The organism is Enterobacter sp. ENT02, assembly GCF_019219165.1.
Taxonomy (GTDB): domain Bacteria; phylum Pseudomonadota; class Gammaproteobacteria; order Enterobacterales; family Enterobacteriaceae; genus Enterobacter; species Enterobacter mori.
Window position 1 is genome coordinate 1 of sequence record NZ_JAHUWD010000008.1, and the last position, 56875, is coordinate 56875.

The following is a 56875-nucleotide window of genomic DNA, read 5'->3' on the forward strand; positions in this document are numbered from 1 at the left end:
GCATAGGTCGGGTCTCAGTCCAGGGCATAGCGAGTCTCCTCTTCTATGCCAGTTATAACTGTTACCCATGTATCCGGTCTAAAGTGTTACCCATGTTTCCGGTTCATACCCGACGCTTACCGGGCCTGCGTATTTCGTAGGCCGGATAAGGCGAAGCCGCCATCCGGCAACGGTGTTACTGCAACTGAGCTGCCACTAACGGCCAGCGGGCGTCAAAATCGTCCGTTGGTCGGTATTTGAATTCGCTACGCACAAAACGGGAGAGCATCCCTTCGCAAAACGCCAGGATCTGGCTCGCCAGCAGCGTCTCATCGATGGTGTACCCTTCGCCTTCACGCATTTTCTTTTCGCGCAGTACCTGGCGCAGCTGCGCTTCAATACGTTCGAAAAGCTGGTTAATGCGCCCCTGCAGCCTGTCCTGCTCGAACATCAGCGCGTGGCCGGTGAGGATACGGGTTAAGCCCGGATTGCGTTCACCAAAGCCCAGGATTAACAGCACAATCAGACGCAGACGCGCGGTGGTGTCTTTTTCGTCTTTCAGAATCAGGTTGATGCGCGTGATCAGGCTGTCTTCAATAAACTCGATCAGGCTGTCGAACATCCGGGTTTTGCTCGGAAAATGACGGTACAGCGCCGCCTCAGACACGCCTACAGAGGCGGCCAGTTTAGCGGTAGTGATGCGTTGACTGCCATCGCTGGATTCAAGCATCAGAGCCAGAGACTGAAGTATTTCTTCGCGACGATTCCTTTTCGCGGTTTGTTTTTCTGCCATGTTACAAAATACCCCTGAAAATAAGCACTTGCCAGGCTGGCATCCACACAGCGACCGCAAACTGACGTTTGCGGTTTGTTATTGCATTATGGCGCTGTGAGATGCGTATCTATCGGACGGTTATTTACGCCCGGAATGGCCGAAGCCGCCTTCGCCACGGTCGGTGGCGTCGAAGTCTGCCACCAGGTTAAATTCTGCCTGCACAACCGGTACGAAGACCATCTGCGCAATACGCTCGCCCGGTTCAATGGTGAAGCTGTCCTGACCACGGTTCCAGACGGATACCATCAGCTGACCCTGATAGTCAGAGTCGATCAGGCCGACCAGGTTACCCAGTACGACGCCATGCTTATGGCCCAGCCCAGAACGCGGCAGGATCACCGCCGCCAGAGACGAGTCAGCAATGTGAATTGCCAGGCCTGTCGGGATCAGGGTGGTTGCACCTGGAGCCAGTTCTACGGCGTCATCGAGACAGGCGCGCAGGTCAAGACCGGCAGAGCCGGAGGTGGCATAGGTCGGCAGCGGAAATTGCTCGCCAACACGCGGGTCCAGAATCTTAACGTCGATTTTTTTCATCATAACGGGTAACGATCTCGTCCAGTAATTGTTGGCCCAGGAGTTCCTTGCGCTCAAGCGGTAAGACTTTATCTCCATCCTGCCAGAAAAGGTGCAGTGCATTGCTGTCGCTGTTAAATCCTTGCGTGGCCAGCGATACGTCGTTCGCGCAAATCAAATCGAGGTTTTTGCGAGTACGTTTTTGCCGGGCATATTCTTCCACATTATTTGTTTCTGCGGCAAACCCAACAACGTAAGGACGATGGCTTTTCAGTGCGGCGACACCAGCAACGATATCCGGGTTTTTCACCATTTTTATCGTTAATTCATCACCTTGCTTTTTGATTTTGGCGTCTGCAATGGTCTCTGCACGGTAATCCGCGACGGCCGCACAGCCGATAAAAATCTGCTGGTTTTGCGCATGGGCCTGCACGGCGGCTTCCATTTCCAACGCGGTAGTGACGTCAATGCGCTGAACGAACGGAGGTGTCGGCAGTGAGACCGGGCCGCTCACCAGCGTGACGTTCGCGCCGCGTTTTGCAGCAGCAGCAGCAATGGCAAAGCCCATCTTGCCGGAGCTGTGGTTAGTGATGTAACGCACCGGGTCCAGCGGTTCGCGCGTGGGGCCCGCGGTAATCATGATGTTGAGATGTTGCAGATCGTTGACAGGCGAAAAATGGGCTGCAGCCATATCAACAATCGTCAGCGGGTCCAGCATACGACCCGGGCCAACATCGCCACACGCCTGGCTGCCGCTGTCCGGGCCCCAGATAAGCAGGCCGCGTGATGCCAGCGTCTCCAGATTGTGCTGGGTGGCTGCATTACGGTACATCTGCTGGTTCATAGCGGGCACGACGGCGACTGGCGCAGGTGTCGCGAGGCAAATGGTCGAGACCAGATCGTTCGCCATGCCCGCCGCCACGCGGGCAATCAAATCGGCCGTGGCGGGGGCAAGAATCACCAGATCTGCCCATTTCCCAAGCTCAATGTGGCCCATCGCCGCTTCTGCAGCAGGGTCAAGCAGGCTGTCGGATACCGGGTACCCCGAGACAGCCTGCAGGCTCAGAGGCGTGATAAAGGCTTTGCCACCTTCGGTTATCGCGACCCGCACATCCGCCCCGCGCTCGCGCAGACGACGCACCAGGTCCGGCGCTTTATAGGCTGCAATACCGCCGCTCACGCCAAGAACGATTTTTTTACCGGCCAGGCTCATCATGATTCTTTCCTGTTGGGTTTCACCAGAGAGCGGGCATTTTATCACAATCACAAAAACGGGGTGATTTTGTCCTTCGTTCACTTTGCGAGGCGTTACGCAAGAACGAAAAGTCAGCGTCGAGCCCCGGATTGGCCTGTGGCAGCATGATGGCAAACAGAAGGAGGCTGGGCATGGAAGAGATGGAACTGCTGTTACCGCGCGAAAAACTGCTGCGATATGGCGTCACCTTGTTAAAAGACGATGAGCTGCTGGCGCTCTTTTTGCGTACGGGTACGCAGGGGAAAACGGTATTTACGCTGGCAAAAGAGCTGATAGAACATTTCGGTTCACTGCATGGTTTGCTGACCGCCGATCTGGCAGCGTTTGCGCAGGTTGAAGGGATTGGCGTGGCGAAATATGCCCAGCTGAGGGGGATTGCTGAACTTGCCCGCCGTTTTTACAATGTCCGTATGGAGGAGGAAGATCCGATCCTTACTCCGGCGATGACCCGCGAATTCCTGCAAAGCCAGCTGTCAGATATGGAGCGGGAGATCTTCATGGTGATCTTTCTCGACAATAAGAACCGGGTGTTGAAACACACTCACCTTTTCTCTGGAACCTTGACCCACGTAGAGGTTTATCCGCGAGAAATTGTGCGGGAAGCGATAAAAGTGAATGCAGCCGGCGTGATCCTCGCGCATAATCACCCCTCTGGCTGTGCACAACCGAGCAGAGCGGACAAAGAAATCACCGAACGCATTATCAAATGCTGTCAATTCATGGACATTCGTGTGCTGGACCATCTGATAATTGGCCGCGGAGAGTACATTTCTTTTGCGGAACGTGGTTGGATTTAGACCCTTTCTCGCGATCCATCGGGATCTTTGTCTGTTCGGGACTTGAGCACACCGCCGAGTCAGCGTATACTACGCCACCTTTGAGAATCTCGGGTTTGGCATTTGGGCCTGGCAATCGAGAGTTCACTTAGAACTATGCGATGACCGGGCTGTAAAGCCTGACGAGGCGCCGATACCCCATACGAAGCTCGAGCTAATTTGATTTTTGGAGAATAGACATGTCCCGAGTCTGCCAAGTTACTGGCAAGCGTCCGGTGACCGGTAACAACCGTTCCCACGCACTGAACGCGACTAAACGCCGTTTCCTGCCGAACCTGCACTCTCACCGTTTCTGGGTTGAGAGCGAGAAGCGTTTTGTCACCCTGCGTGTATCTGCTAAAGGTATGCGTGTTATTGATAAGAAAGGCATCGATACAGTTCTGTCCGAACTGCGTGCCCGTGGCGAAAAGTACTAAGTACTTAAAGAGGAAATAAATCATGGCTAAAGGTATTCGCGAGAAAATCAAGCTGGTTTCTTCTGCTGGTACAGGTCACTTCTACACCACCACGAAGAACAAACGTACTAAGCCGGAAAAACTGGAACTGAAAAAATTCGATCCAGTTGTACGCCAGCACGTACTGTACAAAGAAGCTAAAATCAAATAATTTTAGTCTCCTTGTATTGAAAAACCCCGCATCTGCGGGGTTTTTTGCATTCTGCATCTCAACGGAGGAACCATGCCTGAATTACCTGAGGTAGAGACCAGCCGTCGCGGCATTGAGCCCCATCTGGTCGGCGCAACCATTCTTCACGCAGTTGTCCGTAATGGGCGTCTGCGCTGGCCGGTGTCCGATGAGATCCACGCGTTAAGTGACAAACCCGTCCTTAGCGTGCAGCGTCGTGCCAAGTACCTGCTGCTGGAGCTGCCTGACGGCTGGATTATTATCCATCTGGGGATGTCCGGGAGCCTGCGCATCCTTACTGAAGAGCTGCCTGCGGAAAAGCACGATCACGTTGACCTGGTGATGAGCAATGGCAAAGTGCTGCGTTACACCGACCCGCGGCGTTTTGGCGCATGGCTGTGGACGAAGGAGCTGGAAGGGCACAACGTGCTGGCGCATCTCGGGCCTGAACCGCTGTCAGATGCGTTTAATGCGGAATACCTGAAAGAGAAGTGCGCAAAGAAAAAGACCCCGATTAAGCCCTGGCTGATGGATAACAAGCTGGTGGTCGGCGTGGGGAATATTTACGCTAGCGAATCGCTGTTTGCGGCCGGGATCCATCCCGATCGGCTGGCCTCTTCGCTGTCGGCGCAAGAGTGCGAACTGCTGGTCAGAGTGATTAAAGCGGTGCTGCTGCGCTCTATTGAGCAGGGCGGGACGACGCTGAAGGACTTCCTGCAAAGCGACGGGAAGCCGGGCTATTTTGCCCAGGAGCTGCAGGTATATGGCCGTAAGGGTGAACCGTGCAGAGCCTGCGGGACGCCAGTTATTGCCACGAAGCACGCCCAGCGCGCCACGTTCTATTGCCGTCAGTGCCAGAAATAGCGTTACTTTAACTTTTCCATCAAGGCCTGGTGGACGTTAACCGGCAGGAAGTGGGTGACGTCGCCGTGATGACGCGCCACCTCTTTTACCAGCGTGGAAGAGATAAACGACCACTCTTTGGAGGGCATCAGGAACACGCTCTCCAGCTCTGGCATCAGATGGCGGTTCATGTGCGCCAGCTGCATTTCATACTCAAAGTCTGCTACGGCGCGTAAACCCCGGATCAGAATGTTTGCCTGCTGAGCGCGGGCGAAGTTAGCCATCAGGTCGCTAAACCCAACCACCTCAACGTTCGGCAGATGCGAAATGGCATCGGTGGCGAGCGTAACGCGCTCGTTCAGGTCAAACATCGGCTTCTTGCTGGGGCTGGCGGCAATCGCCAGGATCACCTTGTCGAACATGCACGCCGCACGGGTGATGATATCAACATGACCGTTGGTGATCGGATCGAAGGTACCCGGATAAATCGCTTTTGTGCTCATGGCTCACGTTTTCTCAGAGTAGCCGCGGCAGAGCGCCCACAGCTCGGTGTATTTGTTGAAAGTATACTGGGCATTGACCACTGCGAGTAACCAGCCCTGTTTACCGTCCAGCACGCCGCCGCGCAGCAGCAGCGTTTTCAGAAACGCGCCCAGTGTGTGGGTGAAGATACCCGTCAGCGAGGTCTTCTTGCCGCGCTGGTGACGCTCCTGCGCCCATGCGGTGGCATAGTTGAGCTGTTTACGCTGGAAGCTCGCGAAATCACGGCAGGTCAGGTGCAGCAAATCGCCCGTCAGGGGGATGACCTGCGCGCTGTTGCAGCTCAGGGATTCATGGACCAGATTGTCGTTGTACTGATATCGCTCGCGCTCGTAGAGGCGCATCACGCGGTCAGGATACCACCCGCTGTGGCGCATAAAGCGGCCAAGAAAGTAGTTGCGGCGGGCAATGCTGTATACCGCACCTGGCTGAGGCGAGGAAAGCACCGTTTGAATAGCATGCTGCAGTTCTGGCGTGATGCGTTCGTCAGTGTCGAGCATTAACACATAATCGCCGGTGGCATATTCCTGCGCGCGCTGGCGCTGAATGCCATAACCTTGCCAGTCAGTATTGGTATAGATTTTTGCGCCCGCCGCGCGGGCGACATCTACCGTGTTGTCCGTGCTGCCGGAGTCCAGGATGACGATTTCATCAGCCCAGGCGACGGAGGCCAGGCAATCCGGAAGCAGGTCGGCGGCGTTTTTGGCGATCATCACGACCGACAGACGCGTTGACATTAGTGGCTCCGCTGAGGCAGATAAGGTTGCAGAAGCTGCAGCAGACGGGTCAGTGCGCCCTGGTTCTGGTGCAGTACTTCGACGGCATGACGCCCGTACCACAGGCGATAATCTTCATCAGTCAGAAGGGTCGATACCTCTTTGACCACAGAATCCGCGTCGGTCACGGTAATTAAACCATCGGCCTGCTGCAATTTCGCGCAGATATCTTTGAAGTTAAACGTGTGCGGTCCCATCAGTACCGGAATGGCGTGTGCTGCCGGTTCCAGTGGGTTATGACCGCCGCGCTCGACCAGGCTGCCGCCGACAAAAGCGAGGTCAGCAATGCCGTATAAAAGCATCAACTCGCCCATCGTATCGCCAATCACTACCTGAGTGCTGCCGGAAGGGATCTCACCGCTGCTGCGCAGGGTGTAGCTGAAACCCCCTTTTTGCACCATATCGCGGGCATCTTTGAAGCGCTCAGGATGGCGAGGCACGAGGATAAGCAGTAAATCAGGGAATGTTTCCAGCAACTTACGGTGCGCCTGGAGAATGATCTCTTCTTCGCCGTCGTGGGTGCTGGTCGCAATCCAGACCTGACGTCGCGGGGCCCACTGGCGACGCAGCGTGATCGCACGGGCGGCGAGTTCAGGCGTGACGGAAATATCGAATTTAAGGCTGCCCGTTACCGCAAGCTGGTTGCGTTTCAGGCCTAGCGCGATGAAGCGCGCCGCATCTTCTTCATTCTGCGCCGCAATCAAGGTGATTTTACTCAGCAGGCGACGCATAAATTTGCCCAGCTTGCCGTACCCTTTCGCCGAGCGCTCAGACAGGCGGGCATTAGCGATAACCAATGGGATCTTACGGGCATGGAGGGCAGAAATCATATTCGGCCACAGCTCGGTTTCCATCACGATCACCAGTTTCGGGCGAACGGTATTCAGGAAACGGTTCATGGCGCAGGGCAGATCGTAAGGCAGATAGACGTGATGCACGTCTTTTCCGAAAGCGGATAACGCACGCTCAGAGCCGGTGGGCGTCATCGTCGTGACGGTGATCGGCAGTGACGGGTATCGGTGACGCAGGGCGCGAACCAGCGGGATAGCCGCCAGCGTTTCACCAACTGAAACGGAATGGAGCAAAATACCGTCCGGGGCAACTTTATTACGGCAGTAGCCATAGCGTTCAGCCCAGCGTTTTCGATACGCGGGTGCTTTACGGCTACGAAGCAACAGTCGCAGCCACACCAGTGGCTGAATGAGATAGAGCAGGGCGGTATACAACAATTCCAATCGATTATCCGTTTTTTTAGTTTCGGCGGGCAAATTCTAAGCATTTAAGCCAGGTAAAGCTATCTCTTATGCCAGATACCGCTTTAAGCGGAAGTAACGGCGGCCCAGTCGCCAGCGTAAACGCGGACTTTTTGCACTTTTCCAGATGAGTTTCCAGATACCCGTTTCGAAGAACTCTTTAATAATCATGGATTTCTTCTTCTCATCCTTCATGTTGTCGAAGGTGTGAATAATCCCCAGTCCCTCTTTTGCGATTTGCCAGTGGCAGGCCGGGATACCTTTCACTTTATCCGGGTAGCGTTGATTGATGGCATCAAGCATCTGCAGGATTTTCATGTAATGGCGCGCCGAGCGAATGAGCGTGTCGTCATTGTCCGGCATATGGGACACCGATGCGGAGTGAATGTAGTAGTCATAATAACGTTCACTGGTGTACTGAACCCGCTCAGCCGCGAGCAGCACTTCAGTCGTCCACGGGATATCCTGATGGCGCAGGCCGGGTTCGAAATGGAAACTGTGTTTACGGATAAAGTCGTGGCGATAGATATTCAACCAGGTGACGTGGAGGAACTTACGAGAATCCAGCGCCATCTTTAACCACGCCGCGCCAGTCATCACGCCTGTCGAGGCCAGTTTGTCCTCAGGGAAAATCGGGCGCGAGGGTTTTTTATTATTTTCCCAGACGTAGTTCCCGTTACAGGTGGCGACGTCCAGATCCTGCGTAACAGCCATATCCAGCAGATGCTGATACATGCCGGGTTTAAAGACATCATCAATATCCGGAAAGGAAAGATATTGACCCGTCGCGAGGGCCAGACCGCTATTCCGCGCGATGGAAACACCCTGGTTTTTCTGCTCAATGACCTGCAGCTGCGGCAGCTTTTCTCGCCAGTTTTCGACAATCTCCATCGAGCGGTCAGTGGAGCCGTCATTGACGATGATGACTTCCATGCTGTCGATGTGTTGATTGACAAGGCAGGTAAAGAACTGGTCCAGGAACGCTTCGCCGTTATAAACGGCAACCACCACGCTTAATAATGGCGCTGAATTTTGCATAAGAAACCTGATTATTATGGATTGTCGACCAAAGCAATATATTGCTGGCAGATGGCATTGATGCCGAACGATGCGATCGTTGCGCGATCAACGACTGGCGGAGAGGCATAGATATCTGCCAGCGTTTTTGCCAGTGACTCATCATTTAATGCTGTCAGCCCGCGCGCTAAGTCGCCTGTGAGGATTTCAGCGGGTCCACCCGGGCAGTTTGTACTGACGGGCGGCGTCTGACAGATAATGGATTCGACCAATACATTACCAAAACCTTCACAGTCAGAGCTTAACACTAAGAGGCGTGCGCCTTTAATCCACGGATAGGGATTGGGCTGGAATGGGCGGAAAACAATTTTGTTTTCAATGCCCAGTTCGATAGCCAGCTGTTTTAGTTTTTGAATTTTAGCATCGGCACCATTTCCCATCATAACCAGTGTTGTGTCAATCTGGCTCAGCGCAAAGGCGCGTAAGAGACGATCGTGACGTTTGTGCTCGTGGAAGCGGCCGACGTGAATAAGGTAATCCTGTCCCTGCATCTCATAGGGTTCGTCCGCCAGACGCTGGATTTCTGGAATATCGAAAGGATTATGGATAACTGCCTGGCGACGAAGATCGATTGCCAGCGTTTCCGAGAGGTCTTTCAACACGGCGGCTGAGACGGCCACAACATTGCGGTTTTCGTAGGTATGACGAATCTTATAATGTTTAAACCAGCGCGAAAGACCGCTGCGATGGCGCAGATAGGAGAACGAGAACATGCCATGTACGCAGAACCAGACTTTATCGCGTTCCAGTGCGCGGCAGTGCGCCACGATGCGGTCAGTTTTATGCAGGTGGGAGAACACCACATCAAATTTTCCACTGCGTTCAGCCTGCTTAATCGCATTATCCAGCAGTCGGGCGCGGCGCGGGATCTCCGTCAGCTTCCGCCACGGCTTTTTACACGTATCCTGAATAACCTGAAAATCGATGCCTTCCGGGATGGCGTAGTCGCACACTTTCCGCAGGGAGAACAGGGAGACCTGATGCCCCATTTCGATCAATCCGCTGGAAAGTGTAAGAACTGTTTTTTCAGCTCCTCCACCGGGTAAACCATCAATAATCATTAGGATGCGCATTTTTAATCCAGTAATTTTTGATAAAGCGAAATAAGCTGACTTGATAGTTTTTCGGGGGTGGCCTCTTTTACACGTTCACGTGCCGCTAGCCCCATATTGTTATTCTTTTCCAGAGAAGGAATGGCGGCTACTGCCTCCTTCAATGTGTTGATATCAAGTGCGTCACAGTAAAATCCGTTGTTGCCTTGCTCAATAAATTCGGCTCCGCCGCAACTCTCTGAAGTAATGACAGGTAAACCGCAGGCCATCGCTTCAAGAATAACGTTAGGAAAGGGATCATACAGCGTTGGCAGCAGTAAACCATCGGATAGCTGGTAAAACGGCAACGTCTCTTTTTGCATCCCCAGGAAACGGATTTGCCCTTCACAGCCGAGTGAACGGGCGAGTTCACGATAACGATTTTCCGCTTTATCCTGCCCAACCACAATCAGCCACGCCGCTGTTCCCGCGATAGCGCGTATGGCGCTGGCTAACCCCTTTCGTTCAAATCCTGAGCCTACAAAGCAAAACACAACGGCGTGGGTTGGTAGACCAAACTGCTGACGCAGCGCGGCACGCTGTGCTTCCTCGGCCGGAACGAAGCGGCTGGAATCAATTGAATTATAAATCACATGTATCTTTTTTGCGTCAATATCAAAGTCTTCGACGATTTCTCGTTTGATCATCTCAGCATTACAGATAACGGCTTTTAACTCAGGAGCCTGGTACATTTCACGTTCGGCATTCATCACGTAACGGTGGTAGCGATCGTGCATGAGCATTTGTGCGCGCCAGGCGGGTAGGATCCGCGCACGCTGCAGCAACCAGCGGCGATGAACGCCATCGCCTGCGCGGTAAATGTCGCAGCCCGGGATACGCTCGTGGCTTTGTACAATATCAAATTGCTGCTGCTGCCACAGTGTGCGGGCGGCATGCGCAAAACCGCGTTCGCGGCTGATGCGTCCCCACTTGCGCGGGTCACAAATGTGGATATGCCAGTCGTCCTGCTTTTCTCCCTGCCATTCGCGGGTGATAACGTTGAGCTCAAGATTTTGATTGCTTAACGCCGTCAGCGCGCGGGAGACGAAACGTTCCGCTCCGCCATCAGGGCGATATTTTTGGCGAACAATCGCCAGGCGATGGTGTTTCATTACAGGTATCTCTTTGCAGCGGAGACGACAGCATCCACGGGAATGGCGTCGAGATAGCGTTCTTTGGTGTTGGTATCAATGGCGTCCGGATTGGGGAGCGGGCCGTAGTCACCGGCCCAGATAACCTCCCCGTTGACCTGCCACGGAGACCAGAACGTCAGCTTTGAGGGGCCAAACAGCGCCACGCAGGGTGTCTGAAGCGCCGCGGCCATATGCATCGGCACGGAATCCACGCCGATAAACAGACGCGCATGATCGATAAGGGATGCCAGTTGACGCAGCGTCAATTGACCTGCCAGCGAGACGACGCCCGTTTTCGGTGAGGCAGCGAGAATGCGATCGATCATTGCCATCTCTTTTTTATCCGGGCCAGCCGTGAGAACGATGGTGTGGCCTTCCTGCTGCAGGGCGGTGATGGTTTGCGCCATCTTTCCTTCATCCCAGCATTTGAAGAACCAGCGCGACGTGGGTTGAATCACGATGTATCGCTCGCCTACACCTTTTTGCGTCAAGAGGTGGTGTGCGTGTTGCCAGTCATCCGGGCGGTAAGCCATGGTGACGGCGGGTTTTGGGTCAACCGGCAGCGCTGAAAGGATGGAAAGATTTTGCTCAACGGTGTGCAGGGACGGGTGATTCGCGACAGAGACCAAATTGCTATGACAAAACCGCCAGAATGCACTCTTGCGCTTATTAAAGGCAAACCCGAGGCGAACCGGGGCACCGGTGAAGCGCGTGACGATGGCGCTGCGCCACTGATCGGCAAGGTTAATCACCAGGTGATAATGCTGTCTTCTCAATGTGCTAAGCAGCTGCCACTCTTTCTGGAGATGCTTCAGCGTGCCCAGCTGCTTCCATTTGCGATCGATACCATAAATTGTGCCGATCGCCGGATGCGCGGCGAGCATATCGCGTGTCTCTTCATAGAGAAGCACGTCGATTTGCGCCTCAGGCCATTTTTGGCGTAACGAATCGATGACGGGGGTGGTGAGTAACATGTCACCATGATGGCGAAGTTTGATCAGTAAAATGCGCAAATCAGGCGTGTCAGGTAAGTTATTCATCATCATTTTATCGGCGTTGTACTGTTGGCAATTCTAATAGAGCTGGTAGCGACTTGCACTCTTTCTCCACAATGTCAGGAATTTCCCTGGAAGGGTTTACTCCTGCTTTGAGGCGTGCGTAACATAGCGCTAACTACTTTGTCTCATGGACTCATTATGAAAAAACCAGCGTTTATCATCACGATCGATACCGAAGGCGATAATCTCTGGCAAAACCATCGGGTGATCAAAACGGAAAACGCACGCTACCTGGCGCGATTTCAGGCGCTTTGCGAACGTTTTGGTTTTAAGCCCGTCTGGCTGACAAACTATGAGATGGCAATCGAGCCCGTTTTCATTGAATTCGCAAGGGACGTTATTGCTCGCGGTCAGGGGGAAGTGGGTATGCACCTGCATGCCTGGAATAGCCCGCCGGAGCACGATCTCACGGGTGATGACTGGCGCTGGCAGCCGTATCTGATTGAGTTTTCAGACGAGGTGATGCGCGAAAAAGTGCTCTTCATGACCCGCCTGCTGGAAGAGACCTTCCAGACCAAAATGCTGAGCCATCGGGCCGGGCGCTGGGCCTTTGATAGCCGCTATGCCAAATTGCTTATTGAACTGGGCTATCAGGTTGATTGTTCCGTTACGCCGCGCGTGAACTGGCGCAACGCGAAAGGTGCCCCGCAGGGGAGTGGCGGAACGAATTATCAGCATTTCCCTGACCATGCCTACTTCATGGACACGGATGATATTTCCCGGGCGGGTAATAGCCCGCTACTCGAAGTCCCGATGAGTATTCAGTATAAACACCCGGCCTGGTTGAATATCGTCAAGCAGGGCTACGATCGTCTTCGCGGTAAATATCGCTCACCGTCCGTGAACTGGCTACGACCGTCTGGTGGGAACCCCGCGCAGATGATTCAGGTCGCGCAACAGTGCTTATCGCAGGGGAATGATTATGTGGAGTTTATGCTTCATTCATCTGAGTTTATGCCCGGCGGGAGCCCCACGTTTAAGGATGAAGCGGCGATTGAGGGCTTGTATCGCGATCTGGAAGCGCTGTTTACGTGGTTGTCAGATAAAACCGTAGGGATGACGCTGGCGGAGTTTTATCAGTACAAAAAAAATTAATGCCCGCGCAGCGGGCATTATCATCAGCGTTGTCTGGTTTGCGAAAAGGGTGTACTCAAGGCAAACAGGGTAACAAAGAATATCAAGGCTTCTGAGCTCAACAATATAACGTCGGTCAGGCCATACAATAAAAGCAGGAGCATGGTTGTCAGCAACAGGCCATTGTTATTTTTAAGCGCGTAAACGATCATCGACGCAAAGAAAAAGAATAATATCACCAGCCCAGGGATACCCTGCAGCGAATATTTCTCAATAAATTCATTGTGCAGATGAACATTGATATATTTTAATGCAGTAACGAGATGCGGATGTCCCTCTTTTATATAACGCTGCGTCCATACCTGGCGATCTTCAACTGACTGCCCCAATGGATGCGCGAGCCCGTTCTGAATACCCACGGTCCACATGGAAAAACGCGCGCCGAGTGAGGTTTTGTCATACCCTTTCTCATACTTTTCTATTTCGATTTGCGTTTGCGTTATCTTGGGAGAAATCAATGGCTTGTAGCTAACGATGACAATCCCCGCCACAACACATAAAAAGATCAGCGTCGATTTAAGATGAATTCGTCTGAAGTGGTAAAGCGTGAGCACGATGGCCAAAAGCAAATACAGGCCCATTGCGGCACGCGTCCCCGTCAGAAGAATGATGAAATAAGAAACTAAGATGGTGATACCCGCAGCCACATACAGCTTAACGTTTTTCTGCAGATAAAGACTGTATACAAAAGCGAGAGATAACACAGAGTATACGTAAGCTGATACGGTCGCGCGATTAATGGCCATCTCAACACGTACCATTCCCTGCGATGCCTGCCATAAGCCATAACCCGTGGCGAGGACAAACCCCGCGCCTGAGGCATAGAAGAAATACTTCTGGAAGGAGGCCTTATCAACGTAAGACTTAAACCGGTCAAGATAGAAAATAAGGAAACTGGCTAAAATCAGCTTCTTACTTGAACCGAGATAATCGCTGTATGCGTTCAAACCTTCACTATGGTATTCATAAACCATGTACCAGGCAAAATTAAGTAACCCAATCAACAAAATGGGCAGTGCTATTGAAAAGGGGCGCAGTGTGATTTTTTTATATTCGAGCGCTAAGCCGATAATGCTGGCATATATCGCGATATAGAAAAACTCTCGCTGCTTACCCGAACTGATCAAGGCCAATGCAAGCGAGATAAGGCTCAGAATTAGCGTCAGTTGATAAAGACGCAATTTTACTTTTTCCATAATGCCTCAATAACCCTTTTTTTATAGCTGAAACGAACATCGCTGGATAAGAAAAATGATAGCGAATAAAGCGCATTTACCCGTGATTTAACGAATGTGAGCTGTTGATCGGTAAGGTGTTGCCGATGGTTACTGTAGATATCAAACCAGTGACAATTAATCAGATTTTTAAACGCTTGCGGAAACGTTTTTTCCATCTTTAATGTACATTCAACAAGTGTCGTGATTTTACTGGCGTCGAGACGACTCGACAAACTTTCGCTACGTTTGATGTAATAGTAATGCCCCTGGCGTTGATAGCAGATTTTTTCTGCCTGCATGAGCATGGCAGGAAATACCGCAAAGTCTTCGTAACAGACCATCGAGGGAATAGGGTTGCTCTCGTACAACTTCCGATGAATAAATTGACCGATGAGATGTGCCTGAAACGCTTTATGCTGCAAGAAACGCTTTATCGCCTCATTCTGTGAAAAAGAGACGGGCGTAAAGCCCTGCCAGAATGCGGTGATTTTCCTGATATCACGGGTTTCCAGCAAGCGCGTCAGTAGCATATCTGGACGCTGTGCTTTCAAAAAAACCACTGCGTCCCTGAGGCTGCAAGGCTTCAGTCGATCATCACTATCCAGCATCGTGATGTAATCGCCTGATGCCAGAGACACTGCACTGTTCCGAACATGACCGACGTTACGGTACTCAACGTACCGGGATTGCGCGTGTGGGAACGCAGGCAACCATTTCTCGATAATATCCTGTGTGGCATCATCGGAACTGTCATTAAAGATAATGACTTCAACGGCATCGCCCGCATTATCCATCGCGGCGTGCAGGCTTTCTAACGTAGCATGAAGCGTATCTTCGGCGTTATGCGCGGCAATAATGACGCTAAGAAAAGCCATAGAAATTAGTTTCCTTGAGCATCAATAGCATAGGTGGTTGCGTTAACGTTAGGTAACTCGCAGATAAAATGTTTAAGCTCGCGTAGCGCGTCTTCTGTTGCCGCGAATAACGCTTCGCGTTCTTGTGAAAAATAATAACGCGTTTCAAACACATAAGAACAAATGTTGTCGTCATTACCAATCAACAACACATTGCCAAGCGGACGCTGTTCATGGTGACAGCATGGTCCAAACAGCAACACCACCGGCACACCTACCGCGTCGGCAATATAAACGTTCCCAGAATCCGATGCGATATAGCAATCCATTTTTGAAATCGCCCAGGGAAGCTCTTCAAGGGAGATTTGCCCGATGAGGTTGGTGAAATTGGGCATTTCACCATAAGCACGGGTGATATCATCCATCCACGGCTGCTCATTGGGCGCACCAAATACATAAAACTCGCAGGGCAGGTCAGCGAGATGCTCAACAATTCGCTTCCATATAATGGGCGGAACGGTTTTCGCTTTATTCCCGGCGGCGATACTGATGCCGATGCGGATAACGCCGGGTTTATCAAGGATTTCCGGCCAAGTCTGCGGCTTAAAAAGCGGCCTGGTAGCGTGCTTTGGGGAGTCTTGCCACGTCAGCGAGCGGTCCGCCAGCTTCAGATAGTTTGTGACCGACAACGTTTGTTTACCATGCTCAACGGTACCGTCAGCCGTGGTATAGAAAATGCCGTGATACCATCTGCGCGTATAAGTGCTTAAAAATTGTTTGTTTTTTGCATTACAGACGGAGGCGAAAAAGAGATTCACGCTGTTGGGTTGCAGGAGATACACGTTGTCATAGCGATTCATAATCCTGCAGGCAAAGCAGAGCTTGCGCCACAGATTGCGCTTATGCTGCTCGATAAAATAAATCTGCTCGATAGTGTCATCATGCTTCGCCAGCGCACCCACGCTGCGACTGATAAGCACATCGCTTTTTTGCAGGTACGCCAGGAGGGGCGTAGCATTAACAAAGTCACCGATTTTGGCTGTTTGAATGACAAGGTTTTTACCTGTGTCCTTGCGAAACAGCTTCCGGATGAGCTTCACCGGAAAGAGTAAAATCAGCAGAAATACATAACTCATGGGTTAAATATCCCTGTTGGAAAGCCAGTGGCTGCCCTGTAAAAATGAAAAAATCGCATCTGCGCTAATATCCTTTGTTTGCTGAGTCGGGCTGACCATCTGATGCTGGTTTTTACCGTAACCCCCAATCAAACCCGGATCGGTCGGGCCAAAAATCGTCAGATTTGGACGATCCAGCGCAGCGGTTAAATGGCTTAATCCCGTATCAACGGAAACGACAGCATTCGCTCCCGCTAACTGCGCAGCAACCTGTGCCAGCGTGAGTTTAGGCAAAACCTCAACATGCGAAAATCCTGCGGCCAGACGCTCCGCACGCTGTCGTTCATGTTCAGCGCCCCACGGGAGTTTAATATGGATACCGCAAGGTTGCATTAGTTCAATCAGCCTTCGCCAGTGCGTTTCCGGCCAGTGCTTATCGTCGCGCGTTGTGGCATGCAGGAAGACAAGATAAGGCTGAGTGGAGAGGGCTGTATTGCGTAAAAAATGCTGCGCAATGGTGTAATCGCCCTGAGCGTCGGGTTTCGCAAAGCCGAGGCTTTTCGCGAACAGCTCCCGGGTGCGTTCGACGGCGTGCTGCTGTTTTGCAATGTGGTGGCGACGGTTATAGAACAGGCTTGCCAGCGGTTCGCGGGCGGTGTGCCAGTCCATACCGTGCTTTACGCCGTGCGCCAGACGCGTCACCAGCGCGGCGCTTTTGACCAGTCCCTGCGCGTCGATGATGGCATCGTAACGCTGAGCCTGCACCGCATCGCGAAAGGCTTTGCGCTCGGCTTTAATGGGGGCGGAGAACCACGCTTTGCGCCAGCGGCGAATCGCCACCGGGATCACGCGATCAACCGCTTCATGCCAGGTGGGGATCTGCGCGAAGCCTTCTTCCACCACCCAGTCGAAACGAATGCCGGGAATGGCCCGCATGGCGTCCGTCAGCGACGGCAGCGTATGCAGAACATCACCCATTGAAGACGTTTTAACGATCAATACCCGCATTCGTTATCCTTCTTCGCTCAACAGCAGGGCGTTGAGTTCCTCAAGGACGCGCTCTGGCGTAATGTCGATCAGGCTCTGATGATAACCCTCAGCAGCATCACCTTTACGCACCTTGTGGTAGCCGGTGATGAGTCGAATGACGCGCGCTTTATGCGACAGCGGCGGCGTGAAGTCCGGGCTGCTTGGGCCATATAGTGCCACCAGCGGGCGGTCCAGCGCGGCGGCCACGTGCATCAGGCCAGAGTCGTTGCTGACCACGGCCTTACAGGCGGCGATCAAAATAACCGCCTGCTCAAGCTGCGTTTCGCCAGCCAGATTGCGGCACCAGGCCTGCTGCTCGTTGCTCAGCGTGGCGAGAATTTCGTTACCCGCCTCGTGATCTTTCGCCGAGCCAAACAACACAATCTGGTAGCCTTCGTCGATCAGCTGTTTCGCCAGTTCGGCGTAGTGATAGTGCGGCCAGCGTTTCGCCGGACCGAACTCTGCACCGGGGCAGAAGCCAATCATCGGGCGTTCGGATGAAAGTCCAAACGCATTGCAGGTGTGGGATTTTTCCCCGTCGTTAACCTGAAGCTGTGGCCAGAGCAGCGGCTGCGGCAGGTCTTTCGCGCTGCGCATCACCCCTTTGTCGTAGGCCAGCGCCACGTAGCGCTCCACCATCAGCGGCCAGGCCTCTTTATCCAGCACCCGCGCGTCGTTCAGCAGGCCATAGCGCATTTCACCACGCCAGCCGGTACGGTGCGGAATGCCCGCAAAGAAAGGCACGAGGGCGGACTTAAAGGAGTTTGGCAGCACATACGCGCGGTCATAGCGCTTCTCTCGAAGGCTGTGGCCGAGCTTGCGGCGTTCACCGATTTCCAGCGCCCCGTGGCCGAGTGGCATCGGGATCGCCTCGTTCACTTCCGGCATACGCGACAACAGCGGACGGCACCATGCAGGTGCCATCACGTCGATTATCGCCTGGGGATAACGCGCCTTGAGCGTGCGATAGAGACTTTGCGACATCATCATGTCGCCCACCCATGACGGGCCGATCACCAGAATCTTCATACTTATGCGTCGCGGTTCAGCCAGGCCATATATTCCGTTACGCCTTCGGCAACGGTCTTGAACGGCTTGTCGTAGCCTGCGGCGCGCAGGTTGGTCAGATCCGCCTGCGTGAACGCCTGATAACGGCCTTTCAGCTTATCCGGGAACGGAATGTACTCAATGCTGCCTTTCTTGTGGTACGCCAGCGTCGCGTCTGCCACCGCCTGGAAGGATTCCGCGCGGCCGGTGCCCAGGTTGAAGATACCGGACACGCCGTTTTCCCAGAACCACAGGTTTACGGCTGCAACGTCGCCTACGTAGACGAAGTCACGCTTGAAGCCGTCGCTGCCTTCAAACAGTTTTGGACTTTCGCCGTTATTTAACTGGGTGTTCAGGTGGAACGCCACGCTTGCCATGCTGCCTTTGTGGCCTTCGCGCGGCCCGTAAACGTTGAAGTAGCGGAAGCCGACGATCTGCGAGTTCGCTTCTGGCAGAACCTGACGCACATATTCGTCGAACAGGAACTTAGAGTAACCGTAGACGTTCAGCGGCTGCTCGTACTCGCGCGATTCGATGAAGTCAGAGGTGCGGCCGCCGTAGGTTGCCGCGGAAGAGGCATACAGGAACGGAATTTCACGCTCCAGGCAGTAGTGCAGGATCTCTTTGGAGTACTGATAGTTGTTGTCCATCATGTACTTGCCGTCCCACTCGGTGGTGGAGGAGCACGCACCTTCGTGGAAGATGGCTTCGATCTCGCCGAACTCTTCACCCGCCATAATCTGGATAAGGAAGTCTTCTTTATCCATGTAGTCAGCGATGTTCAGATCCACCAGGTTTACAAACTTAGTGCCGTCTTTCAGGTTGTCCACCACCAGGATGTCGGTGATGCCTTTGTCATTGAGGGCCTTAACAATATTGCTGCCGATAAAGCCCGCGCCGCCGGTAACGATGATCATAACTGTAACCTTTGAAGTGTGGAGCCCGGGGACAATCCCGGACGCTAATATTCATATCATATCATTAGTATGGCGACCCTTCAGCCATTCACCGATATGCAGCAGGGTTACACGTGATTTATGCTGCAAAAACGAGAAGAGATACTGCGTCATCTCGTCATGAACTATAGGTTTGGGTAATATGTGCCGAAATTTGCCGAGTCTGGAGAATTGCAATGCGTGGTGATTTTTACAAACAGTTAAACAGCGACCTCGACACCGCACGTGCGGAAGGGTTGTTCAAGGAAGAGCGTATTATCACGTCTGCTCAGCAGGCGGACATCACCGTTGCCGACGGCAGCCATGTGATCAACTTTTGTGCGAACAACTACCTGGGTCTTGCGAATCACCCTGAGCTGATTGCCGCTGCAAAAAACGGCATGGACACCCACGGTTTCGGCATGGCCTCCGTACGCTTTATCTGCGGTACGCAGGACAGCCATAAGCAGCTTGAGCAAAAGCTGGCGAGCTTCCTCGGAATGGAAGACGCGATTCTGTACTCCTCCTGCTTCGACGCTAACGGCGGTCTGTTTGAGACCCTGCTTGGCGCAGAAGATGCGATTATCTCCGACGCCCTGAACCACGCCTCCATCATCGACGGCGTACGCCTGTGTAAAGCGAAGCGTTTCCGCTACGCCAACAACGACATGGTTGAGCTGGAAGCACGCCTGAAAGAGGCTCGTGAAGCGGGGGCTCGCCACGTACTGATCGCCACCGACGGCGTGTTCTCCATGGACGGCGTGATCGCTAACCTGAAGGGCGTGTGCGACCTGGCGGATAAATACGACGCGCTGGTGATGGTCGATGACTCTCACGCGGTCGGCTTTGTCGGCGAAAACGGCCGCGGCTCGCACGAATACTGCGACGTGATGGGCCGCGTGGACATCATCACCGGTACGTTGGGCAAAGCGCTTGGCGGCGCATCTGGCGGCTACACCGCCGCGCGCAAAGAGGTGGTGGAGTGGCTGCGCCAGCGCTCTCGCCCGTATCTGTTCTCCAACTCCCTGGCACCGGCGATTGTTTCTGCCTCCATCAAAGTGCTGGAGATGGTGGAGTCCGGCGCTGAGCTGCGCGACCGCCTGTGGTCCAACGCCCGTCTGTTCCGTGAAAAAATGAGCGCCGCAGGCTTCACCCTGGCCGGTGCTGACCACGCGATCATTCCGGTCATGCTGGGCGATGCGGTCGTTGCGCAGAAGTTTGCCCGCGAGCTGCAGAAAGAAGGGATTTACGTCACCGGGTTCTTCTTCCCGGTGGTGCCAAAAGGTCAGGCGCGTATCCGCACCCAGATGTCTGCGGCGCATTCGCCTGAACAAATTGAGCGTGCGGTGGAAGCCTTTACCCGCATCGGCAAACAGCTGGGCGTAATTGCCTGAGGACGTGTGATGAAAGCGTTATCCAAACTGAAAGCGGAAGAAGGGATTTGGATGACCGACGTGCCGGAGCCGGAAGTCGGTCATAACGATCTGCTGATCAAAATTCGTAAAACAGCCATCTGCGGCACTGACGTTCACATCTACAACTGGGACCAATGGTCGCAGAAAACCATTCCGGTACCGATGGTTGTCGGTCACGAATACGTCGGCGAAGTGGTCGGTATCGGCCAGGAAGTGAAAGGCTTCAAAATTGGCGATCGCGTTTCTGGCGAAGGCCATATTACCTGCGGCCACTGCCGTAACTGCCGCGGCGGACGTACGCACCTGTGCCGCAACACCGTCGGCGTGGGCGTAAACCGTCCGGGCTGCTTCGCGGAATACCTGGTGATCCCGGCGTTTAACGCGTTCAAAATTCCGGACAACATCTCTGACGATCTGGCCTCTATCTTCGACCCGTTCGGCAACGCGGTACACACTGCGCTCTCCTTCGACCTGGTGGGTGAAGACGTGCTGGTCTCCGGCGCAGGCCCCATCGGCATTATGGCGGCAGCCGTAGCGAAGCACGTGGGGGCCCGCAACGTGGTGATCACCGACGTGAACGAATACCGTCTGTCGCTGGCGCGTAAGATGGGCGTTACCCGCGCGGTGGATGTCTCGAAAGAGAGCCTGACCGACGTGATGGAAGAGTTGGGCATGACCGAAGGCTTTGATGTGGGTCTGGAGATGTCCGGCGCGCCACCGGCGTTCCGCACCATGCTCGACACCATGAACCACGGTGGCCGTATCGCGATGCTGGGTATTCCGCCGTCAGATATGTCCATCGACTGGAACAAAGTCATCTTCAAGGGGCTGTTCATCAAGGGTATCTATGGCCGCGAGATGTTCGAGACCTGGTACAAGATGGCGGCGCTGATCCAGTCCGGTCTGGATCTGTCCCCGATTATTACTCACCGTTTCTCCATCGATGAGTTCCAGCAGGGCTTCGACGCGATGCGTTCCGGCCAGTCAGGGAAAGTGATCCTGAGCTGGGATAAGTAATCAAAAAGGGGCCTGCGGCCCCTTTTTTCACTGATTTTTTTTCTCTTCGTCCGTCAGGTAACGCACCTTGCGGGTGTAGTCCTGACCTTTAAACAGCAGCGCGTTATCCGGCGATTCAAGATATTTCTGCCATTCGGAGAGAGGGAAACCGCCGTGCGCGCCAATCACCTCTTTCGGTACAACGGCTTCCTGACCACCGATTTTCTTGGAGACCGGCCAGTTCATCCAGTCACCCAGGTTAACCGTTTTTAAATCCAGCATGTCCAGCAGCGCGGCGAGCGGCAGCTGATCGGTCGGCGGCTGCGTGTCGTCCATCAGCTCCCAGGTATCCTGGAACAGCGTCAGCCACAGCGGGCAGATGCGGCGCCAGGTTTTTTTGGTTGCCGCAAGAAACGCGCCGTTAACGTGATCGACCAGATACGGACGCACCGTCTCCTTGTAATATGCCGGCACTTTCTCCGCTGGCGCGCCGTCCAGCTTGGCAATCATTTTGCCCTGACGGAAGCTGGAGTAGATGTGCATGTCGGCCATGTTGATCTCGGGCATCTTGAGCAGGTTGAGATCGGAGTCGATCATCAATACGCCTTCACCGCGCGCCTGCAGCGGGGCGTTAAGCTTCACCAGACGGCTGAGGTAGATCTGCTTATAGCGGTATCCATCCTCACGAACCGGAAGATTCAGCGTCACTACGCGGGTTTTCGGCGGCAGTACCCCGAAGGCGGATTCAGGCTGATCGCTGACGATGACGATCTCGCTGACGGCAGTGGCGTAACGTTCTGCAAACGTCGCTGATAATAACGCTTCTTCGACGAAATCTGCGCCCGTACACGGGATCACGATGGAATCCACCGCAACGAGATCGCGCGTGACCGGAAGGGAAGCGTACGGAATGTTATGTCGCCCGGTGATGTGGCGGTAGCGAGCATTCAGGAATTTAAACATGTTCTTCTCGTTTGGTTAGTGCGCGCCAAGAACGGCTTCGACACCGCTGACATAGTTTTCGATAGCGTAGGTATGGCAGACGTTCTGGTATGCAGCCGCAGCCAGTCGAGCCCGCAGGTCTGCATTCGCCCAGATATTATTCAGATGCTGAGCAAGCTGTGAAACATCGCTCCAGGGGAAGAGCAGCCCCGTTGACTCATGATCAATCAATTCAGCCGTACCCGTCACCTGAGAGCCAATAACAGGGATTTTAAGCAGCATCGCTTCCAGCACTACGCGAGGCAGCCCTTCGCTTTTTGAGGCGAGTATAAACGCGTCAAACGTGGCAAGGTAGTCAAATGGCGTATTCTGGAAGCCCGTGAAAATCACGTTGTTCTCAATGCCCAATTCTTTGGCTTGCGCGGTTAATGCGGCACGCTCTGCACCTTCACCCACCAGCACCATCTTCCATTTTGCGTCGGGTTCCCTGCGGCTAAACTGTGCCAGCGCCGCCAGCGTGTGGTGGTTGGCTTTGCGAGGAATTAACGATCCAATGCTGCCAAAGACAAACGTATCGTCATCAATGTTCAGGCGACGACGCATGGCGCGTCGATCCGGTAAAGGCTGGTGGATGTCGATGGCATTGTTGACCGTTGTGCACAGCTCAGGCCGGATGCCATGCTGAAGTAACACGCGCTCAACGCCGTGCGAGACGGCGATGATTTTTGTGGCATGGGCATTCACCAGCTTTACCAGCGGCGGCGTCAGCACCGGTTCAATGCGGCAGTGCTGGATGATCCGCGCACGCAGTTTAGCTCCCGCCAGGTAACCCTCTTCGTTAGAACCTGGCTGGTTGTTCATGTACAGCGTATCGAAACCGCCTTCCCTGAAAATCGTCTCGATTTTGCTGACGTTGGGGCGAATACGCCAGAGCGTATCGATATGGCGCGTGACGGCCTTGCGGCCGCTGCGCGAGAAGAAAAGCAGGCTGCGACCCAGTTCTTTTGCAATCTTCGCCCACGCGGGCTGCTTATGCTGAGGGATGACAATTAACGGGATGCCAATGCCATTCAACACCTGACCGATGGTTTGCCCTTCTGCTCGGCTGTAGTCGGAGTAAAAACAACAGGTGATATCAAACTTCTCACGATTAATGCGTTTCAGAAGTTCGAGCATGCTGTTGGTGCCTCCTCCCCATTCTTTACCGGTATCGAGGAGCAGGATTTTGTGTCGTTGCGGCATCTTTCTACCTTAGTCACCTGTCGCGGGGAAGGGCTTTTTACCCCAACCTTGCCACTGATGCTGGAAATATTGCACCAGCGTACTCTGGCTCACGCTTTCGCTAATTACTGTAAAGAAGCGGGTTGCATGCACCGGTTCAAGCGGCCGTTTTGGCTTGCAGTTTTTTACGCCGCTGAACGGATTACGCGGCTGCGTTGCTGGCGGCTGTGCGCTGCCAGGACGAGACGTATCCACCTGCGGTTCATTGAGTAGATCGCTCGGCCGCACCAGCGTGATATCAGCAGGTAAGGTCGGCAGCATCTGTTGCAGCACGCGCACCGTTGAAGGATGCGGATGGCCGATGGCAATGGCTGAGCCGTTGCGGCGGGCTAGCTGTACAGCACGATTAAACTGCACCCGAATATCCGCTTCATTTTGCGTGTCATCCAGGAACACCTTGCGCTTGATTACCTTCACGCCGGTTCCCTGAGAGGCTCGCAGGGCCTGGCTGTTGCCGATGGTCATGCTGTCGAGGAAATAGAGGTTGTAGCGCTCCAGCGACTGCATCACTTTCAGCATTCCGTACAGGCTGGACGTCATCGCGCTGCCCATGTGGTTATTCAGGCCGACGGCATACGGCACTTTATTGTAGGCGTCGCGGATGATGCGGTCGATCTCATCGCTGCTCATGTCCGGACGAAGCGTGTCTTTTTCCAGCGGCTGTTTGCTAAGTGGTGCCATTGGCAGGTGGATCAGGACCTGATGACCGCTGTTATGGGCCTTGGTCGCCATTTCCCGCGCGTGAGGCGCATTAGGAAGGACCGCAACGGAGATCGCTGATGGCATCGCCAGCACCTGATTTTCATAGTGCGGACGATAACCGAAGTCATCAATGACAATAGCGAGTTTGCCGGCGTATACCGGTGCAGCCAGCGCCAGTGCGCTGGCGACGGAGAGAATCATTCGACGAAATTGAAGCAAAACTTATCTTCCCAACCACGGCTGTGGATTGACCGCCTGACCCTGGCGACGAATTTCGAAATAGAGTGACGGGCGGCCCTGACCGCCACTGCTGCCCACAAGGGCGATGGGTTGACCTGCGCGCACCTGAGTGCCGACGCTGACCAGCGCGCTCTGGTTGTAGCCGTAAAGGCTCATGTCGCCTTTACCGTGTTCGACCACCACGACCAGCCCGTAACCCTGCAGCCAGTCGGCCAGGATCACGCGGCCATCGGCGATGGCTTTCACTTCGCTACCTTCAGACGCACCGATAACGATCCCTTTCCAACGTAGTTCACCCTGCAGCTGTTCGCCATAGCGATGCAGAATGGAACCGCGAACCGGCCAGTAAGCCTGGCCGCGAGGCGAGCCTAAACCGCCGGTGCGCGACATCAGAGAGCGTTCGCTTTCGCTTGGTTTGTAGGTCGTACCTTTACGGGACGCTTCCTGCTGCTTGTTGCGAACGGCCTGCGCCTCGCGCGCCTCTTTTTCCGCGCGCGCTTTCGCCGCGGCTTCTGCTCGCGCAATGCTGTTACGCAGTTTCGATTCGTTAGCGCGCATTTCGCTCAGCTGGCTCTGGCCTTCCTGAATGGAAGACTCAAGGCCGGACAGGGTTTTCTTACGCTCGTTGCGCGCCTGCTCCAGCTTCGCCTGCTGAGCCTGCTGATCGTAGAGTAACGTCTGCTGCTGGGTCTGCTTCTCTTCCAGCTCGGCTTTCTGGGTGGTGACCTCTTCGCGCGTCTGCTTCAGTTGCGCGATCGTCTCCTGACGCGCCTGGTTCAGGTAGCCAAAGTAGGCCTGCAGACGCTGGCCGCGCTGGCTCTCTTCCCCGCTAAGGATCAGTTGAAGGCCGGTGTGTTCACCTTGACGAAACGCGGCATCAAGCTGTGCGGCAAGATTGCGCTCCTGGGCATCACGCTGGCGTTCCAGTTTGGCTATCGACGCGTTCATCTCATCGATCTGTTTGTTCAACTGGGCGAGGGTGTTTTGCGTTTCACGGAGTTTGCGTGCGGCGGCGGAGATCGCCTCTTCCTGCTGCTTAAGCTGGGCAAGAAGCGAGGAACGCTGTTGCTGTTGCTGGCGTACCGCACGCTCTTTGGCGGCGATATCGGCCTGAATGGACTTCAGCTGGTCGCGGTCATCCGCGTGGGCGGATGCGGCGCACAGCAATACGCCAGCGCTGAGTGCGCTGGCGTAAAACAGAGGTCTGACTGATAACCTAAGCGGCTTCACGACCCATGTGATTGAAAAAATCGCCTTTCCCCTCATGGGGAGCGATTATTCCACGATGAACAGCGGCTTACCAGTCATCTCTTCAGGGATCGGCATGCCCATCAGCGTCAACATGGTTGGCGCGATGTCGGAAAGCTTGCCGCCTTCCACTGCTTTCAGTGATTTATCACCCACATAAATCAGCGGAACAGGCAGGTTAGTGTGCGCGGTGTGTGCCTGGCCGGTCGCCGGGTCGCGCATTTGCTCCGCGTTACCGTGGTCAGCGGTGATCAGCAGCTGGCCGCCCACAGACTCAACGGCTTTTGCTACCTGCTCGACACAGTTGTCCAGCGCTTCAACTGCTTTAACCGCTGCTTCCATCACGCCGGTGTGGCCCACCATGTCACCATTCGGGTAGTTACAGATGATGGTGTCGTACTTACCGCTTTCGATGGCCGCAACCAGTTTTTCAGTCAGCTCGGCAGAGCTCATCTCTGGCTGCAGGTCGTAGGTAGCGACTTTCGGCGAGTTGATCAGAATGCGGTCTTCACCTTTGAACGGCTCTTCAACGCCGCCGTTGAAGAAGAAGGTCACGTGCGCGTATTTTTCGGTTTCAGAGATACGCAGCTGCGTTTTATCGTTCTTCGCCATCCACTCGCCGAAGGTGTTTGCCAGTGATGCTGGTGGATAAGCGCAAGGCGCTTTGATGTCTGCGGCGTATTCAGTCAGCTGGATGAAGTCCAGTTTCACCACTTTATTGCGGGCGAAACCGTCGAAGTCGCTGTTCACGAATGCGCGGGTGATTTCGCGCGCGCGGTCAGCGCGGAAGTTCATGAAGATCAGCGCGTCGCCATCTTCCATGGCGGCATCAGCCTGGCCTTCGGCGCGAATGACGGATGCTTTCACGAATTCATCGTTTTCATCGCGTGCGTAAGCGGCTTCCAGTGCTTCAACGGCGGTCGCGAACTGGAATTCACCTTTTGCCTGTGTCATCAGGTCATAGGCCTGTTCAACGCGATCCCAGCGGTTGTCGCGGTCCATCGCGTAGTAACGACCAATGATGGACGCCACGCGGCCTTTGCCCAGCGCGGCGAATTTCTCTTCGAAGGCTTGCAGAGAGCCTTTTGCGCTGCGTGGCGGCGTATCGCGGCCGTCCAGGAAAGCGTGCAGATAGATTTTTTCCGCACCGCGCTCGGCGGCCAGTTCAACCATCGCCATGATGTGATCTTCGTGGCTGTGCACGCCGCCTGCAGAGAGCAGGCCCATAATGTGCACGGCTTTACCTGCGGCAACGGCTTTATCTACCGCACCTGCGAGCGTTGGGTTGGAGAAGAAGGTGCGTTCTTTGATTTCAACGTCCAGACGCGTCAGGTCCTGATACACGATACGACCCGCGCCCAGGTTAACGTGACCGACTTCGGAGTTGCCCATCTGGCGGTCCGGCAGGCCCACTTCCAGGCCAGACGCGTCAATTAGGGTATGAGGGCGTTTCGCCCACAGTGCATCCATCACCGGCGTTTTGGCGTTGAAAATAGCGTTATCCTGGCTGTCTTCACGGTAGCCATAGCCATCCAGAATCACCAGTACCATAGGTTTTTTTGAAACCGACATTGCGACAACCTCATGCTCAAGAGACGAAAAATTTGCGTAATTTTACTACAGCTGAATCGATCAAATAGCCGCAGAAGATCAAAGAATGCGTAGGGGCAAGGCACTTCCCCGGATATTTTGAGGCTTTTTTTTCGTGGCATGCCGCAGAAAATCGATTAGCTTATTGTCGCTGGCTGTATTTGCCACAACGCACAGGTATACTCCTGTCCTGGTTTTTTTTAATCACTTAGTCGGGAGTTGTTACCCCCCATGCAAGAAATTATGCAATTCGTTAGCCGCCACCCGGTTCTGAGCATCGCGTGGATTGGCCTGCTGGTCGCTGTGCTGTTCACCACCTTTAAGGGACTGACGTCTAAAATTAAGGTGATCACCCGCGGTGAAGCGACACGTCTGATCAACAAAGAAGACGCCGTCGTCGTCGATTTGCGTCAGCGCGACGATTTCCGCAAAGGTCACATTGCAGGCTCTATTAACCTGCTGCCTGCTGAAATCAAAGCGAACAACATTGGTGAGCTGGAAAAACATAAAGCCCAGCCGATCATCGTTGTTGACGGCACCGGCATGCAGGCGCAGGAATCTGCCAACGCACTGCATAAAGCAGGCTTCGAAAACGTAACGGTACTGAAAGAAGGTATTTCCGGCTGGAGCGGGGAAAATCTTCCTTTAGTTCGCGGTAAATAAGGAGTTCAGTGATGGCCAATATTGAGATCTACACCAAAGCAACTTGCCCGTTCTGCCACCGTGCGAAAGCACTGCTGAACAGCAAAGGCGTAACGTTCCAGGAACTGCCAATCGATGGTGACGCGATTAAACGCGAAGAGATGATCCAACGCAGTGGTCGCACGACGGTTCCGCAGATTTTCATTGATGCGCAGCACATTGGTGGCTGTGATGACTTGTATGCGCTCGACGCCCGTGGTGGACTCGATCCGCTGCTGAGCTAAGAGACTTTAGGACAATTAAAAAGGGTTTTTCCATGTCAGAACAAAACAACACTGAAATGACTTTCCAGATCCAGCGCATCTACACCAAAGATGTCTCTTTCGAAGCGCCAAATGCGCCACACGTTTTCCAGAAAGATTGGCAGCCAGAGGTTAAACTTGATCTTGATACCGCATCCACCCAACTGGCGGATGATGTGTATGAAGTTGTACTGCGTGTGACCGTAACCGCATCTCTGGGCGAAGAAACGGCGTTCCTGTGTGAAGTACAGCAGGGCGGCATCTTCTCCATTGGCGGTATCGAAGGCAACCAGATGGCACATTGCCTGGGTGCATACTGCCCGAACATTCTGTTCCCGTATGCTCGCGAATGCATCACCAGCCTGGTCTCTCGCGGTACATTCCCGCAACTGAACCTTGCGCCAGTTAACTTTGATGCGCTGTTCATGAACTATCTGCAGCAGCAGGCTGGCGAAGGTGCCGAACAACATCAGGATGCCTGATGAGCACTGTTAATGCGTCAATGATTGTGATCGGTGCCGGCTCTTACGGCACCGCTCTTGCCATCACGCTGGCAAGAAATGGTCACGACGTGGTCTTGTGGGGCCACGATCCCAAACATATCGCGACGTTGCAACGCGACCGCTGCAACGTGGCGTTTCTCCCGGACGTTCCGTTCCCTGACTCCCTGCACCTGGAAAGCGACCTCGCGACCGCGCTGGCGGCCAGCCGCAACATTCTGATTGTGGTGCCGAGCCATGTGTTTGGCGAAGTACTGCGTCAGATCAAGCCGCTGATGCGCCCGGATGCACGCATTGTCTGGGCGACAAAAGGGCTGGAAGCGGAAACCGGACGCCTGCTGCAGGACGTAGCCCGCGAAGCGCTGGGCGATGATATCCCGCTTGCGGTGATTTCCGGACCGACGTTTGCCAAAGAGCTTGCTGCTGGCCTGCCGACAGCGATTTCACTGGCATCCACTGACCAGGCCTTCTCTGACGATCTCCAGCAGCTGCTGCACTGCGGCAAGAGCTTCCGCGTCTACAGTAACCCCGATTTCATCGGTGTACAGCTGGGCGGCGCAGTGAAGAACGTGATTGCCATCGGTGCCGGGATGTCCGACGGTATCGGTTTTGGTGCGAACGCACGTACTGCGCTGATCACCCGCGGTCTGACCGAGATGTCGCGCCTGGGCGCAGCGCTGGGTGCCGATCCCGCCACCTTTATGGGCATGGCGGGCCTGGGTGACCTGGTGTTGACCTGTACCGATAACCAGTCTCGTAACCGCCGCTTCGGCATGATGCTCGGTCAGGGCAGCGATGTAAAAAGTGCGCAGGAGAAGATTGGTCAGGTGGTTGAAGGCTACCGCAATACAAAGGAAGTCCGCGAGTTGGCGCACCGTTTCGGTGTCGAAATGCCAATAACCGAGGAAATTTATCAGGTATTGTATTGCGGAAAAAATGCGCGCGAGGCAGCATTGACCTTATTAGGTCGTGCGCGCAAGGACGAGCGCAGCAGTAACTAGTCGGAACCGTTGTCACCTGAATGACCCAGCCAGCGCAGAACTGGCTGGTCATTAACTATCGTCTGGAGTAAGCAATGCCGTGTGAAGAACTGGATATCGTCTGGAACAATATTAAAGCCGAAGCCCGGGCTTTGGCCGACTGCGAGCCTATGCTGGCCAGTTTCTACCACGCGACGCTACTCAAGCACGAAGACCTCGGCAGCGCCCTGAGCTATATGCTCGCCAATAAACTGGCTTCCTCCATCATGCCTGCTATCGCTATTCGTGAAGTGGTGGAAGAGGCCTATGCCGCTGACCCGGAAATGATCGCCTCTGCTGCCTGTGATATCCAGGCCGTGCGCACGCGTGACCCGGCGGTCGATAAATACTCCACGCCGCTGCTGTATCTGAAGGGCTTCCACGCGCTTCAGGCTTATCGCATCGGCCACTGGTTATGGAATGAAGGCCGCCGCGCGCTGGCTATCTTCCTGCAAAATCAGGTTTCTGTGACCTTCCAGGTGGACATTCACCCTGCGGCGAAAATTGGTCGTGGCATCATGCTCGACCACGCCACTGGCATTGTTGTCGGCGAAACGGCGGTGATTGAAGATGATGTCTCTATCCTGCAGTCGGTTACCCTGGGCGGTACCGGTAAAACCAGCGGCGATCGCCATCCGAAGATCCGTGAAGGGGTGATGATTGGCGCGGGAGCGAAGATCCTCGGTAATATCGAAGTGGGACGTGGGGCCAAAATAGGGGCGGGCTCAGTTGTGCTGCAGCCTGTACCGCCGCACACCACCGCTGCTGGCGTACCGGCGCGCATTGTCGGTAAACCGGATAGCGATAAACCGTCGATGGATATGGATCAGCACTTCAACGGTATTCATCATACGTTCGAGTATGGCGACGGCATTTAGCCTGTCGGCAGCCATTGACAAAAAAGCCCGGTGCATTGACTCACCGGGCTTTTTGTTAGTTGCGGTATAACACTTTGATAATGTGGTATCCGAACTGCGTGTGCAGGGGACCGGTTGGCTCCAGTACCGGGCAAGAGAAGACCACTTTATCGAATGCCGGAACCATCTGGCCCTGGCGGAATTCACCCAGGTCACCGCCACGTTTACCTGACGGGCAGATAGAGTGCTTCTTCGCCAGCTTGCCGAAGTCGGCGCCGTTTTTAATCTGTTCCAGAAGATCCTGTGCCAGTTTCTCTTCTTTAACAAGGATATGCAGTGCTGCTGCTGTTTTTGCCATGATCGTGCCTTGAGTCGACTAGTTTACGCTCGGTATACTACCACGCGTTTTTCCTCCTCTCCCGACTTTCATTGAGTGATCTTTTATGCGTTTAAACCCCGGACAACAACAAGCCGTCGAATTCGTCACCGGACCCTGCCTGGTGCTGGCGGGTGCAGGATCGGGCAAAACGCGAGTCATCACCAATAAGATCGCCCACCTGATCCGTGGATGCGGGTATCAGGCGCGGCACATCGCTGCCGTAACGTTTACCAACAAAGCGGCGCGCGAGATGAAAGAGCGTGTGGGGCAGACGCTGGGCCGTAAAGAGGCGCGCGGGCTGATGATCTCCACCTTCCACACGCTGGGGCTGGATATTATTAAACGCGAATACGCGGCGCTGGGGATGAAGTCCAACTTCTCGCTTTTCGATGATACTGACCAGGTGGCGCTGCTTAAAGAGCTGACGGAAGGGCTGATTGAAGATGACAAAGTCCTGCTGCAACAGCTGATCTCGACGATCTCCAACTGGAAAAACGATCTGATGACGCCAGCCCAGGCGGCAGCCAGCGCGAAAGGGGAACGGGATCGTATCTTCGCTCACTGCTATGGTCTGTACGACGCGCACATGAAAGCGTGTAACGTGCTGGATTTCGACGACCTGATCCTGCTGCCGACGTTGCTGTTGCAGCGTAATGAAGAGGTGCGCGAGCGCTGGCAGAACAAGATCCGCTACCTGCTGGTGGATGAATATCAGGACACCAACACCAGCCAGTACGAGCTGGTGAAATTGCTGGTAGGGCAACGCGCGCGTTTCACCGTGGTTGGCGACGACGATCAGTCGATCTACTCCTGGCGCGGCGCGCGTCCGCAAAACCTGGTGCTGCTGAGCAAAGATTTCCCGGCGTTGCAGGTGATTAAGCTGGAGCAGAACTACCGTTCGTCCGGTCGCATCCTGAAAGCGGCGAATATCCTGATCGCCAATAACCCACACGTGTTTGAGAAGCGTCTTTTCTCCGAGCTGGGCTACGGTACAGAGCTGAAAGTGCTCAGCGCCAACAATGAAGAACACGAAGCCGAACGCGTCACCGGTGAGCTGATTGCCCATCACTTTGTGAATAAAACGGAGTACAAGGATTACGCAATCCTTTATCGCGGTAATCACCAGTCGCGCGTGTTTGAAAAGATGCTGATGCAGAACCGTATTCCTTACAAAATTTCGGGTGGAACCTCATTCTTCTCGCGCCCGGAAATCAAAGATCTGCTGGCCTATCTGCGCGTGCTGACTAACCCGGATGATGACAGTGCCTTCCTGCGCATTGTGAATACGCCGAAACGCGAGATCGGCCCGGCGACGCTGCAAAAGCTGGGCGAGTGGGCGATGACCCGCAATAAAAGCCTGTTTACCGCCAGCTTTGACATGGGGCTAAGCCAGACGCTGACGGGACGCGGATATGACAACTTAACCCGCTTCACCCACTGGCTTGGTGAAGTACAGCGGCTGGCAGAGCGTGAGCCTGTGGCTGCCGTGCGGGACCTGATCCATGGTATCGACTACGAATCCTGGCTGTACGAAACCTCTGCCAGCCCGAAAGCGGCCGAGATGCGAATGAAAAACGTCAACCAGCTCTTTAGCTGGATGACCGAAATGCTGGAAGGCTCGGACATTGACGAGCCGATGACGCTGACCCAGGTAGTCACCCGCTTTACGCTGCGCGATATGATGGAGCGCGGTGAGAGTGAGGAAGAGGCCGACCAGGTGCAGTTGATGACCCTGCATGCGTCCAAAGGTCTGGAATTCCCGTATGTCTATCTGGTCGGTATGGAAGAGGGCTTACTGCCGCACCAGAGCAGCATTGATGAAGATAACGTCGATGAAGAGCGTCGACTGGCCTACGTGGGGATCACCCGCGCGCAGAAAGAGCTGATTTTTACCCTGTGTAAAGAGCGCAGACAGTACGGTGAACTGGTGCGCCCTGAGCCGAGCCGTTTCCTGCTGGAGCTACCTCAGGACGACCTCATCTGGGAGCAGGAACGCAAAGTCATTACCGCGGAAGAGCGCATGCACAAGGGACAGGCTAACGTGGCGAATATTCGCGCCATGCTGGCAAAAGCCAAAGAGAAGGGATAATGATGAGTAGGCCGGGTAAGGCGAAGCCGCCACCCGGCATTGTTCAGCGACTTACTTTATCTCAAGCGCCCAGTGCACGTAGCTCTGCCACTGGCACTCTTGCTCGATCAGCTCTGCCCCAAGTGGGTGATTATCCAACCAATTTTCCGGTAGCGTCAGCGTGAGCTTTTCATCGTCTGCCACCAGCGTAATTGCCGGGAGGAGATCGTCGCGGCGACGGCTGGCAAACAAAATCGCCAGACGAAGTAAACGGCACAGATGCTCGGCCACGCGCGGCGGCACCGCATTTTGCTGGTGGAGTGAAGAGAGGTCCACGGCATTGGTCTGGTTTAGCAGCAGGGTAGCGAGCAATTTTTTCTGCGCAGGGGTATAGCCCGGCAAATCAAGATTACGCACCAGCCAGGCGGCATGCAGCGGCGCTTGCTTGTACTCAACGCTCAGGCCAATTTCATGCAGCGCACAGGCACTTAGCAGCAAATCGCGACTTAATGGTTCAATATCCCAACGCTGTTTGACCTGGTCCGCAAAGAGCGACGCCAGCTGTCCCACCCGTTGCGCCTGCTCGGTATCCACAATGAAGCGGCGCTGAACGTTACGCAGCGTACGGCTGCGGATGTCCAGATCAACCGACAGATGCAGCATTCCGTAGACCAGACCTTCGCGCAGCGCGCCGCCTGCCAGGGTCATGCACTGGATGTTCAGTTCGGTGAAAATGGCGATCAGAATGGCCAGGCCGCTTGGAAAAACCAATGCACGCTCAAGCGTCAGGCCTTCAATTTCCAGCTCTTCCAGCCGACCACACTGAATAGCGCGTTGCTTCAGTTGCTGGAGTTTGGCAAGCGTGATCCGCTCGTCCATCCCCTGCGCCATCATGATTTCCTGCAACGCCTGTACGGTTCCGGACGCGCCAACACACACTTTCCAGCCGTGGTAGCGCAATTCGTCCATGACCGGACGCAGCACCTCGCGCGCGGCATTTTCAGCCTCGTCGAAGTTCTCTTGCGCGAGATTGCGGTCGGTAAAGTAGCGCTCAAGCCAGGTCACGCAGCCCATCGACAGGCTGAACAGCGACGTCGCCTGGGCGCCCGTGCCGGTGACCAGTTCAGTGCTCGCTCCGCCAATATCCACCACCAGACGGCGATCGTCACCCCCGGTGGTGTGCGCCACGCCCTGATAGATCAGACGCGCTTCTTCTTCACCGCTGATGACCTGCACCGGGCAACCGAGAATTTCCTGCGCTTTGGCAATAAAATCCACGGCATTAACCGCCAGGCGAAGCGTCGCGGTAGCGACAACGCGGATTTGGGTATGGGGTATGTCCTGCAGGCGCTCAGCAAAGAGGCGCAGACACTGCCAGCCACGTTCCATGGCTTCGGGGGAGAGGTGATTGTCGCTGCTCAGGCCCGCCGCCAGGCGGACCTTGCGCTTAATGCGCGTCAGCGTCTGTATGCTTCCCGCCACCTCGCGCACAACCAGCATATGAAAACTATTCGAACCGAGATCAATTGCCGCATATAGCGAGGTGGAACTGAGCATAATTTCTTAACCTGAACGACGACGATTACGCGGTGCGCCACCAGAACGACGCGGACCATTGCCGGAGCGTGGGCGAGTAAGACGCTTCGGCGGCGGCAGTTCGCTTAACAGCGCTTCCGGGTTGTATTTGCTCTGCGGAATAGAGTGACCGATGTAGGTCTCAATGGCTGGAAGATTCAGCGCATACTCTTCACACGCAAGGCTAATAGAGTGACCGCTTGCGCCCGCACGACCGGTACGACCGATACGGTGTACATAGTCTTCGCAGTCATCTGGCAGATCATAGTTAAAAACGTGCGTCACGGCTGGGATGTGCAGACCACGAGCGGCAACGTCGGTTGCGACCAGAATATCGAGATCGCCACGGGTAAATTCTTCAAGAATACGCAGGCGTTTTTTCTGTGCGACGTCGCCGGTCAGCAGACCAACACGGTGACCGTCTGCAGCCAGATGGCCCCAGATATCTTCACAGCGGTGTTTGGTGTTCGCAAAGATGATGGCGCGATCGGGCCATTCTTCTTCGATCAGCGTTTGCAGCAGACGCATTTTCTCTTCATTCGAAGGATAGAAGAGCTCTTCTTTAATGCGGTGACCTGTTTTCTGCTCTGGCTCCACTTCCACATACTCGGCGTTGTTCATTTGTTCGAACGCCAGTTCGCGAACGCGATAAGAAAGGGTTGCAGAGAACAGCATGTTCAGACGCTGATTCGCAGCAGGCATGCGGCGGAACAGCCAGCGGATGTCTTTAATGAAGCCCAGATCGTACATACGGTCGGCTTCATCCAGCACGACAACCTGGATGGCACCGAGGTTGATATGGTTTTGTTTGGCGTAGTCGATAAGACGGCCAGTGGTACCGATCAGGATATCCACACCGCTTTCCAGCACTTTCAGCTGCTTATCGTAGCCGTCGCCGCCATAGGCCAGGCCAAGCTTCAGGCCAGTAGCCTGCGCCAGGGGTTCAGCGTCTGCGTGGATCTGTACCGCCAGTTCTCGCGTCGGGGCCATAATAAGCGCGCGCGGCTGGTTAACTTTGCGGTCTGCAATCGCTGGATGAGACAGTAAATAATGAAACGTTGACGTTAAGAACGCCATCGTTTTGCCAGTACCGGTTTGCGCCTGCCCTGCAACATCGCGACCGGCCAGCGTAAGCGGCAGGGCGAGAGCCTGAATGGGCGTGCAGTTATGAAACCCTTTATTTTCAAGGGCTTCGATCACTTTTGGGTGCAGGGCGAAGTCGGAAAACTTCTGTTCTGTTAAATGTGTTTTGCTCATAGTGTGGTAGAATATCAGCTTACTATTGCTTTACGAAAGCGTATCCGGTGAAATAAAGTCAACCTTTAGTTGGTTAATGCGACATCAACACGTCGTTGGTGGAGACAAAACCAACGTACCAGGCTTATTCCTGTGGAGTTATATATGAGCGATAAAATTATTCACCTGACTGACGACAGTTTTGACACGGACGTGCTTAAGGCTGACGGGCTAACCCTCGTCGATTTCTGGGCTGAATGGTGTGGTCCTTGCAAAATGATCGCCCCGATTCTGGATGAAATCGCTGACGAATATCAGGGCAAACTGACCGTTGCCAAGCTGAACATCGACCAGAACCCGGGCACCGCGCCAAAATACGGTATCCGTGGCATCCCGACCCTGCTGCTGTTCAAAAACGGTGAAGTGGCAGCGACCAAAGTGGGCGCACTGTCCAAAGGTCAATTGAAAGAGTTCCTCGACGCTAATCTGGCGTAAGGTTTCTCGGCTGAGCGTCCTGAGCGCCTAAATTGTGTGGATCTCTGGACGCCCGGCTTTAGTCGTGCTAAGTTAGCTATGACTTCGTTTTAAACATATCTTGTTGTTTGAATCTTGTTTTACCCGATACTTCCCGTTGTTAACATGAACAGTGCGTGAAGTTGCTAGATTCCGGGCTTGTCACTCAATCCGTCTTGTCGTTTCAGTTCTGCGTTCTTTCCCTGTGACCAGACAGCGAACAGACATGAGTTGATGGCCGCTAAACAGGCATGGATGACCCTGCCATACCATTCACAACATTAAGTTCGAGAATCACCCCGAGTTTAAGAACCCACACCATTATGAATCTTACCGAATTAAAGAATACGCCGGTTTCTGAGCTGATCACTCTCGGCGAAAATATGGGGCTGGAAAACCAGGCTCGTATGCGCAAGCAGGACATCATTTTCGCCATCCTGAAGCAGCACGCTAAGAGTGGCGAAGATATCTTTGGCGACGGTGTGCTGGAGATATTGCAAGACGGATTTGGTTTCCTCCGCTCTGCAGACAGCTCCTACCTCGCCGGCCCTGACGACATCTACGTATCCCCTAGCCAAATCCGCCGTTTCAACCTCCGCACTGGTGACACCATTTCAGGTAAGATTCGTCCTCCAAAAGAGGGTGAACGCTACTTTGCGTTGTTGAAAGTTAACGAAGTTAACTACGACAAACCGGAAAACTCGCGCAATAAGATCCTCTTTGAGAACTTAACGCCGCTGCACGCGAACTCTCGCCTGCGCATGGAGCGTGGTAACGGTTCTACCGAAGACTTAACCGCTCGCGTTCTGGATCTGGCATCACCTATTGGTCGTGGTCAGCGTGGCCTGATTGTGGCACCGCCAAAAGCGGGTAAAACCATGCTGCTGCAGAACATCGCGCAGAGCATTGCCTACAACCACCCAGACTGCGTGCTGATGGTACTGCTGATTGACGAACGTCCGGAAGAAGTGACCGAGATGCAGCGTCTGGTTAAAGGTGAAGTGGTTGCTTCTACCTTCGACGAGCCAGCATCTCGCCACGTTCAGGTTGCTGAAATGGTTATCGAGAAGGCGAAACGCCTGGTTGAGCACAAGAAAGACGTGATCATCCTGCTCGACTCCATCACCCGTCTGGCGCGTGCGTACAACACAGTGGTGCCAGCTTCCGGTAAAGTATTGACCGGTGGTGTGGATGCCAACGCCCTGCATCGTCCGAAGCGCTTCTTCGGTGCGGCACGTAACGTAGAAGAGGGCGGCAGCCTGACCATCATTGCGACCGCGCTGATTGATACCGGCTCCAAAATGGACGAAGTTATCTACGAAGAGTTTAAAGGTACAGGCAACATGGAACTGCACCTCTCTCGTAAGATCGCTGAAAAACGCGTCTTCCCGGCTATCGACTACAACCGTTCCGGTACCCGTAAGGAAGAGTTGCTCACCACTCAGGAAGAGCTGCAGAAAATGTGGATCCTGCGCAAAATCATCCATCCAATGGGTGAAATCGACGCAATGGAGTTCCTCATCAACAAACTGGCGATGACCAAAACCAACGACGATTTCTTCGACATGATGAAACGCTCGTAACGTAAATTATCCCAGTGAACGCCACGTTTTTACGTGGCGTTTTTCATTTATGGACTATACGCTATTACCACAGACTCCCATTTTCGACCTGTCGGTGCGACAATAAGCAGGTTTAAACAGTCAAAGAAATAATTGACTGAAAAACATACAAAGGGAGTTGTGAGAGGCCACCTTTTATTCCTTCAGAGGCAGGGTGCTTCATGGTTATACTTCCGGGACTAACTTTTGTTGAGAGCAATCCATTGTGAATCTACTCACTGCAGTAACTGAGCTGATCAGTATTTTTTTATTCACAACCTGTTTTTTGTTCATTGCGCGCAAGGTAGCAAAAAGAATCGGGTTAGTGGACAAGCCGAATTTCCGTAAGCGCCATCAGGGGCTTATCCCGCTGGTGGGGGGGATTTCGGTTTACGCAGGTATCTGTTTCACGTTTGCGATCGCGGATTACTATATTCCGCATGCCGCGCTCTACCTGGCATGTGCGGGTGTCCTCGTGTTAGTCGGGGCGCTTGATGACCGATTTGATATCAGTGTGAAGTTTCGCGCGACCGTACAGGCGGCCATTGGCGTCATCATGATGGTGGTCGGTGGCCTGTATCTGAGAAGTCTGGGTTATGTTTTTGGCCCGTGGGAGCTGGTGCTGGGGCCGTTTGGTTTCTTCCTGACGCTGTTTGCCGTCTGGGCGGCAATTAACGCTTTCAACATGGTCGATGGTATTGACGGCCTGCTCGGCGGGTTGTCCTCCGTCTCGTTTGCCGCGATCGGTATTATTTTGTGGTTTGATGGTCAGTACAGTCTGTCAATGTGGTGTTTCGCCATGATTGCCGCCATCCTGCCCTATATCTTCCTCAACCTCGGTTTATTGGGGCGTCGCTATAAAGTCTTCATGGGTGATGCGGGAAGTACCTTGATTGGCTTTACCGTTATCTGGGTCTTGCTGGAAACCACACAAGGTAAAACACATCCGATTAGCCCGGTAACGGCGCTGTGGATTATTGCTATCCCGCTGATGGACATGGTGGCGATTATGTATCGCCGTCTGCGTAAAGGGATGAGTCCATTCTCCCCTGACCGTCAGCATATCCACCATCTGATCATGCGCGCCGGGTTTACGTCCCGTCAGGCTTTTGTCCTGATCACCCTCGCAGCGGCTATTCTCGCCGGTATTGGTGTGGCCGCGGAATATGCTCATTTCATCCCTGAATGGGTAATGTTGGTATTATTCTTGCTAGCATTCTTTATGTACGGTTACTGCATCAAACGCGCATGGAAAGTCGCACGATTCATTAAACGTTTAAAACGCAGGATGCGTCGGAACAGTGGCAAAAACACAACATTAACTAAGTAAAACCGGGACTATGATGACTCAACCGTTGGCGGGAGCGAAATCAGTGGTAACTGAGAATGAGCTGGATATTCGTGGTTTGTTTCGCGTGTTATGGCGGGGCAAATTCTGGATAGCGGGGATCGCGTTGGGGTTCGCTCTGTTAGCGCTGGCCTACACATTCTTTGCAAAACAAGAGTGGAGCGCGACGGCGATTACCGACAGACCAACGGTTAACATGCTCGGCGGCTTCTATTCCCAGCAGCAGTTCCTGCGTAACCTGGATATTAAAGCGAATCTCGCCACGCCGGATCAGGTTTCCGTAATGGATGAGGCCTACAAAGAGTTCGTGATGCAGCTCGCCTCGTGGGATACGCGTCGCGATTTCTGGTCGCAGACCGATTACTTCAAGCAGCGTCGGGTTGATAACACAAAAGTCGATGCCGCGCTGCTGGATGATCTCATCAACAATATCCAGTTTATGCCGGGCGATGCGCTGCGCAATGTCAGCGACAGCGTGAAGCTGATTGCCGAAACGGCGCCGGATGCGAACAACCTGCTACGTCAGTATGTAGCCTTTGCCAGCCAGCGTGCCGCCAGCCATCTCAATGATGAGCTTAAAGGTGCCTGGGCTGCGCGAACGATTCAGATGAAGGCGCAGGTGAAACGTCAGGAAGAGGTGGCGAAAGCCATTTTTGCCCGCCGTGTCCACAATATTGAGCAGGCACTTAAAATTGCGGAGCAGCACAATATCTCTCGCAGCGAAACGGATGTTCCGGCTGATGAACTGCCTGATTCCGAAATGTTCCTCCTTGGTCGTCCAATGCTCCAGGCACGTCTGGAAAATCTCCAGGCCGTTGGCCCTGATTTTGACCTCGATTACGACCAAAACCGCGCCATGCTGAACACCCTGAACGTCGGTCCAACGATGGACCCCCGTTTTCAGACGTATCGTTATTTGAGAACGCCTGAAGAACCTGTAAAACGCGATAGTCCGCGACGCGCATTCCTGATGATCATGTGGGGGATTGTGGGCGCATTGACTGGCGCTGGCGTAGCATTAATGCGTCGTCGCACAAATTAAGAACGCCGTCTACGATGAAGGCTACGGCCTTCATCGCCTAATCGAAGAGAATCGATGTGAAAGTACTAACCGTATTTGGCACCCGGCCGGAGGCCATCAAGATGGCGCCTCTGGTTCATGCGCTGGCCAGAGATCCTGATATTGAAGCAAAAGTATGCGTGACTGCCCAGCACCGGGAGATGCTCGATCAGGTCTTAACTCTCTTTTCTATCGTCCCGGATTACGATCTCAATATTATGAAACCGGGGCAGGGGTTGACGGAGATCACCTGCCGTATTCTGCAAGAATTGAAGCCTATTCTGGAATCCTTCAAACCTGATGTGGTGCTGGTTCATGGTGACACCACGACCACCGTGGCGACCAGTCTGGCCGCATTCTATCAGCGTATTCCCGTTGGTCATGTTGAAGCGGGCCTGCGTACGGGCAACCTTTACTCGCCCTGGCCGGAAGAGGCCAACCGCACGCTTACCGGACATCTGGCGATGTACCACTTTGCGCCAACTGAAAACTCGCGTCAGAACCTGCTGCGGGAAAATATTGCCGACAATAAGATCTTTGTCACCGGGAATACGGTTATCGATGCGCTGATCTGGGTACGTGACCGCGTGCTGGCGAACACCGATCTGCAGGCAGAACTCGCTGCGCGCTATCCTTTCCTGCATAACGGCAAGAAAACGATCCTGGTGACGGGCCACCGTCGCGAAAGTTTTGGTCGCGGCTTTGAGCAAATCTGCCACGCACTGGCGGAGATTGCCGCGCAGAATGAAGATGTGCAGATTGTCTATCCGGTACACCTCAATCCTAACGTCAGCGAGCCGGTGAACCGTATTCTGGGTCATGTGGATAATGTCCTTCTGATCGAACCGCAGGACTACATGCCATTCGTCTGGCTGATGAATCACGCCTGGCTGATCCTCACCGATTCCGGCGGGATTCAGGAAGAAGCGCCGTCTCTCGGCAAACCGGTGCTGGTCATGCGTGAAACCACCGAGCGCCCGGAAGCGGTAAAAGCGGGCACGGTACGTCTGGTGGGCACGGATATGCGCCGCATCGTCGACGAGGTGACGCGCCTGCTGCACGATGAAGAAGAGTATCAGGCGATGAGCCGCGCCCATAACCCGTATGGTGATGGGCAGTCTTGTGGTCGTATTTTGCATGCACTTAAACACAATCGGGTAACGCTATGAGTTTTACTACCATCTCTGTCGTGGGTCTTGGCTACATTGGACTGCCTACTGCGGCGGCCTTTGCCTCTCGTCAAAAGCAGGTTGTAGGCGTCGACATCAATGCGCGCGCGGTGGACACCATTAACCGTGGCGAAATTCATATTGTGGAGCCCGATCTCGACCTCGTGGTGAAAAAGGCAGTCGACGGAGGATTCCTGCGCGCCAGCACCACGCCGGTCGACGCCGATGCCTTTCTGATTGCGGTTCCGACGCCATTTAAAGGCGATCATGAGCCCGATATGGTTTACGTTGAGGCGGCAGCAAAATCTATCGCGCCTGTGTTGAAAAAAGGGGCGCTGGTGATCCTCGAGTCCACGTCTCCGGTGGGCGCTACCGAGCAGATGGCCCAGTGGCTGGCAGAATCCCGTCCAGATTTAACCTTCCCACAGCAGGCGGGTGAGCAGGCCGATATTAATATTGCCTACTGTCCGGAGCGTGTGCTGCCGGGTCAGGTCATGGTCGAGCTGATTAAAAACGACCGCGTGATTGGCGGCATGACGCCGGTATGTTCCGCGCGCGCCAGCGAGTTGTATAAGATTTTCCTTGAAGGCGAATGCGTGGTGACCAACTCCCGCACCGCCGAGATGTGCAAACTGACCGAAAACAGCTTCCGCGACGTTAACATCGCTTTTGCGAATGAACTGTCACTGATTTGTGCCGATCAGGGGATTAACGTCTGGGAGCTGATTAGCCTTGCGAATCGCCATCCACGCGTCAACATTCTCCAGCCGGGTCCGGGCGTGGGCGGTCACTGCATCGCCGTCGATCCCTGGTTTATCGTGGCGCAAAACCCCGATCAGGCGCGCCTGATCCGCACCGCGCGTGAAGTCAACGACAGCAAACCTCACTGGGTACTCAATCAGGTAAAAGCGACGGTGGCGGATTGTCTGGCTGAAAGCGGCAAGCGCGCCAGCGAGCTGAAAATTGCCTGCTTTGGCCTGGCCTTTAAACCGAACATTGACGATCTGCGCGAAAGCCCGGCGATGGAAATTGCTGAGATGATCGCAGGATGGCACAGCGGTGAGACGCTTGTGGTTGAGCCGAATATCCATGAGCTGCCAGCGAAGCTGGCGGGCCATTGTACGCTGACCGCGCTAAACGATGCGTTGGCGACGGCGGATGTGCTGGTGCTGCTGGTGGATCACAAAGCGTTCAAAGCGATCCCCGGTAAGACCATATCTCAGAAGTACGTGGTTGATACCAAAGGCGTGTGGCGTTGAGTCAACTCAACGGCGTGCTGGAATCCCTTGAGTGGGAAAGCACTTTTTTTGCCCGGCCTTCGGCGATTGTTCGTCTGCGTGACGATGCGCCTGCTTTGCAGGCGTCCGACTTCGCGGCCTGGCCGCGCGTGCAGGCGAAGATCCCGGCGGGCCGTGCCGATCTGCTGGATGCGCTGCAGCAACATGGTTTTCAACTGGTCGAAGGCGAGGTTGATCTCTCCATAACGGTTTCCCGCCACCCGTCGGCAGGCGCAGAAATTGCAGCAGAGCAGGACATTCCCGCGCTGCGCCAGATGGCGGCGCAGGCCTTTGCCCAAAGCCGCTTTCGTGCTCCCTGGTATAAGCCTGAAGACAGCAGCCGTTTTTATGCTCAGTGGATTGAAAATGCGGTAAAAGGCACGTTCGACCACGTGTGTCTGGTTTTCCGCGCGGTGGATGGACAGATTCAGGGCTTTGTTTCCCTGCGTAAGGTAAATGCGCAGGACGCGCGTATCGGCTTACTCGCCGGACGCGGCATGGGTAAGAAACTCATGCATGCCGCGCTGCACTGGGCTGAGCAGGAACAGTTATCGACGCTGCGGGTGGCGACCCAGATGGGCAACACCGCCGCGCTTAAACGTTATATTGCGAGTGGGGCCAACGTCGACGCCACCGCTTACTGGTTATACAGGTGACATGATGATTCCATTTAACGCACCACCCGTCGTGGGAACGGAACTCGACTATATGCAGTCTGCCATGGGCAGCGGCAAACTTTGCGGCGACGGCGGTTTTACCCGTCGCTGCCAGCAGTGGATGGAGCAGCGTTTTCACAGCGCCAAAGTGCTGCTGACGCCATCCTGTACGGCCTCCCTGGAGATGGCCGCACTGCTGCTGGACATCCAGCCCGGCGATGAAGTGATCATGCCGAGTTATACCTTTGTCTCTACGGCGAACGCGTTTGTCCTGCGCGGGGCGAAAATTGTCTTTGTGGATATCCGTCCGGATACCATGAACATCGACGAAACGCTGATTGAAGCGGCGATCACCGACAAAACGCGCGCGATTGTGCCGGTTCATTATGCGGGCGTGGCGTGCGAAATGGACACGATTATGGCGATCGCCAAAAAGCACAACCTGTTCGTGGTGGAAGACGCCGCGCAGGGCGTGATGTCCACCTACAAAGGGCGCGCGCTGGGCACGATCGGCCACATCGGCTGCTTTAGCTTCCACGAAACCAAAAACTACACCGCAGGCGGTGAGGGTGGGGCGACGCTGATTAACGACCGCGCGCTGGTGGAGCGTGCCGAGGTGATCCGCGAAAAAGGCACCAACCGCAGCCAGTTCTTCCGTGGTCAGGTCGACAAGTACACCTGGCGCGATATCGGCTCAAGTTACCTGATGGCCGATCTGCAGGCCGCATATCTTTGGGCGCAGCTGGAGGCGGCGGAGCGTATTAATCTGCAGCGCCTGTCCCTGTGGCAAACCTACTACGACGCGCTGGAGCCGCTGGCGAAAGCCGGGCGTATTGAACTGCCGACGATCCCGGCAGACTGCGTCCACAACGCCCATATGTTTTACATCAAGCTGCGCGATAACGACGATCGCAGCAGCCTGATTGCCTGGCTGAAAGAGGCTGAAATTCTGGCGGTATTCCACTACATTCCGCTGCACTCCAGCCCGGCTGGAGAAGCGTTTGGCGTATTCGCGGGCGAAGACCGTTACACCACCAAAGAGAGCGAGCGTTTGCTCCGCCTGCCTCTGTTCTACAACCTCGCACCCGTTAATCAACGCACGGTGATCAATACCCTTCTGAGTTATTTCGGCTGATATGTCTCTGGCAAAAGCATCGGTGTGGACGGCTGCGTCCACGCTTGTAAAAATTGGTGCCGGATTGCTGGTCGTCAAGTTGCTGGCTGTCTCATTCGGCCCGTCGGGCGTCGGGCTGGCGGGCAATTTCCGCCAGCTGGTCACGGTACTCGGCGTGTTGGCCGGGGCGGGAATATTTAACGGCGTCACCAAATACGTGGCTCAGCATCATGATGATGCCGAAAAACTGCGCACGGTTGTGGGAACGTCCTCGGCCATGGTCCTGGGATTTTCCACGCTGCTGGCCGTTGTGTTTTTACTGGCGGCGGCACCGATTAGCCAGGGGCTGTTTGGACACACGCAGTTTCAGGGGCTGGTTCGCCTGGTCGCGCTGGTTCAGATGGGGATTGCCTGGGCCAACCTGCTGCTGGCATTGATGAAGGGCTTCCGTGATGCGGCGGGCAATGCGCTGGCGCTGATCCTGGGAAGCGTCATCGGTGTGATTGCCTATTATTTCTGCTATCGTCTGGGTGGCTATGAGGGCGCACTGCTGGGGCTGGCGCTCGTGCCTGCTCTGGTTGTCGTTCCGGCGGCGTTTATGCTGATGCGCAGAGGGGTCATCCCGCTACGTTACCTGAAACCGCAGTGGGACAAGATGCTGGCGGGGCAGTTAGGCAAATTTACCCTGATGGCGCTCATCACTTCGGTGACGCTTCCGGTGGCCTACGTCATGATGCGAAACCTGCTGGCTGCGCATTACAGTTGGGATGAAGTCGGGATTTGGCAGGGCGTGAGCAGCATTTCCGATGCCTACCTCCAATTTATAACGGCTTCCTTTAGCGTCTATTTGCTGCCAACCTTATCGCGGCTGACCGTAAAAAAGGATATTACCCGCGAGATTTTCCGTTCATTGCGTTTTGTGCTCCCCGCCGTGGCGGCCGCCAGCTTTACCGTCTGGCTATTACGTGATGTCGCCATCTGGCTGCTCTTCTCGGCAAAGTTTATCGCCATGCGCGATCTGTTCGCCTGGCAGCTGGTAGGCGATGTGTTGAAAGTCGGCGCTTACGTTTTCGGTTATCTGGTGATTGCGAAAGCCTCGCTGCGGTTGTATATCCTGGCGGAGATTAGTCAGTTTGCGCTGCTGACGGCGTTCTCTCACTGGCTGATCCCTTCGCACGGTGCGCTGGGGGCTGCTCAGGCCTATATGGCAACTTATATCGTTTATTTCGCTGCCTGTTGCGGCGTATTTTTACTTTGGCGTAAACGCGCATGACTGCACTGATTCACATCCTGGGGTCGGACATCCCACATCATAACCAGACCGTACTGCGGTTCTTCAACGATGAGCTGGCGTCGGGCAATCCTGATGCGCGCGAGTTTATGGTTGCAGGTCAGGACAATGGCCTGGGCGCGGCGTGTCCGGCGCTTAACATCACCTTCTGGCCAGATAAAGCCGCGCTGGCGAAAGCGGTCATCGCGAAGGCAAAAGCCGATCGTGAACAACGCTTCTTCTTCCATGGGCAGTTCAATACGGGCCTGTGGATGGCTCTGCTGAGCGGCGGGATAAAGCCTTCCCAGTGTAGCTGGCATATCTGGGGCGCCGATCTCTATGAAGTGTCGCGTGGCTGGAAGTTCCGCCTTTTCTATCCTCTGCGCCGTATGGCTCAGGGGCGCGTGGGCTGCGTGTTCGCGACCCGTGGCGATCTTAACTACTTTGCTGAACGGCATCCGAACGTGCGCGGTGAGCTGCTCTATTTCCCGACCCGCATGAACCCGGCGCTGAACAATATGGCGAACGATACGCTGCGCGAGGGCAAACTGACGATTCTGGTGGGGAACTCCGGGGATCGCAGTAACGAACATGTTGCGGCGCTCCGGGCGGTGCATCAGCAGTTTGGCGATACGGTGAACGTGGTAGTGCCAATGGGCTACCCGGCGAATAACGACGCCTACATCGCTGAGGTCCGTCAGCAGGCGCTGGCGTTATTCAGCGCTGAGCATGTGAATATTCTGCAGGATAAGCTGGAATTTGATGACTATCTCGCGCTCCTGAGACAGTGCGACCTGGGTTATTTTATCTTTGCCCGTCAGCAGGGGATTGGTACCTTATGTCTGCTTATCCAGGCAGGCGTTCCATGCGTGCTGAACCGCGAAAACCCGTTCTGGCAGGATATGACCGAGCAGCATATTCCGGTATTGTTTACCTCGGACACGCTGAACATCGATATCGTGCGGGAAGCGCAGCGTCAGCTGGCGCTGGTGGATAAAAATAGCATCGACTTCTTTAGCCCGAACTACCTCACGCCGTGGCACCGCGCGCTGCGTATCGCTTCAGGAGACAACGCATGAGCCAGTTGCAATTTAGCGGCTTGTTGGTGGTTTGGCTGCTGAGCACGCTGTTTATCGCCACGCTCACCTGGTTTGAGTTTCGTCGCGTGCGCTTTAACTTCAACGTCTTCTTCTCGCTGCTGTTTTTGCTGACCTTTTATTTCGGCTTCCCGCTGACCAGTATTCTGGTTTTCCGTTTTGATGTGGCCGTTGCCCCGCCGGAAATTTTGCTGCAGGCGCTGCTCTCCGCAACCTGCTTCTACGCCGTCTACTACATCACCTATAAAACGCGCCTGCGCTCAGCGACAGCGTCCGCGCCACGGCGACCAATTTTCACCATGAACCGGGTGGAGACGCACCTTACGTGGGTGATGCTGATGACCATCGCGCTGGTCAGCGTCGGCATTTTCTTCATGCATAACGGCTTCCTGCTGTTTAAGCTCCAGTCCTACAGCCAGATTTTCTCTGCTGAAGTGTCAGGTGTGGCGCTCAAGCGTTTCTTCTACTTTTTCATTCCGGCGATGCTGGTGGTCTTTTTCCTGCGCCAGGACAGCAAGGCGTGGCTGTTTTTCCTCGTGAGTACCGTCGCCTTCGGCATCCTGACCTACATGATTGTGGGTGGGACGCGCGCTAACATTATTATCGCCTTCGCCATCTTCCTGTTTATCGGCATCATTCGCGGGTGGATCTCCCTGTGGATGCTGGCAGCGGCAGGCGTATTTGGCATTGTGGGAATGTTCTGGCTGGCGCTGAAGCGCTATGGGTTAAACGTTGCCGGTGACGAAGCGTTTTACACCTTCCTCTACCTCACGCGTGACACCTTCTCGCCGTGGGAAAACCTGGCATTGCTGCTGCAAAACTACGACAAGATCGACTTCCAGGGATTAGCGCCGATTGCCCGCGACTTCTACGTCTTTATTCCGACCTGGCTTTGGCCGGACCGTCCGGGCGTGGTGCTCAATACGGCGAACTACTTTACCTGGGAAGTGCTGAACAACCATTCTGGCCTGGCGATTTCGCCAACGCTGATTGGCTCGCTGGTCGTGATGGGCGGCGCGTGGTTTATCCTGCCTGGCGCGATTGCGGTTGGGCTGATCATTAAATGGTTCGACTGGCTTTACACGCTCGGTAACGAAGAGACCAACCGCTACAAGGCGGCTATTTTGCACAGTTTCTGCTTTGGTGCCATTTTCAATATGATTGTTCTGGCACGCGAGGGGCTGGATTCGTTCGTCTCGCGCGTGGTGTTCTTCATGGTCGTTTTCGGTGTGTGTCTGGTGCTGGCAAAACTGTTGTACTGGCTGTTTGACAGCGCAGGGCTTGTCCACCGACGCGAGCATCAGGGCAGCACAACGCTGTCGCAAGTCTGAGTAGGGATTGTAATGACTGACACAACCTCTGCGCCGCGCTATGCGCTGCGCGGTCTACAGCTTATAGGCTGGCGTGATATGCAACACGCGCTGGATTTTCTGTTCTCGGACGGGCAGATGAAATCGGGCACGCTGGTGGCCATCAATGCGGAAAAAATGCTCGCGGTTGAAGATAACGCGGAAGTGAAAGACCTGATTACCGCCGCCGAATTCAAGTACGCAGACGGCATCAGCGTCGTGCGCTCTATCCGCAAAAAGTATCCTGGCGCTAATGTTTCACGCGTGGCGGGGGCTGACCTCTGGGAGCAGCTCATGGCGCGCGCGGGAGCGGAAGGCACGCCGGTCTTCCTGATCGGCGGTAAGCCGGAGGTGCTGGCCCAGACGGAGCAGAAGCTGCGTAGCCAGTGGAATGTTAACATTGTGGGTAGCCAGGACGGCTATTTTAAACCTGAGGATCGGCAGGCGCTGTTTGAACGCGTGCGCGACAGCGGGGCGAAAATTGTTACCGTGGCGATGGGCTCGCCGCGTCAGGAGATCCTGATGCGCGATTGCCGTCTGGTCTGCCCGGATGCGCTGTACATGGGCGTTGGTGGCACCTACGACGTCTTTACCGGCCACGTTAAGCGCGCACCGAAAGTCTGGCAAAACCTCGGCCTGGAGTGGCTGTATCGTCTGTTATCACAACCGACGCGTATCAAACGGCAGATCCGTCTGCTGCGCTATCTCGCCTGGCACTACACCGGTAAAATGTGATCAAAATGTAGCGCGATATGCTGTTCGCGCTGCAACTCCCCTGCAATACTGCTGCTAATCTGTGCAATGCATTCATTTTTTTAATGCATCGTTTGCCATTTAGCAGAATTTAAGAAACCATTCGCACCGTATTTTAGTTCCCCTAAAAAACAATAACCGGCTTAAGCCGGTAAACAGCAGACACAACCGAGGATTTATGGCAGAGAAAAAACCGGAGCTACAGCGTGGGCTGGAAGCTCGACACATTGAATTGATAGCGCTGGGCGGCACTATCGGCGTTGGCCTGTTCATGGGCTCCGCAAGTACGCTCAAATGGGCGGGTCCTTCCGTATTACTGGCGTACATCATCGCCGGGCTGTTCGTTTTCTTCATCATGCGTTCAATGGGCGAAATGCTCTTCCTGGAGCCGGTCACTGGCTCCTTCGCCGTTTACGCGCACCGCTATATGAGCCCGTTCTTTGGCTACCTTACGGCCTGGTCGTACTGGTTTATGTGGATGGCCGTGGGCATCTCGGAAATCACGGCGATAGGGGTCTACGTGCAGTTCTGGTTCCCGGACATGGTCCAGTGGATACCTGCGCTCATTGCTGTGGGGCTGGTGGCGCTGGCTAACCTGGCTGCCGTGCGCCTCTACGGTGAGATCGAGTTCTGGTTTGCGATGATCAAAGTCACCACCATTATCGTGATGATTGTCGTGGGTCTCGGGGTTATTTTCTTTGGCTTCGGCAACGGCGGGCACGCGATTGGCTTCGGCAACCTGACCGAGAACGGTGGCTTCTTCGCGGGTGGCTGGAAGGGCTTCCTGACGGCGCTCTGTATCGTTGTCGCCTCTTATCAGGGCGTTGAGCTGATCGGTATTACTGCCGGTGAAGCGAAAAACCCGCAGGTCACGCTGCGTAGCGCGGTGGGCAAAGTGCTGTGGCGTATCCTGATTTTCTATGTGGGCGCAATTTTCGTTATCGTGACTATCTTCCCGTGGAACGAAATCGGCACCACCGGCAGCCCGTTTGTCTTAACCTTCGCGAAGATTGGTATTACGGCGGCGGCAGGGATTATTAACTTCGTGGTGCTGACGGCTGCGCTCTCTGGCTGCAACAGCGGGATGTACAGCTGTGGCCGCATGCTCTACGCGCTTTCTAAAAACAACCAACTGCCTGCGGCGATGGGGAAAGTGTCCCGTGCGGGCGTGCCGGTTATGGGCGTGGCAGTATCGATAGTGATCCTGCTGATTGGTTCATGTCTGAATTACATCATCCCGAATCCGCAGCGCGTGTTCGTTTACGTTTATAGCGCCAGCGTGCTGCCGGGCATGGTTCCGTGGTTTGTGATCCTGATTAGCCAGCTGCGTTTCCGTCATGCGCATAAAAAAGCGATCGCCAGCCATCCGTTCCGCTCCATTTTGTTCCCGTACGCGAACTATTTGACGATGGCGTTCCTGATTTGCGTATTAATTGGGATGTACTTTAATGAAGATACCCGCATGTCGCTGTTTGTCGGGATGATCTTCCTGGCTGCCGTCACAGCGGCATATAAGCTTTTTGGCCTGGGTCGCCGCGCCACCACGCATAAAGTGGAGGAATAAGCGGCAAAATGTGCAAACCATAACCAAACGCGCATTTTTTTCAAAAAAGCACTAGACAGCGGGGACGGAGGTACGTAATATCCAGCCCCGCAACGGCGCTAAGCGCCCGTAGCTCAGCTGGATAGAGCGCTGCCCTCCGGAGGCAGAGGTCTCAGGTTCGAATCCTGTCGGGCGCACCATTAACCCGGTGCTAGAGCTGCGGTGGTCTGAGAAGTAGTCAGTACCGCGTGAAAGAATACAGTGGTGGCTATAGCTCAGTTGGTAGAGCCCTGGATTGTGATTCCAGTTGTCGTGGGTTCGAATCCCATTAGCCACCCCATTATTTGAAAGAGTTGTGAATTGCGAAGGTGGCGGAATTGGTAGACGCGCTAGCTTCAGGTGTTAGTGTCCTTTGGATGTGGGGGTTCGAGTCCCCCCCCTCGCACCACGACTTTTTAAATGAATTGAACTAAAAATTCAAAAAAGCAGTACATCGGCGAGTAGCGCAGCTTGGTAGCGCAACTGGTTTGGGACCAGTGGGTCGGAGGTTCGAATCCTCTCTCGCCGACCAATTTTGAACCCCGCTTCGGCGGGGTTTTTTGTTTTCTGCGGTTTTCATCCCTGTCGTTATTCCCCAACAACACACTTCTCCATTGTCGCGATTTGGCGACACGCAATGCCTTGAAAATAAACAATTTAATATTTCGGTGGCTTTATTGTCTCTTGCCGACGACAGGTTGAATCTCTTATCGGTACATTATCGGGCTTCAGGCGGTTCTTAACAGCAGAATTTCGTTTTATCTTAGAATGTTGCGCAATGTAAAAGTTCTGCGTGTAAACTTGGCATGTAACGTGCAATAATATGCGTGTAGATGCTCATTCCATCTCTTATGCTCGCCTTAGTGCCTCATAAACTCAGGAATGACGCAGAGCCGTTTACGGTGCTTATCGTCCACTGACAGATGTCGCTTCGGCCTCATCAAACACCATGGACACAACGTTGAGTGAAGCACCAAATATGTTGTCTTACAGACCTGTTTTAACGCCTGCTTTTATAGCAGGCGTTTTTTTATGCCTTAATCACTGAAACGCCTCAGTACCAGCGTAACGAAAAGCAGCGCGGTGCCAGAGACCATATACAGCGCCTCAACTGCCCCAAATGCTGTCGCTACCATCGCTGCGAGGCCAGTAAAGAGGGAAGCGCTAAGCGTTTGCCAGCGCCAGGCTTTACTGCTTGCTGACGAAATCTGGGCCATCTGAAAGTTACTAAGCACCCCAAACGTACCTGCCGCAAACACAATATTCGACGCCAGATGTGCAATGAAGATCATTCCCAGCGCGGGCACAACCCAGCCGGATAACAGCGGAAGCACCCCATAAGCAGCCAGAAAGAGAGCAAGGTAGCCCATCAGCAGGAGAGGTTGGGTTGCGACGCGCGTCAGACTGTCTCTCTTGAGCAACATTGGACCGCAAAGCTGCCCCATGCTCCTGGCGAAAAGCAGGGGCAGCGCGAGACCTGCCGCATTCTCAGGCTGTATCTCCTGCGCCAGGGCGGGCAGTAACGCCATAGCGGGTGAGCCTACGGCAGCCAGCGCTGGCAGCAGGAGCAAACAGCGTTTTTGCCGCTGGGTTAGCCTCTGCCAACGTAGCGCGACGAGTGCGTGAGCGTCGGTGGAAGAGGGTTTTATCCGTGCCGCAAACACTCGCCTCGCCAGCAGGAGCATCAAGAGCGATCCCAGAAAACTGGCGGCATCGATTGCCAGCAAATCGACGACCGGCATTTTCTGAAAAAGCACGACGCCAAGTCCGGTACCCAAAAGGACTTGAGAAGCAAATATAAGATTCTCCAGAACGGTTGCGGCAGGCAGCTCGGCATCACTGAGGCCGCGTTTGAACAGCAGCGTTAGCGCAGGCCAGCCGATCCCACTCAATAATGCTTCAGCGGATTGCATGGCAAGCAGGGCGGGTATGCTGTGATAATGCACGCCGAGAAAGGGAAAGATCAGGGCGAGCAATCCCAGTACCTCAGTCAGAATCAGCAAAGACAACGGGGAAAATCGAGAGCACAATTTTTCGCCGATCATACTGCCGAGGAATCCCGGCACCGTGGCAAAAAGAAAAGCGAGCGTCAGCAGCACCGGTGGTGCTGCCCACTGCAGCAGTAAGCCGAAAACAACAACCTGGGTCAAACCATTCCCCAGTGAAGAGAAGATAAACGCGCAGGCAAGCAGGCGCAGCCAGCGGTGGCAGCGCAGCGCTTCAATAAGCGCATACAAAAGCGAATTCATGACGATTTCCTTTCAAAAACGTTTTACTCCACGCTGCAAAATGCGCGTGTGCGAAAAAGGGGTTAATGAAAAGCGATCGTTACATTGGCGGGTTCGTTTCCTGCGGAAGATGCAATGAATGTAGCAGGAGAGTGAAGATAAAAAAAGGAGGCCTAAAGGCCTCCATTTCAATTACGGCTGGTTACCGTTATTTTGCAACGTCAACAGCAATCCGTCACGCCGCATGGCGGCGGCCTCTTCCGGCTTATGCTGCTTATCCAGTGAATCCGCAAGCCAGGCGTAGTCAAACGCGTCCGGACGCTGTTTCAGCGCCGCGCGGAAGGCGAGACTCGCCTCCTGCCATTCGCCGTGCTTCATCAGCGACTGACCGAGCGTGCTCCACAGCAGCGGGCGGTCGCCCACGGTTTTGATCTGCTGGCGCAGCACTTTTTCGATCTGCTCAGGATTATTGGTTTTCAGGCGCGGGATCACCATTACCAGGCGGTCGTCGTACTGGCGCTTCAGACCGTCGAGGAGGATCTCCTGCGCAGTGTCATGATCGTCACATTCAATCAGATGTTCCGCCATCGCCACCTGCAGTGGAACCTGCTGACGCGTTTTACGGCTCTGATTCTTCCACCAGGTTTTCAGACCGTCGCTGCCCAGGTCGGCACGCGCCTGATCCATCAGCCCAATCCACGCCATCCGCTGCAGTTCGTCACGATGTTCATCGTCACCGACGTCTGCTTTTGCCATCGACGGAATGATGTCCAGCAGCGAACCCCAGGCACCGGTACGGATGTAGGCCTGTTCAGCAAGGCGCAGCACTTCGGGATGGCGTGGGGTGATTTCCAGCAGTCGGTCAACGCCGTGGCGCGCCGCATGGTTTTCGTTCCGCGCCAGCTGCAGGCGAACGCGAGTGATCTCCACCGGAATCGGATCTTTAGGCGAAAGTTCGGACGCGCGCTCAAGATGTTGATTAGCACGGGCTTCATCGCCGCGCTGCTGTGCCGCTTCAGCGGCCAGCAGATAGTTCACCACCGGCTGTTCTGCGTGATCGGCATTCTTCGACATCAGCTTTTCTACCTGCTGATAATCGCCTTCGGCCAGTTTCAGCAGCGCTTGTTCTGTTTGCTTACGGGCACGACGGCGCTTACGGCCAACGAACCAGCCGCGGGTATGCGCCCCGGTGCGGAAAATACGGCGCAGGATCCATTCCACAGCAAGCAGCGCCACCACACCGAGGACCAGGATAATCACTAAGCCGGTAACGCTGGTTTCAATGTTGTAGTTATCTGTCTGGATCAGCACATAGCCTTGATGGCCCGCGAGCATCGGCCCCAGGACGATCCCGGCGATCAGCAGGATAAAGAGTAAGAGGACTTTAAGCATCATTACTCTCCTTGTGGCGCGCTTTCAGGCGCTGGCGCGGCGGCCGGTGCTTCAGCCGTGCCTTCCGCCGGAACGCCGGGCTGGGCCAGCAGGTTACGCACGCGCGTCTGCATCAGCTTCTCCAGAATCGGCTGGCTTTCCAGCTTATCCGGCACGTTCATGGTGATGTTTTGCTGGCTCAGCTTATCAATGTCTTCCAGGAAGGCAGTGGTCGTCGCGTCATCAGTGTTGTAATACGCACGCACCCACGTCGAGACGTTATCCAGCGCCTGCTTGTAGGTCTCTTCCTGATGACGCGGTACGGCCTGTGCCGCAACCAGCAGGCGGGAGCGGATGTTTTCGCGCAGATAGATATCCTGGTTCGGTGCTAACAGCGGTACGGCGGTTTCATCGCGGCGGCGGATGGTGATGAAGCTGTCCATAAAGTTCTGCCAGCTTTTTTGCAGGTTTATGCGCCATTCGCTCAGGGAGCTGGAAAGCTCGGTACCGTCGGAATCCATCGGGGAGTCGTCGTCGTTGTTATCCGCCAGCTGCAGGTTATCAATCTGGTTCGAAAGCTGGTTCACCTTGAGGATAATGCCGTCGTAATCCACCTGCGACACCGCAGACAGGCTGGCGATATCTTCGGTAATGGCGCGGCGCGCGGCGATCAGGCTTGGGTCGTTCATGTCTGCCAGGCTCGCGTCGGCGCTTTTCAGCAGCGCGGCGGCAGTGGTAACGTCCTGATCGCTCCAGAGCTTACGTCCGGCCAGTTTCACCAGAAAATCGGCCTGTGAGAGCAGCCAGGTTTTGGCATCGGTACCGGAAATCGTGGCGACTTTCTCCTGCACTTCACTCAGCTGTTTGGTCAGCTCTTCCTGTTTGCTGTTCGCATCGGCAAGCGCGGCGGCCTGCTGTTTTATCACGCCTTCCAGCTCGGTTTTCTGCGTCTCCTGCGCTTTTTGCAGGGCGGTAATTTGATTGACCAGCGCATCGCTGGTGGCCGTCTGGTTAGAGCCTTGCTGCTTAACAAGACCGTACAGGCCAACGCCTGCCGCCAGGGCAATGGCGATGGCAATTGCGCTCAGCGCGAGGCTGGTTTTGTTGCTGCCGTTTTTCTTCTCAGCGGTTTTCTCTGTCGTCTCTGGCTGTGGGGTTGTGTCCACAGTCTCCCTGGTCTCTTCAACCACGGCGGAGGATTTTTCGTGTTCCGTCATTATGGCTTCCCATTTGAGAGTTATTGTAATGCGCGCAGCAGCGCATCGTTGTCGGCGTTATCAGCGATCCGAATATCTTGCCAGCCCAGTTCCCGGGCGTGGTTCGCCAGACGCTCACTGACGACCAGAAGCCGACAGTGGAGTAACCAGTTCTCACGATACCATTGTGGAATAAGCGACCATAGCTGCTGCAGCATTTCACCGCTGGTTACGACCAGGGTATCGATGCCGCGCATATGCCAGCGCATTGCCTCTTCCGCGCCATCGTAGTGTTTCGCACAACGCTGATAGCATTCGCAGAACGTGACGTTGGCCCCGCGATCCCGCAGCGTTTCACCCAACAATTCACGTCCACCGTTACCGCGTAAAATGAGCGCACGTTTTCCGGCAATAGTTTGTAATTCAGGTAATTGTAGCAAGACTTCGCTGATTTCCCGATCTAATGGGTAGCGAACGTCTGTTCCGCTCACGGTATGTAAGGCCAGTGCGGTTGTTCGCCCGATAGCGAAATAGCGGGGAGCAGTTGGCCACTCTCTCCCTGCTTGTTGCAACTGCGCATGGGCAAATTCCACGGCATGTTGCGACAGCGCGAAGAGCAGGTCGCCTTCCTGCAGGGCATTCATCTCGTCGACGAGCATGGACAGCTCCCGACCGGGGGAGAATTCAATCAGCGGAAAACTCCAGGCCACCTGCCCCAGTGCGCGCAGACGGCTCACTAATTGCTCTCCTGCGGGAGAAGGGCGGGTGACGAGAATACTCATGCAGGGGGTTCTCCATTATAAACGTCAGCCAGAATTTCGCGGGCACCGTTATCCAGTAACTCTTCGGCCAGCGACACGCCAAGCTGCTCGGCATCTTGCGCCTTACCGCGACGTTCGCCGCGTACCATCTGTGAACCGTCCGGCGCGCCAACCAGCGCACGCAGCCACAGCTCACCGTCGGTTAATTCAGCATAGCTGCCAATTGGCACCTGACAGCCGCCTTCGAGGCGAGTGTTCATGGCGCGCTCGGCTTTTACGCGGATGGCGGTCTCGTCATGGTTCAGCGGTGCAAGCAGCTCGCGCGTGCGCACATCGTCAAGACGGCACTCAATGCCCACCGCACCCTGGCCCACGGCCGGTAGCGACAGCTCTG

Annotated in this window: 55 protein-coding genes and 4 tRNA genes (1 of these 59 cut by a window edge); 30 read left to right on the forward strand and 29 right to left on the reverse strand. The window is 54.7% G+C overall.

Features of this window, described 5'->3' with window-relative positions:
- Positions 1 to 175: 175 nt before the first annotated feature.
- The 3 genes from slmA to coaBC all read right to left on the reverse strand — a co-directional run bounded on the left by slmA (position 176) and on the right by coaBC (position 2540).
- The gene (slmA, locus tag KW829_RS19375) at positions 176 to 772 is read right to left on the reverse strand and encodes a nucleoid occlusion factor SlmA (RefSeq protein WP_010426428.1); all 597 of its coding nucleotides are present in this window, start codon (positions 770 to 772) and stop codon (positions 176 to 178) included.
- A 120-nt stretch (positions 773 to 892) separates the two neighbouring features.
- Positions 893 to 1351, reverse strand: a complete 459-nt coding sequence (dut, locus tag KW829_RS19380; protein ID WP_045348433.1) for a dUTP diphosphatase — start codon at positions 1349 to 1351, stop codon at positions 893 to 895.
- Positions 1329 to 2540, reverse strand: coding sequence for a bifunctional phosphopantothenoylcysteine decarboxylase/phosphopantothenate--cysteine ligase CoaBC (coaBC, locus tag KW829_RS19385; protein WP_100167524.1), 1212 nt, complete (start codon positions 2538 to 2540; stop codon positions 1329 to 1331). The genes dut and coaBC overlap by 23 nt, the downstream gene beginning before the upstream one ends.
- Before the next feature lie 173 nt (positions 2541 to 2713).
- Here coaBC and radC point away from each other — a divergent pair, with 173 nt between their 5' ends.
- The 4 genes from radC (at position 2714) to mutM (ending at position 4906) form a co-directional block, all read left to right on the forward strand.
- Positions 2714 to 3379 (forward strand): DNA repair protein RadC, encoded by a 666-nt coding sequence (gene radC / locus KW829_RS19390; protein WP_218308857.1) that lies wholly within the window; start codon positions 2714 to 2716, stop codon positions 3377 to 3379.
- A 218-nt stretch (positions 3380 to 3597) separates the two neighbouring features.
- On the forward strand, positions 3598 to 3834 hold the full coding sequence (gene rpmB / locus KW829_RS19395) for a 50S ribosomal protein L28 (protein ID WP_002436699.1): 237 nt from the start codon (positions 3598 to 3600) through the stop codon (positions 3832 to 3834).
- A gap of 22 nt (positions 3835 to 3856) precedes the next feature.
- Positions 3857 to 4024: a 50S ribosomal protein L33 gene (gene rpmG, locus KW829_RS19400; RefSeq protein WP_003024094.1), complete on the forward strand. Its 168-nt coding sequence runs from the start codon at positions 3857 to 3859 to the stop codon at positions 4022 to 4024.
- A 72-nt stretch (positions 4025 to 4096) separates the two neighbouring features.
- Positions 4097 to 4906, forward strand: a complete 810-nt coding sequence (gene mutM / locus KW829_RS19405; protein ID WP_010426416.1) for a bifunctional DNA-formamidopyrimidine glycosylase/DNA-(apurinic or apyrimidinic site) lyase — start codon at positions 4097 to 4099, stop codon at positions 4904 to 4906.
- Positions 4907 to 4908: 2 nt separating this feature from the next.
- On the opposite strand, the gene coaD is transcribed toward mutM, so the two are convergent.
- From coaD to rfaQ, 7 genes are all read right to left on the reverse strand, one after another.
- Positions 4909 to 5388: a pantetheine-phosphate adenylyltransferase gene (coaD, locus tag KW829_RS19410; protein WP_042717767.1), complete on the reverse strand. Its 480-nt coding sequence runs from the start codon at positions 5386 to 5388 to the stop codon at positions 4909 to 4911.
- A 3-nt stretch (positions 5389 to 5391) separates the two neighbouring features.
- Positions 5392 to 6162 (reverse strand): glycosyltransferase family 2 protein, encoded by a 771-nt coding sequence (locus KW829_RS19415; protein WP_218308858.1) that lies wholly within the window; start codon positions 6160 to 6162, stop codon positions 5392 to 5394.
- Positions 6162 to 7436 (reverse strand): lipid IV(A) 3-deoxy-D-manno-octulosonic acid transferase, encoded by a 1275-nt coding sequence (gene waaA, locus KW829_RS19420; protein ID WP_010426410.1) that lies wholly within the window; start codon positions 7434 to 7436, stop codon positions 6162 to 6164. Before waaA ends, KW829_RS19415 begins: the two co-directional genes overlap by 1 nt.
- A 66-nt stretch (positions 7437 to 7502) precedes the next feature.
- Positions 7503 to 8492: a glycosyltransferase gene (locus KW829_RS19425; protein ID WP_218308860.1), complete on the reverse strand. Its 990-nt coding sequence runs from the start codon at positions 8490 to 8492 to the stop codon at positions 7503 to 7505.
- A 14-nt stretch (positions 8493 to 8506) separates the two neighbouring features.
- Positions 8507 to 9604 carry a glycosyltransferase gene (locus KW829_RS19430; protein WP_218308861.1) on the reverse strand — a complete coding sequence of 366 codons (1098 nt, stop codon included), beginning with the start codon at positions 9602 to 9604 and terminating at the stop codon, positions 8507 to 8509.
- A gap of 2 nt (positions 9605 to 9606) precedes the next feature.
- Positions 9607 to 10734: a glycosyltransferase family 4 protein gene (locus KW829_RS19435; RefSeq protein ID WP_218308863.1), complete on the reverse strand. Its 1128-nt coding sequence runs from the start codon at positions 10732 to 10734 to the stop codon at positions 9607 to 9609.
- Positions 10734 to 11801 carry a putative lipopolysaccharide heptosyltransferase III gene (gene rfaQ, locus KW829_RS19440; protein ID WP_100167462.1) on the reverse strand — a complete coding sequence of 356 codons (1068 nt, stop codon included), beginning with the start codon at positions 11799 to 11801 and terminating at the stop codon, positions 10734 to 10736. Before rfaQ ends, KW829_RS19435 begins: the two co-directional genes overlap by 1 nt.
- 150 nt (positions 11802 to 11951) lie before the next feature.
- Between rfaQ and KW829_RS19445 the strand changes: the two genes are divergently transcribed.
- Positions 11952 to 12908 carry a polysaccharide deacetylase family protein gene (locus KW829_RS19445; RefSeq protein WP_218308865.1) on the forward strand — a complete coding sequence of 319 codons (957 nt, stop codon included), beginning with the start codon at positions 11952 to 11954 and terminating at the stop codon, positions 12906 to 12908.
- 23 nt (positions 12909 to 12931) lie between these two features.
- Here the strand turns inward: KW829_RS19445 and KW829_RS19450 are convergent, their stop codons facing one another.
- The 6 genes from KW829_RS19450 to rfaD are packed head-to-tail and all read right to left on the reverse strand — an operon-like array spanning position 12932 to position 19126.
- On the reverse strand, positions 12932 to 14143 hold the full coding sequence (locus KW829_RS19450) for an O-antigen ligase (protein ID WP_218308866.1): 1212 nt from the start codon (positions 14141 to 14143) through the stop codon (positions 12932 to 12934).
- A complete protein-coding gene (locus KW829_RS19455) occupies positions 14131 to 15039 on the reverse strand; it encodes a glycosyltransferase family 2 protein (protein WP_218308867.1) in 909 nt (302 codons plus the stop codon). Before KW829_RS19455 ends, KW829_RS19450 begins: the two co-directional genes overlap by 13 nt.
- 5 nt (positions 15040 to 15044) lie before the next feature.
- Positions 15045 to 16154, reverse strand: coding sequence for a glycosyltransferase family 9 protein (locus KW829_RS19460; RefSeq protein ID WP_218308868.1), 1110 nt, complete (start codon positions 16152 to 16154; stop codon positions 15045 to 15047).
- 3 nt (positions 16155 to 16157) lie between these two features.
- Positions 16158 to 17141 carry a lipopolysaccharide heptosyltransferase RfaC gene (gene rfaC / locus KW829_RS19465; RefSeq protein ID WP_218308869.1) on the reverse strand — a complete coding sequence of 328 codons (984 nt, stop codon included), beginning with the start codon at positions 17139 to 17141 and terminating at the stop codon, positions 16158 to 16160.
- A 3-nt stretch (positions 17142 to 17144) separates the two neighbouring features.
- A complete protein-coding gene (rfaF, locus tag KW829_RS19470; protein ID WP_108417300.1) occupies positions 17145 to 18191 on the reverse strand; it encodes an ADP-heptose--LPS heptosyltransferase RfaF in 1047 nt (348 codons plus the stop codon).
- 2 nt (positions 18192 to 18193) lie between these two features.
- The gene (gene rfaD, locus KW829_RS19475) at positions 18194 to 19126 is read right to left on the reverse strand and encodes an ADP-glyceromanno-heptose 6-epimerase (RefSeq protein ID WP_008502707.1); all 933 of its coding nucleotides are present in this window, start codon (positions 19124 to 19126) and stop codon (positions 18194 to 18196) included.
- Between the two features lie 215 nt (positions 19127 to 19341).
- Here rfaD and kbl point away from each other — a divergent pair, with 215 nt between their 5' ends.
- Together kbl and tdh are read left to right on the forward strand one after the other, a co-directional pair.
- A complete protein-coding gene (gene kbl, locus KW829_RS19480; protein WP_010426385.1) occupies positions 19342 to 20538 on the forward strand; it encodes a glycine C-acetyltransferase in 1197 nt (398 codons plus the stop codon).
- A 9-nt stretch (positions 20539 to 20547) separates the two neighbouring features.
- Complete coding sequence (gene tdh, locus KW829_RS19485) at positions 20548 to 21576, forward strand: L-threonine 3-dehydrogenase (protein WP_042717745.1); 1029 nt, start codon at positions 20548 to 20550, stop codon at positions 21574 to 21576.
- A 27-nt stretch (positions 21577 to 21603) separates the two neighbouring features.
- Here tdh and KW829_RS19490 read toward each other — a convergent pair whose 3' ends face one another.
- From KW829_RS19490 to gpmM, 5 genes are read right to left on the reverse strand one after another with little or no spacing between them, the layout of a single operon-like run.
- Positions 21604 to 22518, reverse strand: coding sequence for a hypothetical protein (locus KW829_RS19490; protein ID WP_218308870.1), 915 nt, complete (start codon positions 22516 to 22518; stop codon positions 21604 to 21606).
- A gap of 15 nt (positions 22519 to 22533) precedes the next feature.
- On the reverse strand, positions 22534 to 23739 hold the full coding sequence (locus tag KW829_RS19495; protein ID WP_218308871.1) for a glycosyltransferase: 1206 nt from the start codon (positions 23737 to 23739) through the stop codon (positions 22534 to 22536).
- A 9-nt stretch (positions 23740 to 23748) separates the two neighbouring features.
- A complete protein-coding gene (locus KW829_RS19500) occupies positions 23749 to 24699 on the reverse strand; it encodes a divergent polysaccharide deacetylase family protein (RefSeq protein ID WP_089598268.1) in 951 nt (316 codons plus the stop codon).
- Positions 24700 to 24702: 3 nt separating this feature from the next.
- Positions 24703 to 25962: a murein hydrolase activator EnvC gene (gene envC, locus KW829_RS19505; RefSeq protein ID WP_029484911.1), complete on the reverse strand. Its 1260-nt coding sequence runs from the start codon at positions 25960 to 25962 to the stop codon at positions 24703 to 24705.
- 33 nt (positions 25963 to 25995) lie between these two features.
- The gene (gene gpmM, locus KW829_RS19510) at positions 25996 to 27540 is read right to left on the reverse strand and encodes a 2,3-bisphosphoglycerate-independent phosphoglycerate mutase (protein ID WP_218308873.1); all 1545 of its coding nucleotides are present in this window, start codon (positions 27538 to 27540) and stop codon (positions 25996 to 25998) included.
- 249 nt (positions 27541 to 27789) lie between these two features.
- On the opposite strand from gpmM, the gene KW829_RS19515 reads away from it, so the two are divergent.
- From KW829_RS19515 to cysE, 5 genes are all read left to right on the forward strand, one after another.
- Entirely contained in the window at positions 27790 to 28221 is a 432-nt protein-coding gene (locus KW829_RS19515) for a rhodanese-like domain-containing protein (protein ID WP_010426372.1), read from the forward strand.
- Between the two features lie 11 nt (positions 28222 to 28232).
- Positions 28233 to 28484 carry a glutaredoxin 3 gene (gene grxC, locus KW829_RS19520; protein WP_010426371.1) on the forward strand — a complete coding sequence of 84 codons (252 nt, stop codon included), beginning with the start codon at positions 28233 to 28235 and terminating at the stop codon, positions 28482 to 28484.
- 32 nt (positions 28485 to 28516) lie between these two features.
- On the forward strand, positions 28517 to 28984 hold the full coding sequence (secB, locus tag KW829_RS19525; RefSeq protein WP_003860835.1) for a protein-export chaperone SecB: 468 nt from the start codon (positions 28517 to 28519) through the stop codon (positions 28982 to 28984).
- On the forward strand, positions 28984 to 30003 hold the full coding sequence (gpsA, locus tag KW829_RS19530) for an NAD(P)H-dependent glycerol-3-phosphate dehydrogenase (protein ID WP_010426366.1): 1020 nt from the start codon (positions 28984 to 28986) through the stop codon (positions 30001 to 30003). Before secB ends, gpsA begins: the two co-directional genes overlap by 1 nt.
- A 74-nt stretch (positions 30004 to 30077) precedes the next feature.
- Positions 30078 to 30899 carry a serine O-acetyltransferase gene (gene cysE, locus KW829_RS19535; RefSeq protein WP_010426365.1) on the forward strand — a complete coding sequence of 274 codons (822 nt, stop codon included), beginning with the start codon at positions 30078 to 30080 and terminating at the stop codon, positions 30897 to 30899.
- A 55-nt stretch (positions 30900 to 30954) separates the two neighbouring features.
- On the opposite strand, the gene ppiC is transcribed toward cysE, so the two are convergent.
- Positions 30955 to 31236, reverse strand: coding sequence for a peptidylprolyl isomerase PpiC (gene ppiC / locus KW829_RS19540; RefSeq protein ID WP_006812396.1), 282 nt, complete (start codon positions 31234 to 31236; stop codon positions 30955 to 30957).
- 85 nt (positions 31237 to 31321) lie between these two features.
- Between ppiC and rep the strand changes: the two genes are divergently transcribed.
- Positions 31322 to 33346, forward strand: a complete 2025-nt coding sequence (rep, locus tag KW829_RS19545) for a DNA helicase Rep (protein WP_042717736.1) — start codon at positions 31322 to 31324, stop codon at positions 33344 to 33346.
- A 51-nt stretch (positions 33347 to 33397) separates the two neighbouring features.
- Here the strand turns inward: rep and gppA are convergent, their stop codons facing one another.
- Positions 33398 to 34882, reverse strand: coding sequence for a guanosine-5'-triphosphate,3'-diphosphate diphosphatase (gene gppA / locus KW829_RS19550; protein WP_182946174.1), 1485 nt, complete (start codon positions 34880 to 34882; stop codon positions 33398 to 33400).
- A gap of 6 nt (positions 34883 to 34888) precedes the next feature.
- Positions 34889 to 36157, reverse strand: coding sequence for an ATP-dependent RNA helicase RhlB (gene rhlB, locus KW829_RS19555; RefSeq protein WP_010426359.1), 1269 nt, complete (start codon positions 36155 to 36157; stop codon positions 34889 to 34891).
- 144 nt (positions 36158 to 36301) lie between these two features.
- Here rhlB and trxA point away from each other — a divergent pair, with 144 nt between their 5' ends.
- From trxA to KW829_RS19640, 17 genes are all read left to right on the forward strand, one after another.
- Entirely contained in the window at positions 36302 to 36631 is a 330-nt protein-coding gene (trxA, locus tag KW829_RS19560) for a thioredoxin TrxA (protein ID WP_004386384.1), read from the forward strand.
- Positions 36632 to 36972: 341 nt separating this feature from the next.
- Positions 36973 to 38232, forward strand: coding sequence for a transcription termination factor Rho (gene rho / locus KW829_RS19565; protein ID WP_001054528.1), 1260 nt, complete (start codon positions 36973 to 36975; stop codon positions 38230 to 38232).
- Between the two features lie 244 nt (positions 38233 to 38476).
- Entirely contained in the window at positions 38477 to 39580 is a 1104-nt protein-coding gene (wecA, locus tag KW829_RS19570) for a UDP-N-acetylglucosamine--undecaprenyl-phosphate N-acetylglucosaminephosphotransferase (protein ID WP_218308874.1), read from the forward strand.
- Positions 39581 to 39593: 13 nt separating this feature from the next.
- A complete protein-coding gene (wzzE, locus tag KW829_RS19575) occupies positions 39594 to 40640 on the forward strand; it encodes an ECA polysaccharide chain length modulation protein (protein WP_042717725.1) in 1047 nt (348 codons plus the stop codon).
- A 56-nt stretch (positions 40641 to 40696) separates the two neighbouring features.
- The gene (gene wecB / locus KW829_RS19580; protein WP_010426343.1) at positions 40697 to 41827 is read left to right on the forward strand and encodes a non-hydrolyzing UDP-N-acetylglucosamine 2-epimerase; all 1131 of its coding nucleotides are present in this window, start codon (positions 40697 to 40699) and stop codon (positions 41825 to 41827) included.
- Positions 41824 to 43086 carry a UDP-N-acetyl-D-mannosamine dehydrogenase gene (gene wecC, locus KW829_RS19585; RefSeq protein WP_218308875.1) on the forward strand — a complete coding sequence of 421 codons (1263 nt, stop codon included), beginning with the start codon at positions 41824 to 41826 and terminating at the stop codon, positions 43084 to 43086. The genes wecB and wecC overlap by 4 nt, the downstream gene beginning before the upstream one ends.
- Positions 43083 to 43760, forward strand: coding sequence for a dTDP-4-amino-4,6-dideoxy-D-galactose acyltransferase (gene rffC, locus KW829_RS19590; protein ID WP_218308876.1), 678 nt, complete (start codon positions 43083 to 43085; stop codon positions 43758 to 43760). Before wecC ends, rffC begins: the two co-directional genes overlap by 4 nt.
- Positions 43761 to 43764: 4 nt before the next feature.
- Positions 43765 to 44895, forward strand: coding sequence for a dTDP-4-amino-4,6-dideoxygalactose transaminase (rffA, locus tag KW829_RS19595; protein WP_042717731.1), 1131 nt, complete (start codon positions 43765 to 43767; stop codon positions 44893 to 44895).
- A 1-nt stretch (position 44896) separates the two neighbouring features.
- Positions 44897 to 46147 (forward strand): lipid III flippase WzxE, encoded by a 1251-nt coding sequence (wzxE, locus tag KW829_RS19600; RefSeq protein ID WP_218308877.1) that lies wholly within the window; start codon positions 44897 to 44899, stop codon positions 46145 to 46147.
- The gene (locus tag KW829_RS19605) at positions 46144 to 47223 is read left to right on the forward strand and encodes a TDP-N-acetylfucosamine:lipid II N-acetylfucosaminyltransferase (protein ID WP_218308878.1); all 1080 of its coding nucleotides are present in this window, start codon (positions 46144 to 46146) and stop codon (positions 47221 to 47223) included. Before wzxE ends, KW829_RS19605 begins: the two co-directional genes overlap by 4 nt.
- A complete protein-coding gene (wzyE, locus tag KW829_RS19610; protein WP_218308879.1) occupies positions 47220 to 48572 on the forward strand; it encodes an ECA oligosaccharide polymerase in 1353 nt (450 codons plus the stop codon). The genes KW829_RS19605 and wzyE overlap by 4 nt, the downstream gene beginning before the upstream one ends.
- 12 nt (positions 48573 to 48584) lie before the next feature.
- A complete protein-coding gene (gene wecG, locus KW829_RS19615) occupies positions 48585 to 49325 on the forward strand; it encodes a lipopolysaccharide N-acetylmannosaminouronosyltransferase (protein ID WP_100167451.1) in 741 nt (246 codons plus the stop codon).
- 196 nt (positions 49326 to 49521) lie between these two features.
- Entirely contained in the window at positions 49522 to 50907 is a 1386-nt protein-coding gene (locus tag KW829_RS19620) for an amino acid permease (protein ID WP_010426333.1), read from the forward strand.
- A gap of 102 nt (positions 50908 to 51009) precedes the next feature.
- Positions 51010 to 51086: transfer RNA gene (locus KW829_RS19625), tRNA-Arg, on the forward strand.
- 64 nt (positions 51087 to 51150) lie between these two features.
- Positions 51151 to 51226, forward strand: a tRNA-His gene (locus KW829_RS19630).
- Between the two features lie 22 nt (positions 51227 to 51248).
- Positions 51249 to 51334, forward strand: a tRNA-Leu gene (locus tag KW829_RS19635).
- 46 nt (positions 51335 to 51380) lie between these two features.
- Positions 51381 to 51457, forward strand: a tRNA-Pro gene (locus KW829_RS19640).
- Positions 51458 to 51962: 505 nt separating this feature from the next.
- On the opposite strand, the gene KW829_RS19645 is transcribed toward KW829_RS19640, so the two are convergent.
- The 5 genes from KW829_RS19645 to hemC all read right to left on the reverse strand — a co-directional run.
- Positions 51963 to 53174, reverse strand: coding sequence for an MFS transporter (locus tag KW829_RS19645; RefSeq protein ID WP_218308880.1), 1212 nt, complete (start codon positions 53172 to 53174; stop codon positions 51963 to 51965).
- 171 nt (positions 53175 to 53345) lie between these two features.
- Positions 53346 to 54545 carry a protoheme IX biogenesis protein HemY gene (gene hemY / locus KW829_RS19650; RefSeq protein ID WP_089598255.1) on the reverse strand — a complete coding sequence of 400 codons (1200 nt, stop codon included), beginning with the start codon at positions 54543 to 54545 and terminating at the stop codon, positions 53346 to 53348.
- Positions 54546 to 54547: 2 nt separating this feature from the next.
- Positions 54548 to 55741, reverse strand: coding sequence for a uroporphyrinogen-III C-methyltransferase (hemX, locus tag KW829_RS19655; protein WP_218308882.1), 1194 nt, complete (start codon positions 55739 to 55741; stop codon positions 54548 to 54550).
- A 20-nt stretch (positions 55742 to 55761) separates the two neighbouring features.
- The gene (hemD, locus tag KW829_RS19660) at positions 55762 to 56502 is read right to left on the reverse strand and encodes a uroporphyrinogen-III synthase (RefSeq protein WP_218308883.1); all 741 of its coding nucleotides are present in this window, start codon (positions 56500 to 56502) and stop codon (positions 55762 to 55764) included.
- Positions 56499 to 56875: the end of a hydroxymethylbilane synthase gene (gene hemC, locus KW829_RS19665; RefSeq protein ID WP_010426323.1), read on the reverse strand. Its footprint extends 565 nt past the window's final position; 377 of the gene's 942 nt are visible here — the last part of the coding sequence; its start codon lies off the right edge, out of view; the stop codon is at positions 56499 to 56501. Before hemC ends, hemD begins: the two co-directional genes overlap by 4 nt.

What these genes read in the sequence shown, in the direction of transcription:
- hemX (WP_218308882.1), bottom strand. Translation starts at nt 55,741, where the DNA reads ATGACGGAACACGAAAAATCCTCCGCCGTGGTTGAAGAGACCAGGGAG.
- gpmM (WP_218308873.1), bottom strand. Translation starts at nt 27,540, where the DNA reads ATGTCGGTTTCAAAAAAACCTATGGTACTGGTGATTCTGGATGGCTAT.
- KW829_RS19450 (WP_218308866.1), bottom strand. Translation starts at nt 14,143, where the DNA reads ATGGAAAAAGTAAAATTGCGTCTTTATCAACTGACGCTAATTCTGAGC.
- wzyE (WP_218308879.1), top strand. Translation starts at nt 47,220, where the DNA reads ATGAGCCAGTTGCAATTTAGCGGCTTGTTGGTGGTTTGGCTGCTGAGC.
- hemD (WP_218308883.1), bottom strand. Translation starts at nt 56,502, where the DNA reads ATGAGTATTCTCGTCACCCGCCCTTCTCCCGCAGGAGAGCAATTAGTG.
- coaD (WP_042717767.1), bottom strand. Translation starts at nt 5,388, where the DNA reads ATGAGCACAAAAGCGATTTATCCGGGTACCTTCGATCCGATCACCAAC.
- KW829_RS19430 (WP_218308861.1), bottom strand. Translation starts at nt 9,604, where the DNA reads ATGCGCATCCTAATGATTATTGATGGTTTACCCGGTGGAGGAGCTGAA.
- KW829_RS19445 (WP_218308865.1), top strand. Translation starts at nt 11,952, where the DNA reads ATGAAAAAACCAGCGTTTATCATCACGATCGATACCGAAGGCGATAAT.
- hemY (WP_089598255.1), bottom strand. Translation starts at nt 54,545, where the DNA reads ATGCTTAAAGTCCTCTTACTCTTTATCCTGCTGATCGCCGGGATCGTC.
- rho (WP_001054528.1), top strand. Translation starts at nt 36,973, where the DNA reads ATGAATCTTACCGAATTAAAGAATACGCCGGTTTCTGAGCTGATCACT.
- trxA (WP_004386384.1), top strand. Translation starts at nt 36,302, where the DNA reads ATGAGCGATAAAATTATTCACCTGACTGACGACAGTTTTGACACGGAC.
- ppiC (WP_006812396.1), bottom strand. Translation starts at nt 31,236, where the DNA reads ATGGCAAAAACAGCAGCAGCACTGCATATCCTTGTTAAAGAAGAGAAA.
- rpmG (WP_003024094.1), top strand. Translation starts at nt 3,857, where the DNA reads ATGGCTAAAGGTATTCGCGAGAAAATCAAGCTGGTTTCTTCTGCTGGT.
- KW829_RS19460 (WP_218308868.1), bottom strand. Translation starts at nt 16,154, where the DNA reads ATGAGTTATGTATTTCTGCTGATTTTACTCTTTCCGGTGAAGCTCATC.
- KW829_RS19455 (WP_218308867.1), bottom strand. Translation starts at nt 15,039, where the DNA reads ATGGCTTTTCTTAGCGTCATTATTGCCGCGCATAACGCCGAAGATACG.
- rfaC (WP_218308869.1), bottom strand. Translation starts at nt 17,141, where the DNA reads ATGCGGGTATTGATCGTTAAAACGTCTTCAATGGGTGATGTTCTGCAT.
- KW829_RS19495 (WP_218308871.1), bottom strand. Translation starts at nt 23,739, where the DNA reads ATGCCGCAACGACACAAAATCCTGCTCCTCGATACCGGTAAAGAATGG.
- KW829_RS19415 (WP_218308858.1), bottom strand. Translation starts at nt 6,162, where the DNA reads ATGTCAACGCGTCTGTCGGTCGTGATGATCGCCAAAAACGCCGCCGAC.
- coaBC (WP_100167524.1), bottom strand. Translation starts at nt 2,540, where the DNA reads ATGAGCCTGGCCGGTAAAAAAATCGTTCTTGGCGTGAGCGGCGGTATT.
- KW829_RS19645 (WP_218308880.1), bottom strand. Translation starts at nt 53,174, where the DNA reads ATGAATTCGCTTTTGTATGCGCTTATTGAAGCGCTGCGCTGCCACCGC.
- KW829_RS19425 (WP_218308860.1), bottom strand. Translation starts at nt 8,492, where the DNA reads ATGCAAAATTCAGCGCCATTATTAAGCGTGGTGGTTGCCGTTTATAAC.
- KW829_RS19620 (WP_010426333.1), top strand. Translation starts at nt 49,522, where the DNA reads ATGGCAGAGAAAAAACCGGAGCTACAGCGTGGGCTGGAAGCTCGACAC.
- dut (WP_045348433.1), bottom strand. Translation starts at nt 1,351, where the DNA reads ATGATGAAAAAAATCGACGTTAAGATTCTGGACCCGCGTGTTGGCGAG.
- gpsA (WP_010426366.1), top strand. Translation starts at nt 28,984, where the DNA reads ATGAGCACTGTTAATGCGTCAATGATTGTGATCGGTGCCGGCTCTTAC.
- rpmB (WP_002436699.1), top strand. Translation starts at nt 3,598, where the DNA reads ATGTCCCGAGTCTGCCAAGTTACTGGCAAGCGTCCGGTGACCGGTAAC.
- KW829_RS19490 (WP_218308870.1), bottom strand. Translation starts at nt 22,518, where the DNA reads ATGTTTAAATTCCTGAATGCTCGCTACCGCCACATCACCGGGCGACAT.
- KW829_RS19515 (WP_010426372.1), top strand. Translation starts at nt 27,790, where the DNA reads ATGCAAGAAATTATGCAATTCGTTAGCCGCCACCCGGTTCTGAGCATC.
- rffA (WP_042717731.1), top strand. Translation starts at nt 43,765, where the DNA reads ATGATTCCATTTAACGCACCACCCGTCGTGGGAACGGAACTCGACTAT.
- rhlB (WP_010426359.1), bottom strand. Translation starts at nt 36,157, where the DNA reads ATGAGCAAAACACATTTAACAGAACAGAAGTTTTCCGACTTCGCCCTG.
- mutM (WP_010426416.1), top strand. Translation starts at nt 4,097, where the DNA reads ATGCCTGAATTACCTGAGGTAGAGACCAGCCGTCGCGGCATTGAGCCC.
- kbl (WP_010426385.1), top strand. Translation starts at nt 19,342, where the DNA reads ATGCGTGGTGATTTTTACAAACAGTTAAACAGCGACCTCGACACCGCA.
- slmA (WP_010426428.1), bottom strand. Translation starts at nt 772, where the DNA reads ATGGCAGAAAAACAAACCGCGAAAAGGAATCGTCGCGAAGAAATACTT.
- gppA (WP_182946174.1), bottom strand. Translation starts at nt 34,882, where the DNA reads ATGCTCAGTTCCACCTCGCTATATGCGGCAATTGATCTCGGTTCGAAT.
- KW829_RS19605 (WP_218308878.1), top strand. Translation starts at nt 46,144, where the DNA reads ATGACTGCACTGATTCACATCCTGGGGTCGGACATCCCACATCATAAC.
- rfaD (WP_008502707.1), bottom strand. Translation starts at nt 19,126, where the DNA reads ATGATCATCGTTACCGGCGGCGCGGGCTTTATCGGCAGCAATATTGTT.
- secB (WP_003860835.1), top strand. Translation starts at nt 28,517, where the DNA reads ATGTCAGAACAAAACAACACTGAAATGACTTTCCAGATCCAGCGCATC.
- radC (WP_218308857.1), top strand. Translation starts at nt 2,714, where the DNA reads ATGGAAGAGATGGAACTGCTGTTACCGCGCGAAAAACTGCTGCGATAT.
- cysE (WP_010426365.1), top strand. Translation starts at nt 30,078, where the DNA reads ATGCCGTGTGAAGAACTGGATATCGTCTGGAACAATATTAAAGCCGAA.
- rfaF (WP_108417300.1), bottom strand. Translation starts at nt 18,191, where the DNA reads ATGAAGATTCTGGTGATCGGCCCGTCATGGGTGGGCGACATGATGATG.
- rep (WP_042717736.1), top strand. Translation starts at nt 31,322, where the DNA reads ATGCGTTTAAACCCCGGACAACAACAAGCCGTCGAATTCGTCACCGGA.
- wzzE (WP_042717725.1), top strand. Translation starts at nt 39,594, where the DNA reads ATGACTCAACCGTTGGCGGGAGCGAAATCAGTGGTAACTGAGAATGAG.
- wzxE (WP_218308877.1), top strand. Translation starts at nt 44,897, where the DNA reads ATGTCTCTGGCAAAAGCATCGGTGTGGACGGCTGCGTCCACGCTTGTA.
- wecC (WP_218308875.1), top strand. Translation starts at nt 41,824, where the DNA reads ATGAGTTTTACTACCATCTCTGTCGTGGGTCTTGGCTACATTGGACTG.
- KW829_RS19435 (WP_218308863.1), bottom strand. Translation starts at nt 10,734, where the DNA reads ATGAAACACCATCGCCTGGCGATTGTTCGCCAAAAATATCGCCCTGAT.
- grxC (WP_010426371.1), top strand. Translation starts at nt 28,233, where the DNA reads ATGGCCAATATTGAGATCTACACCAAAGCAACTTGCCCGTTCTGCCAC.
- tdh (WP_042717745.1), top strand. Translation starts at nt 20,548, where the DNA reads ATGAAAGCGTTATCCAAACTGAAAGCGGAAGAAGGGATTTGGATGACC.
- rfaQ (WP_100167462.1), bottom strand. Translation starts at nt 11,801, where the DNA reads ATGATGATGAATAACTTACCTGACACGCCTGATTTGCGCATTTTACTG.
- wecG (WP_100167451.1), top strand. Translation starts at nt 48,585, where the DNA reads ATGACTGACACAACCTCTGCGCCGCGCTATGCGCTGCGCGGTCTACAG.